The organism is Streptomyces sp. NBC_00459 (assembly GCF_036013955.1).
In the GTDB taxonomy this organism is placed as follows: domain Bacteria; phylum Actinomycetota; class Actinomycetes; order Streptomycetales; family Streptomycetaceae; genus Streptomyces.
Map to the genome: position 1 here is coordinate 687,746 of NZ_CP107903.1, position 56,495 is coordinate 744,240.

At 69.1% G+C, this 56,495-nt stretch carries 54 protein-coding genes and 1 riboswitch (2 of these 55 running past the window's edge); of the genes, 20 read left to right on the forward strand and 34 right to left on the reverse strand.

What is annotated here, in order from left to right; genetic code table 11:
* On the forward strand, positions 1–66 hold the 3' portion of the coding sequence (locus OHN74_RS02800) for a LysR family transcriptional regulator (RefSeq protein WP_327692904.1). Its footprint begins 846 nt before the window's first position; only the last 66 of its 912 coding nucleotides appear in the window; its start codon lies beyond the left edge, outside the window; its stop codon occupies positions 64–66.
* Positions 67–179: 113 nt separating this feature from the next.
* Positions 180–1,262: a tartrate dehydrogenase gene (locus OHN74_RS02805; RefSeq protein WP_327692905.1), complete on the forward strand. Its 1,083-nt coding sequence runs from the start codon at positions 180–182 to the stop codon at positions 1,260–1,262.
* A 248-nt stretch (positions 1,263–1,510) separates the two neighbouring features.
* Here OHN74_RS02805 and OHN74_RS02810 read toward each other — a convergent pair whose 3' ends face one another.
* The 3 genes from OHN74_RS02810 to OHN74_RS02820 all read right to left on the reverse strand — a co-directional run bounded on the left by OHN74_RS02810 (position 1,511) and on the right by OHN74_RS02820 (position 3,869).
* Positions 1,511–2,689: an acyl-CoA dehydrogenase family protein gene (locus OHN74_RS02810; protein WP_327692906.1), complete on the reverse strand. Its 1,179-nt coding sequence runs from the start codon at positions 2,687–2,689 to the stop codon at positions 1,511–1,513.
* A gap of 153 nt (positions 2,690–2,842) precedes the next feature.
* Positions 2,843–3,622: a CbtA family protein gene (locus OHN74_RS02815; RefSeq protein ID WP_327692907.1), complete on the reverse strand. Its 780-nt coding sequence runs from the start codon at positions 3,620–3,622 to the stop codon at positions 2,843–2,845.
* 25 nt (positions 3,623–3,647) lie between these two features.
* Entirely contained in the window at positions 3,648–3,869 is a 222-nt protein-coding gene (locus OHN74_RS02820; RefSeq protein ID WP_327692908.1) for a CbtB domain-containing protein, read from the reverse strand.
* Positions 3,870–3,906: 37 nt separating this feature from the next.
* A riboswitch (cobalamin riboswitch) is annotated at positions 3,907–4,038 on the reverse strand.
* A 131-nt stretch (positions 4,039–4,169) separates the two neighbouring features.
* Here OHN74_RS02820 and OHN74_RS02825 point away from each other — a divergent pair.
* The gene (locus tag OHN74_RS02825) at positions 4,170–4,754 is read left to right on the forward strand and encodes a histidine phosphatase family protein (RefSeq protein WP_327692909.1); all 585 of its coding nucleotides are present in this window, start codon (positions 4,170–4,172) and stop codon (positions 4,752–4,754) included.
* 70 nt (positions 4,755–4,824) lie between these two features.
* On the opposite strand, the gene OHN74_RS02830 is transcribed toward OHN74_RS02825, so the two are convergent.
* Genes OHN74_RS02830 through paaA form a run of 6 tightly spaced genes read right to left on the reverse strand, consistent with a single transcriptional unit; the run spans position 4,825 to position 9,088 of the window.
* Positions 4,825–5,235, reverse strand: coding sequence for a ferredoxin (locus OHN74_RS02830; protein WP_327692910.1), 411 nt, complete (start codon positions 5,233–5,235; stop codon positions 4,825–4,827).
* Positions 5,236–5,277: 42 nt separating this feature from the next.
* The gene (gene paaE / locus OHN74_RS02835) at positions 5,278–6,396 is read right to left on the reverse strand and encodes a 1,2-phenylacetyl-CoA epoxidase subunit PaaE (RefSeq protein WP_327692911.1); all 1,119 of its coding nucleotides are present in this window, start codon (positions 6,394–6,396) and stop codon (positions 5,278–5,280) included.
* The gene (gene paaD, locus OHN74_RS02840) at positions 6,396–6,920 is read right to left on the reverse strand and encodes a 1,2-phenylacetyl-CoA epoxidase subunit PaaD (RefSeq protein ID WP_327692912.1); all 525 of its coding nucleotides are present in this window, start codon (positions 6,918–6,920) and stop codon (positions 6,396–6,398) included. Before paaD ends, paaE begins: the two co-directional genes overlap by 1 nt.
* Complete coding sequence (gene paaC, locus OHN74_RS02845) at positions 6,914–7,774, reverse strand: 1,2-phenylacetyl-CoA epoxidase subunit PaaC (protein WP_327692913.1); 861 nt, start codon at positions 7,772–7,774, stop codon at positions 6,914–6,916. Before paaC ends, paaD begins: the two co-directional genes overlap by 7 nt.
* 22 nt (positions 7,775–7,796) lie before the next feature.
* Positions 7,797–8,081 (reverse strand): 1,2-phenylacetyl-CoA epoxidase subunit PaaB, encoded by a 285-nt coding sequence (gene paaB / locus OHN74_RS02850; RefSeq protein ID WP_371664797.1) that lies wholly within the window; start codon positions 8,079–8,081, stop codon positions 7,797–7,799.
* A gap of 8 nt (positions 8,082–8,089) precedes the next feature.
* On the reverse strand, positions 8,090–9,088 hold the full coding sequence (gene paaA, locus OHN74_RS02855; protein WP_327692915.1) for a 1,2-phenylacetyl-CoA epoxidase subunit PaaA: 999 nt from the start codon (positions 9,086–9,088) through the stop codon (positions 8,090–8,092).
* A gap of 647 nt (positions 9,089–9,735) precedes the next feature.
* On the opposite strand from paaA, the gene OHN74_RS02860 reads away from it, so the two are divergent.
* Complete coding sequence (locus OHN74_RS02860) at positions 9,736–10,329, forward strand: HD domain-containing protein (RefSeq protein ID WP_327699955.1); 594 nt, start codon at positions 9,736–9,738, stop codon at positions 10,327–10,329.
* A gap of 154 nt (positions 10,330–10,483) precedes the next feature.
* Here OHN74_RS02860 and OHN74_RS02865 read toward each other — a convergent pair whose 3' ends face one another.
* The gene (locus OHN74_RS02865) at positions 10,484–10,756 is read right to left on the reverse strand and encodes a hypothetical protein (RefSeq protein ID WP_327692916.1); all 273 of its coding nucleotides are present in this window, start codon (positions 10,754–10,756) and stop codon (positions 10,484–10,486) included.
* Between the two features lie 267 nt (positions 10,757–11,023).
* Positions 11,024–12,064, reverse strand: a complete 1,041-nt coding sequence (locus OHN74_RS02870; RefSeq protein WP_327692917.1) for a LacI family DNA-binding transcriptional regulator — start codon at positions 12,062–12,064, stop codon at positions 11,024–11,026.
* A gap of 312 nt (positions 12,065–12,376) precedes the next feature.
* On the opposite strand from OHN74_RS02870, the gene OHN74_RS02875 reads away from it, so the two are divergent.
* Positions 12,377–13,702, forward strand: coding sequence for an ABC transporter substrate-binding protein (locus OHN74_RS02875; RefSeq protein ID WP_327692918.1), 1,326 nt, complete (start codon positions 12,377–12,379; stop codon positions 13,700–13,702).
* A 185-nt stretch (positions 13,703–13,887) separates the two neighbouring features.
* A complete protein-coding gene (locus OHN74_RS02880; RefSeq protein ID WP_327692919.1) occupies positions 13,888–15,318 on the forward strand; it encodes an RICIN domain-containing protein in 1,431 nt (476 codons plus the stop codon).
* A 69-nt stretch (positions 15,319–15,387) separates the two neighbouring features.
* Here the strand turns inward: OHN74_RS02880 and OHN74_RS02885 are convergent, their stop codons facing one another.
* The 4 genes from OHN74_RS02885 to OHN74_RS02900 form a co-directional block, all read right to left on the reverse strand.
* Positions 15,388–18,507 (reverse strand): family 78 glycoside hydrolase catalytic domain, encoded by a 3,120-nt coding sequence (locus OHN74_RS02885; RefSeq protein ID WP_443060532.1) that lies wholly within the window; start codon positions 18,505–18,507, stop codon positions 15,388–15,390.
* Positions 18,508–18,825: 318 nt separating this feature from the next.
* Positions 18,826–20,106 (reverse strand): ABC transporter substrate-binding protein, encoded by a 1,281-nt coding sequence (locus OHN74_RS02890; RefSeq protein WP_327692921.1) that lies wholly within the window; start codon positions 20,104–20,106, stop codon positions 18,826–18,828.
* Between the two features lie 61 nt (positions 20,107–20,167).
* Complete coding sequence (locus tag OHN74_RS02895; RefSeq protein ID WP_327692922.1) at positions 20,168–20,989, reverse strand: carbohydrate ABC transporter permease; 822 nt, start codon at positions 20,987–20,989, stop codon at positions 20,168–20,170.
* A complete protein-coding gene (locus tag OHN74_RS02900) occupies positions 20,986–21,990 on the reverse strand; it encodes a carbohydrate ABC transporter permease (protein ID WP_327692923.1) in 1,005 nt (334 codons plus the stop codon). Before OHN74_RS02900 ends, OHN74_RS02895 begins: the two co-directional genes overlap by 4 nt.
* A gap of 320 nt (positions 21,991–22,310) precedes the next feature.
* Here OHN74_RS02900 and OHN74_RS02905 point away from each other — a divergent pair, with 320 nt between their 5' ends.
* Entirely contained in the window at positions 22,311–23,348 is a 1,038-nt protein-coding gene (locus OHN74_RS02905) for a LacI family DNA-binding transcriptional regulator (protein ID WP_327692924.1), read from the forward strand.
* A 176-nt stretch (positions 23,349–23,524) separates the two neighbouring features.
* Positions 23,525–24,664 (forward strand): ABC transporter substrate-binding protein, encoded by a 1,140-nt coding sequence (locus OHN74_RS02910; RefSeq protein ID WP_327692925.1) that lies wholly within the window; start codon positions 23,525–23,527, stop codon positions 24,662–24,664.
* Between the two features lie 157 nt (positions 24,665–24,821).
* Here OHN74_RS02910 and OHN74_RS02915 read toward each other — a convergent pair whose 3' ends face one another.
* The 3 genes from OHN74_RS02915 to OHN74_RS02925 all read right to left on the reverse strand — a co-directional run bounded on the left by OHN74_RS02915 (position 24,822) and on the right by OHN74_RS02925 (position 28,156).
* Positions 24,822–25,940 (reverse strand): sensor histidine kinase, encoded by a 1,119-nt coding sequence (locus OHN74_RS02915; RefSeq protein ID WP_327692926.1) that lies wholly within the window; start codon positions 25,938–25,940, stop codon positions 24,822–24,824.
* Positions 25,937–26,686: a response regulator transcription factor gene (locus tag OHN74_RS02920; RefSeq protein ID WP_443060335.1), complete on the reverse strand. Its 750-nt coding sequence runs from the start codon at positions 26,684–26,686 to the stop codon at positions 25,937–25,939. The genes OHN74_RS02915 and OHN74_RS02920 overlap by 4 nt, the downstream gene beginning before the upstream one ends.
* Positions 26,687–26,803: 117 nt before the next feature.
* Positions 26,804–28,156, reverse strand: coding sequence for a hypothetical protein (locus OHN74_RS02925; protein ID WP_327692927.1), 1,353 nt, complete (start codon positions 28,154–28,156; stop codon positions 26,804–26,806).
* Between the two features lie 113 nt (positions 28,157–28,269).
* Between OHN74_RS02925 and OHN74_RS02930 the strand changes: the two genes are divergently transcribed.
* Positions 28,270–29,502 carry a molybdopterin-dependent oxidoreductase gene (locus OHN74_RS02930; protein WP_327692928.1) on the forward strand — a complete coding sequence of 411 codons (1,233 nt, stop codon included), beginning with the start codon at positions 28,270–28,272 and terminating at the stop codon, positions 29,500–29,502.
* Between the two features lie 337 nt (positions 29,503–29,839).
* Here the strand turns inward: OHN74_RS02930 and OHN74_RS02935 are convergent, their stop codons facing one another.
* From OHN74_RS02935 to OHN74_RS02965, 7 genes are all read right to left on the reverse strand, one after another.
* Complete coding sequence (locus OHN74_RS02935; protein WP_327692929.1) at positions 29,840–30,673, reverse strand: class I SAM-dependent methyltransferase; 834 nt, start codon at positions 30,671–30,673, stop codon at positions 29,840–29,842.
* Complete coding sequence (locus OHN74_RS02940; protein ID WP_327692930.1) at positions 30,670–31,287, reverse strand: TIGR04282 family arsenosugar biosynthesis glycosyltransferase; 618 nt, start codon at positions 31,285–31,287, stop codon at positions 30,670–30,672. The genes OHN74_RS02935 and OHN74_RS02940 overlap by 4 nt, the downstream gene beginning before the upstream one ends.
* A complete protein-coding gene (locus OHN74_RS02945; protein ID WP_327699957.1) occupies positions 31,284–31,997 on the reverse strand; it encodes a glycosyltransferase family 2 protein in 714 nt (237 codons plus the stop codon). Before OHN74_RS02945 ends, OHN74_RS02940 begins: the two co-directional genes overlap by 4 nt.
* A gap of 173 nt (positions 31,998–32,170) precedes the next feature.
* Positions 32,171–33,166, reverse strand: a complete 996-nt coding sequence (locus OHN74_RS02950; RefSeq protein ID WP_327692931.1) for an NAD-dependent epimerase/dehydratase family protein — start codon at positions 33,164–33,166, stop codon at positions 32,171–32,173.
* A 137-nt stretch (positions 33,167–33,303) separates the two neighbouring features.
* The gene (locus tag OHN74_RS02955) at positions 33,304–33,444 is read right to left on the reverse strand and encodes a hypothetical protein (RefSeq protein ID WP_327692932.1); all 141 of its coding nucleotides are present in this window, start codon (positions 33,442–33,444) and stop codon (positions 33,304–33,306) included.
* Positions 33,445–33,518: 74 nt separating this feature from the next.
* Positions 33,519–34,628 (reverse strand): LLM class flavin-dependent oxidoreductase, encoded by a 1,110-nt coding sequence (locus tag OHN74_RS02960; RefSeq protein WP_327692933.1) that lies wholly within the window; start codon positions 34,626–34,628, stop codon positions 33,519–33,521.
* 334 nt (positions 34,629–34,962) lie between these two features.
* Positions 34,963–35,379, reverse strand: a complete 417-nt coding sequence (locus OHN74_RS02965; protein WP_327692934.1) for a hypothetical protein — start codon at positions 35,377–35,379, stop codon at positions 34,963–34,965.
* 271 nt (positions 35,380–35,650) lie between these two features.
* Here OHN74_RS02965 and OHN74_RS02970 point away from each other — a divergent pair, with 271 nt between their 5' ends.
* Complete coding sequence (locus OHN74_RS02970) at positions 35,651–36,499, forward strand: SDR family oxidoreductase (protein ID WP_327692935.1); 849 nt, start codon at positions 35,651–35,653, stop codon at positions 36,497–36,499.
* 109 nt (positions 36,500–36,608) lie between these two features.
* On the opposite strand, the gene OHN74_RS02975 is transcribed toward OHN74_RS02970, so the two are convergent.
* On the reverse strand, positions 36,609–36,992 hold the full coding sequence (locus OHN74_RS02975) for an MmcQ/YjbR family DNA-binding protein (RefSeq protein ID WP_327699958.1): 384 nt from the start codon (positions 36,990–36,992) through the stop codon (positions 36,609–36,611).
* Positions 36,993–37,593: 601 nt separating this feature from the next.
* Between OHN74_RS02975 and OHN74_RS02980 the strand changes: the two genes are divergently transcribed.
* From OHN74_RS02980 to OHN74_RS02990, 3 genes are all read left to right on the forward strand, one after another.
* The gene (locus tag OHN74_RS02980; RefSeq protein WP_327692936.1) at positions 37,594–38,499 is read left to right on the forward strand and encodes an NADP-dependent oxidoreductase; all 906 of its coding nucleotides are present in this window, start codon (positions 37,594–37,596) and stop codon (positions 38,497–38,499) included.
* A 286-nt stretch (positions 38,500–38,785) separates the two neighbouring features.
* Positions 38,786–39,274: a MarR family winged helix-turn-helix transcriptional regulator gene (locus OHN74_RS02985; RefSeq protein WP_327692937.1), complete on the forward strand. Its 489-nt coding sequence runs from the start codon at positions 38,786–38,788 to the stop codon at positions 39,272–39,274.
* A 268-nt stretch (positions 39,275–39,542) separates the two neighbouring features.
* Positions 39,543–40,451, forward strand: coding sequence for an SDR family oxidoreductase (locus OHN74_RS02990; protein WP_327692938.1), 909 nt, complete (start codon positions 39,543–39,545; stop codon positions 40,449–40,451).
* A 150-nt stretch (positions 40,452–40,601) separates the two neighbouring features.
* Here OHN74_RS02990 and OHN74_RS02995 read toward each other — a convergent pair whose 3' ends face one another.
* Positions 40,602–41,069, reverse strand: a complete 468-nt coding sequence (locus OHN74_RS02995) for a MarR family winged helix-turn-helix transcriptional regulator (protein ID WP_327692939.1) — start codon at positions 41,067–41,069, stop codon at positions 40,602–40,604.
* Positions 41,070–41,382: 313 nt separating this feature from the next.
* On the opposite strand from OHN74_RS02995, the gene OHN74_RS42820 reads away from it, so the two are divergent.
* A complete protein-coding gene (locus OHN74_RS42820) occupies positions 41,383–41,463 on the forward strand; it encodes a hypothetical protein (RefSeq protein ID WP_443060533.1) in 81 nt (26 codons plus the stop codon).
* Between the two features lie 74 nt (positions 41,464–41,537).
* On the opposite strand, the gene OHN74_RS03000 is transcribed toward OHN74_RS42820, so the two are convergent.
* A complete protein-coding gene (locus OHN74_RS03000; protein ID WP_327692940.1) occupies positions 41,538–43,601 on the reverse strand; it encodes an RICIN domain-containing protein in 2,064 nt (687 codons plus the stop codon).
* Between the two features lie 230 nt (positions 43,602–43,831).
* Positions 43,832–44,869, reverse strand: coding sequence for a LacI family DNA-binding transcriptional regulator (locus tag OHN74_RS03005; protein WP_327692941.1), 1,038 nt, complete (start codon positions 44,867–44,869; stop codon positions 43,832–43,834).
* 505 nt (positions 44,870–45,374) lie between these two features.
* Between OHN74_RS03005 and OHN74_RS03010 the strand changes: the two genes are divergently transcribed.
* Genes OHN74_RS03010 through OHN74_RS03025 form a run of 4 tightly spaced genes read left to right on the forward strand, consistent with a single transcriptional unit; the run spans position 45,375 to position 50,647 of the window.
* Positions 45,375–46,685 (forward strand): ABC transporter substrate-binding protein, encoded by a 1,311-nt coding sequence (locus tag OHN74_RS03010; RefSeq protein ID WP_327692942.1) that lies wholly within the window; start codon positions 45,375–45,377, stop codon positions 46,683–46,685.
* A 38-nt stretch (positions 46,686–46,723) separates the two neighbouring features.
* Complete coding sequence (locus tag OHN74_RS03015) at positions 46,724–47,704, forward strand: carbohydrate ABC transporter permease (RefSeq protein WP_327692944.1); 981 nt, start codon at positions 46,724–46,726, stop codon at positions 47,702–47,704.
* Positions 47,701–48,585: a carbohydrate ABC transporter permease gene (locus tag OHN74_RS03020; RefSeq protein WP_327692945.1), complete on the forward strand. Its 885-nt coding sequence runs from the start codon at positions 47,701–47,703 to the stop codon at positions 48,583–48,585. The genes OHN74_RS03015 and OHN74_RS03020 overlap by 4 nt, the downstream gene beginning before the upstream one ends.
* Before the next feature lie 46 nt (positions 48,586–48,631).
* Positions 48,632–50,647 (forward strand): beta-galactosidase, encoded by a 2,016-nt coding sequence (locus OHN74_RS03025; protein ID WP_327692946.1) that lies wholly within the window; start codon positions 48,632–48,634, stop codon positions 50,645–50,647.
* Here OHN74_RS03025 and OHN74_RS03030 read toward each other — a convergent pair.
* From OHN74_RS03030 to OHN74_RS03045, 4 genes are all read right to left on the reverse strand, one after another.
* Positions 50,601–51,143 carry an SMP-30/gluconolactonase/LRE family protein gene (locus OHN74_RS03030; protein WP_327692947.1) on the reverse strand — a complete coding sequence of 181 codons (543 nt, stop codon included), beginning with the start codon at positions 51,141–51,143 and terminating at the stop codon, positions 50,601–50,603. The two genes, OHN74_RS03025 and OHN74_RS03030, sit on opposite strands and share 47 nt — an antisense overlap.
* On the reverse strand, positions 51,088–51,492 hold the full coding sequence (locus OHN74_RS03035) for a hypothetical protein (RefSeq protein WP_327692948.1): 405 nt from the start codon (positions 51,490–51,492) through the stop codon (positions 51,088–51,090). The genes OHN74_RS03030 and OHN74_RS03035 overlap by 56 nt, the downstream gene beginning before the upstream one ends.
* Positions 51,489–51,713 (reverse strand): hypothetical protein, encoded by a 225-nt coding sequence (locus OHN74_RS03040; RefSeq protein ID WP_327692949.1) that lies wholly within the window; start codon positions 51,711–51,713, stop codon positions 51,489–51,491. Before OHN74_RS03040 ends, OHN74_RS03035 begins: the two co-directional genes overlap by 4 nt.
* Positions 51,714–52,608: 895 nt before the next feature.
* The gene (locus OHN74_RS03045; RefSeq protein ID WP_327692950.1) at positions 52,609–53,523 is read right to left on the reverse strand and encodes a VOC family protein; all 915 of its coding nucleotides are present in this window, start codon (positions 53,521–53,523) and stop codon (positions 52,609–52,611) included.
* A gap of 237 nt (positions 53,524–53,760) precedes the next feature.
* Here OHN74_RS03045 and OHN74_RS03050 point away from each other — a divergent pair, with 237 nt between their 5' ends.
* Positions 53,761–54,657 carry a fumarylacetoacetate hydrolase family protein gene (locus OHN74_RS03050; protein WP_327692951.1) on the forward strand — a complete coding sequence of 299 codons (897 nt, stop codon included), beginning with the start codon at positions 53,761–53,763 and terminating at the stop codon, positions 54,655–54,657.
* Entirely contained in the window at positions 54,654–55,763 is a 1,110-nt protein-coding gene (locus tag OHN74_RS03055) for a zinc-binding dehydrogenase (RefSeq protein WP_327692952.1), read from the forward strand. The genes OHN74_RS03050 and OHN74_RS03055 overlap by 4 nt, the downstream gene beginning before the upstream one ends.
* A 301-nt stretch (positions 55,764–56,064) precedes the next feature.
* On the opposite strand, the gene OHN74_RS03060 is transcribed toward OHN74_RS03055, so the two are convergent.
* Positions 56,065–56,495: the 3' portion of a GntR family transcriptional regulator gene (locus OHN74_RS03060; protein WP_327692953.1), read on the reverse strand. It continues 376 nt past the right edge of the window; only the last 431 of its 807 coding nucleotides appear in the window; its start codon lies beyond the right edge, outside the window; its stop codon occupies positions 56,065–56,067.

The following is a 56,495-nucleotide window of genomic DNA, read 5'->3' on the forward strand; positions in this document are numbered from 1 at the left end:
GCCTTCCTCGCCCTCACCAGGTCCCTGGCCGAGCGACGGTCCCGGCGAACCGCTCAGGAAGGGTGACGCGCAACCGATCGGGTGCGCCTATGGGTCGTATCGGAAGCAGGTCTTGGACGTGCCCCGACGCCGGTGTGTTGACTCGGAACAGACCGCACGACAGTGAGCCGGAGGCAGCCATGACCGCACCCCGCACGTTCCGTATCGCCGCCATCCCCGCCGACGGCGTGGGCAAGGAGGTCGTCGCCGCAGGACGTGCCGTCCTCGACGCCCTGGCCGAGGACTCCGGCGGCGCCTTCGCCTTCCGGTGGGAGGAGTTCCCCTGGGGCTGCGAGTACTACGAGCGCACCGGGAAGATGATGGACGAGGACGGCCTCGACCAGCTCAAGGACTTCGACGCCATCTACTTCGGCGCCGTCGGCTGGCCCAACGTCCCCGACCACATCAGCCTCTGGGGCCTGCGCCTGAGGATCTGCCAGAACTTCGACCAGTGGGCCAACGTCCGTCCCGTGCACTTCCTGCCGGGCGTCGTCAGCCCGCTGCGCAAGGCCGACGACACCGAACTCGACTGGGTCGTCGTACGCGAGAACAGCGAGGGCGAGTACGCCGGCCTCGGCGGCCGCAACCTCTCCGGCCGCGGCCAGGGCAGTGAAGTCGCCATCCAGTCGGCTCTGTTCACCGAGGTGGGCTGCGAGCGGATCATGCGGTTCGCCTTCGACCTGGCCCGCACCAGGGCCCACAAGAAGGTCTCCTCCGTCACCAAGAGCAACGCCCAGCAGTACGGCATGGTCCTGTGGGACGACGTCTTCAAGCGGGTCGCGCTCGACTACCCGGACGTGGAGACGGAGAGCGTCCTGGTCGACGCCATGTCGGCGAAGTTCGTCCTGAAGCCCGAGGACCTCTCCGTCGTCGTCGCCTCCAACCTCAACGCCGACATCCTCTCCGACCTCGGCAGCGCCCTGGCCGGCAGCCTGGGCCTCGCCGCCAGCGCCAACCTCAACCCCGACCGCCGCTTCCCCAGCATGTTCGAGCCGGTCCACGGATCCGCCCCGGACATCGCCGGCCAGGGGTTGGCCAACCCGATCGGCGCGGTCGGCAGCGCCGCACTGATGCTGGAGCACTTCGGCCTCCCCGACCAGGCGGCCCGTCTCAACAGGGCCATCGAGGCGACGACAGGCGCAGGCATCCTCACCCGCGACGTCGGCGGCACGGCCACGACCGAAGACGTCACCAAGGCCCTCATCGACGCACTGACCCCCTGATCCCCTGTCGGCGGATGAGGGCGGGATTCATTTCGCACCCTGACGTCGCCACCGGCCCTCCGGCCGGCCCACGCCGACGGGCCGGCCGGACGCGCTACAGGGGTGCCCGGGATGGAGAACCCGAGCGTCGCGCAGTGGGCGCACACTGACCGATGCGGCGCCGATCAGACCGAGCCGCCGTCGTCGGCGCCGGCCGTCCCTTTCCTGTGCCAACCACAGATCCTCGCCCCAACGGCCTCGGCTCGGCTCTAGCGCCGCACCCTCGGCATCCCCAGCCCGATCCACGAGATGATCTCCCGCTGGATCTCGTTGTTGCCGCCACCGAAGGTGAAGATCACCGCCGAGCGGTAGCCGCGTTCCAGTTCGCCGTGGAGTATGTCGCCGGCCGAGCCCTCCTTGAGCGCGCCCGGGGCGGCGACGATCTCCAGGAGCCAGGCGTAGGCCTCGCGGCGGGCCTCGGAGCCGTACACCTTGACCGCGGAGGCGTCCTGGGGGGTGAGGGTGCCTTCCTGGACGGCGTTCACCATCTGCCAGTTGAGGAGTTTCATCGCGTCCAGCCTGGTGTGGATCTGGGCCAGGCGGCGGCGGACCCACGGCAGGTCGACGACGCGGCGGCCGTCCGCGAGCTTGGTCTCCATCGCCCAGCGCTGCACGTCGTGCAGGGAACGGATGGCCATCGTGCCGTGAGCGGCCAGGGTGACGCGCTCGTGGTTGAGCTGGTTGGTGATCAGCCGCCAGCCCTGGTTCTCCTCTCCGACGCGGTGGGCGACGGGGACACGGACGTTCTCGTAGTAGCTGGCAGTGGTGTCGTGCGAGGCGAGGGTGCGGATGAGGGTGCAGGAGTAGCCGGGGTCGGTGGTCGGCATGAGGAGCATGGTGATGCCCTTGTGCGGCGGGGCGTCCGGGTCCGTGCGCACGGCCAGCCACACCCAGTCCGCCGTGTCACCGTTCGTCGTCCAGATCTTCTGGCCGTTGACCACGTACTCGTCGCCGTCCCGTACCGCCCGCGTCTTCAGGGCGGCCAGGTCGGTGCCCGCCTCCGGCTCGCTGTAGCCGATCGCGAAGTCGATCTCACCGGCGAGGATCTTCGGCAGGAAGTACGCCTTCTGCTCCTCGCTGCCGTAGCGCATGATCGTCGGGCCGACGGTGTTGAGCGCCATCAGCGGCAGTGGTACGCCCGCCTGCGCGGCCTCGTCGAAGAAGATGAACTGTTCCATCGGGGACAGCCCGCGCCCCCCGTACTCCTGCGGCCAGCCGACACCGAGCCAGCCGTCGGCGCCGAGACGGCGGATGGTCTCGCGGTAGAAGCGCTTCTGGGCGACATGGTCGCTGAACCGCGAGTAGGCGCGGTCCGGCACCAACTCGGCGAAGTAGGCGCGCAGTTCGGTGCGCAGCTGCTGCTGCTCGGGCGTGTATTCGAGATGCACGGCGCCTCCTGCTGGCTCCCCAAGGCCGGACCTGTCGGCGCACACGGTAGAACGTGTTCCAGAAATTGGGAATGGTGGTGCACGCTCAGGTCCGCACATGCCCGAGGGGGTCCCGGATGTCCGGGACCCCCTCGGGGCAGTGCGGTCAACTGCTCAGTGCGCCGCGGGAGCCGCCTGCGGCTCGGCGCCACTCGCCCCGACGGCCGCTGCCGCCTTCGGTACGAGCAGCCGTTCGGCCAGCAGTCCGAAGACCAGGCCGAACGCGGTCCACATCGTCGCCTGGATGGCGAGCGTGGCCACGCGGTACCTCCACAGCAGGCTCGCGGAGAAGCCCTGCGGGACCTCGTTGGTGAACGACGGCAGGAAGGCGTACGCGAGTCCCACGACCAGGACGAAGAAGGCGCACGCGGCAAGCGTCGCGTTCCAGTTGCCCAGGCGCGGTGCGAGACGCTTGCCCAGGATCACCGCGCCGACGGCCAGCAGCACGCTCAGCGCGACCATCAGGAAGAACAGCGCGGTGCGCTGGTTGAGGGTGTCGGGGTCGCCGACGGCGGGCGGGTTGGCCGGGTACTTGAGGAACGGCACGACGTACACGGCGAGCAGTCCGGCCCCCGCGAGGAGCAGCGCCGTCGCGCGCGGCCCGAAGCGGCCGATCCGGCCGAGCGCGAAGCAGTACGCGAGGGCGGCGATACCGCCGAACGCGACGCCGTAGACGAGGACACCGGTCCCCAGACCCACGGTGGACTGCAACGCACGGGAGACGAGAGCCTCTTCGGCATGCCCGCTGTGGGCCTCGTGCATCTCCTCGAACGCGATCGCGTCGTCGACGAGCGGCTCGGCGAGGAGGTACGCGACGACCCAGACGAGCACGCCCGCGACCAGGCCCGCGAGCATGCCGCGGACCAGGAGGTTTCTGACAGTGGTGGAGTTCATGAGCTCGTACGTTTCCCTGTCTTCGTCAGTGGCAGGGGAAGCCGAGCAGGTGACGGGCGTCGTGCACCCACTCGTGCACGCCCTCGCCGGAGACCAGGGAGGTGGCACCCTGTTCGGCGCCGACGAAGTAGAGCAGCACCAGCATCAGCACACCGAAGAAGACCGCCCAGGGGGCGATCGCACCGATCGGCAGCTTCTCGGGTACGGCGGTGGGCGCGGCGGTCGGCTGGACTGCGGACTGTGCCATGACAGGACCTCCTGGGGGAACTCGCGTCCCGTATCGGTGGTGCAGAGGACGACAGTCACGGGTCTGACTTGCCCCCGGACCGCACCGGGCGGGTGCGTACGGGGCTTACAGTGGCGCGACCGTGCCGGATTCCCACCGGCTTCCGTCGAACCGTCGTCAATATCGACGAGAAGGTACCGCGAAGCGGGGGTGCGGCCAAGGGCGCGCGGGACGGCGTACGGCGCGCCGGTGCGCCGTACGCTGCCTCAAGTGCCGTACATGACAAGAGCATTGGGGCAGAATGAGCGCGGGAGCGACCGGATGACGAGCCGAGTGATGTTGATCTCACCGGCGATCAGTGCGGCCCTGCGGGAGGCCCGTTTCGACGACGACTGCCCCCTGGACGCCTCGGGCCTGCGGCTCGCGCGGGCGGCGGCGGGGTCTCTCCCGCCGGTCTCCCGGGTCTGGGTCTCCCCCACCGCGCGCTGCCGTGAGACGGCTCGGGCGCTCGGCCTCGACGTCGGTCCGGTGCCGGGCCCGGCGGGTCTGGACGCGGGCCGCTGGCGCGGCGCGACCCTGGCCGAGGTGACGGAGAAGGAACCGGAGGCGTTGGCCCAGTGGCTGACGGATCCGCAATCGTCCCCGCACGGCGGTGAGTCGGTGGGTGCGCTCTGCGATCGGGTCGCCCAATGGCTGGACGACACAGCAGCGCAGGTCACGGGCCGGTCCGTCGCGGTCGTCGAGCCGGAGGTCGTACGCGCGGCGACGGTACGGGCGCTGGGGGCGCCCGAGTCGGCGTTCTGGCGGATCGACGTTCCGCCGTTGACGGCAACGGAGTTGAGCGGCCGGGCGGGACGCTGGAACGTGCGGCTGGGCGGGCAGTTCGGCGCGCCTCACGAGGAGTAGGCGGGGCGCACCGCACAACGGCCGGGGAACGGCGCGGGTGTGAACCCGCGGGTTCACGGAACGCCGCGTCTCACCCGGCGTCGTGCCCGGAGCCCGGTGTCCGAAGCGTCCATGCGAAGTCCGTGCACGCCTGTGCGCACTCCCGGCAGGCCTTCGCCGTGTCCTCACCACCGGGGTGGTCGTCGAAGACCTGGGCGGTTTCCAGGCAGACCGTGCTGCACCACTCCAGCTGGACCCGGAGGGCAGCCTCGTCGAGGTCCGCCTGTTCGGAGAGCAGCCGGCACGTCGCGTCGCACACCTCCGCGCACAGAATGCCCTTGCGGCGCGCGAGGGCCTCGTGGGGAGGTCCGTCCGGGTCCGCGAGACTCGCGCGCAGTGCGCACGCCCGCGCGCCCTCGGTGCACGCCTGGGCACAGACGAAACGGTCCTCCAGGAACCGGAAGAGTTCCTGTTGCGTGGTTGGCGTAGTTGTAGGGGTCACGTCGGTCGAGTTGCCTGAGCACGGCCCGCCAAACCCTTGGATTCAGCTGTCGTAGTCGATCGTCAGAGTCTCCGAGACCGGGAACGACTGGCAGGTCAGGACATAGCCCGCAGCGACCTCCGCGGGTTCGAGGGCGTAGTTGCGGCGCATGTCCGCCTCGCCCGAGGTGACCAGCGCCCGGCAGGTGCCGCAGACGCCGCCCTTGCAGGCAAACGGCAGGTCCGGCCGGGTGCGCGCGGCCCCGTCGAGGACGGTCGCGTCCCGGGACAGCGCGGTCGTGGTGGAGCGGCCGTCGAGGGTGATCGTGACCCGGCTCACCGGGCCCTCGGCCACCGCGTCCGTGTGCCGGACCTGACGGACCGGCTGGTCGTCGGCGTAGAAGAGTTCCTGGTGGACCCGGTGCGCGGGCACGCCCAGCTCCGCCAGCAGCTGCTGGGCGTCGCGGACCATGCCGTGCGGTCCGCACAGCCACCAGTGGTCGGTGCCCGGGACGTCGACGAGGCCCGCGAGGAGTGCGGCGAGCCGTTCGGCGTCCAGTCGCCCCGACAGCAGCTCGGCCTCGCGCGGCTCACGCGACAGTACGTGCCCCAGCTGGAAGCGCGTACGGTACAGGTCCTTCAGGTCCGCCAGCTCGTCGGCGAACATCACGGTGTCCGTACGCCGGTTGCCGTACAGGAGGGTGACCTGTGAGCGGTCGTCGGCGGCCAGGACCGACTCGGCGATCGACATCATCGGGGTGATGCCGGAGCCGGCGGCGATCAGGACGTGGCGGCCGGAGACGGTCAGGTCGGGCGTGAAGGCGCCGGTAGGGGTCATCACGTCGAGCAGGTCACCCGGGCGCACCTCGTCGACCAGCCAGGACGAGAACAGGCCGCCGGGCACCACCCGTACGCCGATGCGGGGTCGTTCGCCGGCCGGGGCGCAGATCGAGTACGACCGCCGCTCCTCGCGCCCCTCGAACTCCCGGCGCAGGGTGAGCGACTGCCCCGGCGCGAAGGCGTACTCGGCGGCCAGGTCCGCCGGCACCTCGAAGCCGACGGCTACGGCGTCCGCGCACAGCCGTCGTACGTCGGCGACTTTCAGGGCGTGGAAGACCGGGCGGCGGCGGACAGGGGCGGGCGTGGCTGCCGAGGCCGTGGTCGGGGCGGTGGGCGCGGCCATCAGATCTCCTTGACGTACTCGAACGGCTCGCGGCAGGCGTGGCAGCGCCACAGGGCCTTGCAGGACGTGGCAGCGAAACGGGAGGTCTCCTCGGTGTCCGCCGAGCCGCAGCGGGGGCAGGGCACTGTGCGCCGGGTGGGCAGCAGCGAGAGGGCGACCGGGCCCTGCGGTGCGGCGCCGGGCGGGGCGATGCCGTGCTCGGTGAGCTTGCGGCGACCGGAATCGGTGATCCAGTCGCTGGTCCACGGCGGGGTCAGCACCGTACGGATCTCCACGCGCGGGTACCCCGCCGCCCGAAGCCGGGCGTCGACGGCGGCGCGCATCTCGGCCATCGCCGGGCAGCCCGAGTAGGTCGGGGTCAGGCTCGCCACCACCGTCCCGTCCCCGGTCACCTCCACGTCGCGCAGGACGCCGAGGTCGGCCAGGGTCAGCATGGGCAGCTCGGGGTCGGGCACCCGCTCGGCGATGCTCCGGGCACGCCGGACGTCCTCGATCCCGGTCACAGACACGGACGTGGTCACCATGTCGCCTCCGGGTGGGCGCGGGCCACGCTCTGCAACTCGGCGAGCAGCGGGGCGAGATGCTCGGTGTGCCGTCCGTCGCGCCCTGCGCCGTGCGCTGCCGGAATCTGCGGCATGGGCAGCCCGGCGGCTTCGGTGACCTGCCGCAACACCTCGACGACTTCGCCCTCGACGTCGTACGCCGTGAACAACTCGCCGAGATACGGCGTGACTTGGTCGAGTGCCGTGCGCATCCGGCGGTGCGACTCATCGGTGCCGTCGCCGAGCCGGACGGCCCATTCGGCCGCGTACTGCCGGTGGTACGTCAGCTCCTTGACGCCCTTCGCGGCGATCGCGGCGAGCACCGGATCGCGATGGGCGGCGAGCCGATCGAGGTGCGCGAGCCGCCAGCTGGACAGCACCAGCAGCCGCACGATCGAGAACGCGAAGTCCCCGATGGGCAGTTCGGCCAGGCGTACGTTGCGGAAGTCGCCGACGTCCCGGAAGTAGGCGTACGCGTCCTCGTCGCGCCCGGTGCCGTCGACCTGGCCCGCGCGCGCGTACAGCAGACGGGCCTGGCCGAGCAGGTCGAGGCCGATGTTGGCGAGCGCGACCTCCTCCTCCAGCTCGGGGGCGAGGGTGCACCACTGGGCCAGCCGCTGGGCCGACACCAGCGCGTCGTCGGCGAGTTCGACGCAGGTCGCGGCCAGCTCGCCCGCGTCGACGCCGTCGGGCACGGTCGTGTCGACGCCGTACAGGGGGTCCTCGAACCCGGTGCCGAAGGCCCAGCGGGCGTCACTGCCGTCGTCGTGCCCCTCGGCGAGGGAGAGATAGACGTGGTCGTCGGCATGGTCGATGCCGTGGTCGGTGTCGCTCATGTCTGCTGCTCCTCTCCTCGGGCTAGATGTGGGGGACGTCGTCGGGGATGTCGTAGAAGGTCGGGTGGCGGTAGACCTTGTCGGCGCTCGGTGCGAAGAAGGGGTCCTTCTCGTCGCGCGAGGAGGCGGCGATGTGCTCGGAGCGCACCACCCAGATGCTCACGCCTTCGTTGCGCCGCGTGTACAGGTCGCGCGCGTGGGTGAGCGCCATCCGGTCGTCGGCCGCGTGCAACGAGCCCACATGAACGTGGTTCAGGCCGCGCTTGCCTCGCACGAACACCTCGTACAGCGGCCACTCGTCGGACATCTCGCTGCTCATGCCACTGTCTCCTTCGTGGTCCGTGCGCGCTGCTTGGCGGCGTGCGCGGTGGCCGCCTCGCGCACCCAGGCGCCCTCCTCGTGTGCGGTCCGGCGCCGGGCGACCCGTTCGGTGTTGCAGGGTCCGCCGCCCTTGATGACACGCATCAGCTCGTCCCAGTCGGGGGTGCCGAAGTCGTGGTGGCCACGCTCCTCGTTCCAGCGCAGCTCCGGGTCGGGCAGGGTCACGCCGAGCTTGTCGGCCTGGGGGACGGTCATGTCGACGAAGCGCTGTCGCAGTTCGTCGTTGGTGTGCCGCTTGATCTTCCAGGCCATGGACTGCGCGGAGTTGGGCGAGGCGTCGTCGGGCGGGCCGAACATCATCAGGGAGGGCCACCACCAGCGGTCGACGGCGTCCTGGACCATCTCGCGCTGTGCCGTCGTACCGCGCATCATCGTCATCAACAGCTCATAGCCCTGCCGCTGGTGGAAGGACTCCTCCTTGCAGATCCGCACCATCGCGCGCGCGTACGGCCCGTACGAACTCCGGCACAGGGGCACCTGGTTGCAGATCGCCGCGCCGTCCACGAACCAGCCGATCACGCCGACGTCGGCAAAGCTCAGCGTCGGGTAGTTGAAGATCGACGAGTACTTCTGACGGCCCTCGATGAGCCGCTCGGTGAGGTCGGCCCGGTCGGCGCCCAGCGTCTCGGCGGCGGAGTACAGATAGAGCCCGTGCCCTGCCTCGTCCTGGACCTTCGCGAAGAGGATGGCCTTGCGGCGCAGCGAGGGCGCGCGCGTGATCCACTCGCCCTCCGGCTGCATGCCGATGATCTCCGAGTGCGCGTGCTGGGCGATCTGCCGGACCAGCGTCTTCCGGTAGCCCTCGGGCATCCAGTCGCGCGGCTCGATCCGGCGGTCCCGCGCGATCGTCGCCTCGAAGTGCTCCTGAAGCAGCCTCTCGGAGGCCTGCCCGGCACCGCCCGTGTCCGAGGCGGCGGAGTGTGTCGTCGTCATCGATACCCGCTCCCCAACCGACCATTCGTTCGGTCCCAGTGTGACGACTTTTCCCCGCCCGCACAAGCCGTTGCCGGGAGCATCGGCCCTGTGCTCCCGAAGACGCCGGGAAGTGACAAGTAGCTCTACGTGATCAGGGCGTCGCCCCGCCTCCCCGTGGGGGCGGCCTCCGGACGGAGGCGGATGCAGCAGTGGTTCAGCAGGTCGAGGGCATCGGAATGCCGCTGCCGAACTCGTCTCGAATCCTCTGCAGGGCTTGGATCCCGCGCCCCTCCAAGATCAGGCAGTCGATATGCGACCAGCGCAGGTCTGTACCGTCCGGGGTTTGCTTGAGGGTATCGATCTCGGCTCGCAGCTGCGCGACTGCGGCGACGGTCTCATCGTCCAGGCCTAGGAGGCTTTCGCGCTGGGGGTGAGGTCCCGCTTGTCCGGACTGTATCTCGCACGGCCGACGCGCTCGCCCATGCCAGGAGCGCACGGGAAGCCCCCGCTCAGATCACAGATCACGGGGTACAGATCACCAGACACTCTGAACGAGGCGCCGTCAGCGCAGGTCGATCCTCACGATCGAGCAAGATCACGGGTGTTGGGTGAGTCCTCGCCTTGCGGAAGCCATACGGGGCCGACGTCAGTACCCTGACGCGGTGATGAACCACGCCCTCTTGTCGAAGGCCGTGAGCGGCACCGTCAACCCACCTCTGCTCCCTCTGCCGGATCGTGTCGCAGAGCTTCTGTCGGAGCTGGGAAGCCCGCCGCGGCTGGCGGCCCACCTTCGCGCCGTCCATGACGTGGCGCACCAGTTGGTCGAGTGGCTGGAGCAGGAGTACCCCGCTGTGGCCCTCGACCGCGAGGCGGTGCTTTTCGGGGCGGCCACGCATGACATAGGAAAGACGGTGCACCTCGCCGAGCTCGCCGGGCCCGGATCGGCGCACGAGGAAGCCGGGCAGACTCTTCTGCTCGGCCACGGCATCAGCCCGGAGCTGGCGCGCTTCGCGGCTACTCACGCGTCATGGGTGGACAAGCGGGTCGGCCTGGACGACCTGCTGGTCAGCCTCGCCGACAAGATCTGGAAGAACAAGCGTGTTACCGACCTGGAGGATCTCGTCGTGGCTCGGTTGGCCGAAGCGACCGGCCGGGCTGCATGGGAGGAGTTCATCGCACTCGACGGGATTCTGGCCTGCATCGGCGACACGGCCGACGAGCGCCTGGCGTTCCAGGCGTCCTTCCCGATCTACGGCTGAGGGATCAGGGCTGACCGGACGTTCCAGCCGGCAGGTCGTCGTGGCCCGGACGACGGTCAGGCATTGAGCAGTGAGCGACCTGCGTGACCGAGCCGAGGGCCCTTGAGGGAGGCGGTGTACACGCCTTGGGCGGTGGCGCACAGCCGCGCGCTCATCATCCTGGGCACAGGACGCCCGTCCGGACGAGCTCCGGGGCGGGCGCGTCCAGGGCCCCGTAGTCGCGGGGAGTGACGAACCGGGGGCTCCAGTCGTCGAGGGGCAGCACGTCTCCACGGTGACGGGCACGCTCCACTCGCTCCAGCGCGCTCCGGACGCAACCGGACCTCGACGCCGCCCGGGTGCGGCACGGCAGGGGCTCGAACGGCCAGGACACCAGGATCTGCTCAGCCGACTCGACCCGTACGACGGAGGCGCCGTCCAGCTCCACCGGCGTACGCCGCCTGCCGTCATGCCGTGTCGTCCGCGCGCATCTGACAGGAGAGGCGTGATGCGTCGGTTCCCACGCCGAGCGGATCGTCCCGGAGTTCCAAGCTGATCGCTACAACGGTGGCGCTGGGCTCCGTATGCTCCAGGAGTATGCTGGACCTTCCCTCCTCACGCGTGGAACGTTCCACATTTGAAACGACTCAGCCTTGAGCCGGAGAGGTCCCTGCACTAAGAGAAGCCGCGAAAGAAATCCGCGCGTTCGCTCTGCTCAGAGCCGCGCGGGCGCGGTGCTGCTGCGCACCACGAGGTACGGCGTGGAGGCCATGACGACGGAGCGGTCGCGCCGTTTCTCGATCCGCTCCAGCAGCAGCCGGGCCGCGGTCTCGCCCATCATGGCGCCCGCCTGGTCGACACTGGTCAGGCTCACCGGAGCGAGCGCCGCCACTGAGGTGTTGTTGTACCCGGCCAGCGAGAGGTCCTCGGGGATGCGCAGGCCGAGTTCGGCGGCGGCCCGGAAGACGCCGGTCGCGGCGACGTCGGCGCCGGCGAAGATCGCGGTGGGAGGACGTGTGGAGGTGAGCAACTCCATGGCGCCTCGGTAGCCGCCCTCGTCCGAGTAGCCCGAGTTCACGACCCGGGCCAGGTCGGACAGGCCGTGCCGGGCCATCGCCTCGCCGTAGGCGGCCCGGACATGGTGTTCCGGCCGTTGCTGCCACTGGGTGCCACGCACCGTCGGGTGCGACAGATGGGCGATGTCCCGGTGCCCCAGCCCGACCAGGTGGTCCACCACGAGATCGACGCCCAGCCCGTCCTGGTTGACCACACAGTCGTATGCCGGCGAGGGGTCGTGGTGGCCGAGCACCACCGTCGGCACGTCGGCCGCGATGCGCACCACCTCCGTGCGGGACACGGCGGGTGCGATCAGGATCAGGCCGTCCATCTGGCGGTCCACCATGGCGTGGATCAGCTTCGTCTGGTCGTCCATCTCGGCGGAGCCGCTGGAACCGATGAACACCGCGTACTCACTGTCCCGCAGCAGTGCGTCGACCCCCTCCAGGAGGTCTGCGTAGAAGGCGTTGCGGATGTTCGCCAGGAGAACGCCGATCGTGTAGGTGCGGCCCCGCATGCCCCGGGCGGCGGCGTGCGGCCGGTAACCCAGCTCGGCCATCGCCGCCTGCACGCGCTCACGCATCGCGGGGCTCACCCCGTAGGCGTTGGTCAGCACCTTCGACACGGCGGAGGTCGACACGCCCGCACTGCGCGCGACGTCGGCGATGGTCGCTCTCTTCGCGCCGCCCGTTGATCCCATGAGGGTCCCCACCTCCGTTGCCCCGCGCCGCTCTGCCCCACGTCGGCGTTTCCGGAACGTTACTCGCAGATGACTTGACGGCTCCGGGCGGTTCGCCTCAATCTGTGGGGCATTCCCTTTGTGGCACGTTACACGAAAGGCCTCGCACAGCAGGCCGAGTCGACGGCCACATCGCAACACAGCGCGCCCGGACTCGGTGAACGGCCGCGACGGAAGACGGACCGATCCGGCAGCGAGCCGCACCGCTCCCCGCCACCCTCTTGGCCAAACCACACCGAAACGATTCACCGACGCTCGAGCGAAGGAACATCCATGAGGTCAAGCACTCTCGTCAGGAGAAGGGCTGTGGTGGCCGCAGCCGCTGTGCTGCCGTTCGTGCTCGGCGCGTGCAGCGCGGGTTCGCTCGGTTCGTCGGAGGAGGACGGGGGTTCGATCTCGATCAAGCTGTTGGTCGACAACGCGCCCGACAACCTGAACGCGGCCAAGCAGCTGGCGAAGGACTTTGAGGTGAAAAACCCGAAGATCAGGGTGAGCGTCGAGACGCGTCCGGGCGGGACCGAGGGCGACAACCTCATCAAGACGCGGCTGCAGACGGACAGCATGTCCGATGTCTTCGTCTACAACGTGGGATCACTGTTCCAGCAGATCGACCCGACGAAGACGCTCACGCCGATCACGAAGGACGCGTATGTCAGCAATCTCGACGCGTCGTTCCTCCCGCAGGTCACGGTGGGGGGCCAGACCTACGGTGTCCCGTTGGGCTCGGCTCTGGGCGGCGGTGTCCTCTACAACAAGAAGGTCTACGCCAAGCTCGGTCTGACGGTGCCCAGGACCTGGGCGGACTTCATCGCCAACAGCGAGAAGATCAAGGCCGCCGGTATCGCACCGGTCATCCAGACCTACCAGGACACCTGGACCTCCCAGCTTCTGGTCCTGGGGGACTTCCACAACGTGGCGGCGGCACGCCCGGGCTTCGTCAAGGACTACACAGCGAACAAGGCGAAGTTCGCCACCGACGCGAACGCGTTCAAGGGCTTCGAGCACCTGCAGCAGATCCACGACCTGAAGCTGCAGAACTCCGACTACGCGTCGGCCACGCTGGTCAAGGGCCTGCAGATGCTGGCCACCGGCAAGGGCGCCCAGTACCCGATGCTCTCCACCGTCATCGGCGCGATCAAGGCGAGCAACCCGGCCGAGCTCGACGACATCGGCTTCTTCGCGCTGCCGGGTGAGAACGCCGGCACCAACGGCCTGACGGCGTGGTTCCCCAACGCCCTCTACGTCCCCAGGACCACTACCGGCGACAAGCTCGCCGCGGTCAAGAAGCTCCTCGCGTTCGCCGCGAGCCCGGCCGGCTGCACCGCGCAGGCCAAGGCGTCGACACCGACCGGCCCGTACCTGGTCAAGGGCTGCACCCTGCCGTCGGACGTGCCGACGATCACCAAGGACGTCGCCGCGTACTTCACCAGCGGTACCCAGAGCCCGGCCCTGGAGTTCCTCTCCCCGGTGAAGGGCCCCAGCCTGGACCAGATCAGCGTCCAGGTCGGCTCCGGCATCACCAGCGCGAAGACGGGCGCGTCCCAGTACGACAAGGACACCAAGAAGCAGGCCCAGCAACTTGGCCTGCGCGGCTGGTAGGAAGCCCCGTCCATGCCTCCCCGCGTTCGGCAAGGGGTGCGGGGAGGCACCCGAGAGAGGTCGATCGATGACCACGGTTGCACCGACCGGGCCGAAGCGGGCCGAGCAGCCGGAGGCGACGGCCAGGGCGGGCAGAGGCTGGCTCCTGCGTGTACCAACACCTCACCGATACAAAGGAGTTTCGTGTGACCAGTTCCCATGCAGAAGGCATCCTCCTGCGGATACACAGACGACGGCGCCGTCCCGTCCTCGCCGCAATGCTGGCCGCCACCCTGGCCGTTATCGGTCTGCTCGCGGCCGGTCGGGCGCAGGCGCTCAGCGGTGACGTCCGTATGCACGACCCGTCCGTCATCAAGGTGGGCAGCTGTTACTACGGTTTCTCCACCGGCTTCGAGAACGACTCGCTCAACCCCAGTGGCTCCATCACCGAGCGCAGGACATGTGACGCCACCGCGGCGACCGGCTGGACCAAGATCGGCAACGTCTGGGAGTCGACGCCGTCCTGGATCACCACCAAGCTCGGTGCGACCCCGCCGAACATCTGGGCACCCGACATCAAGTACTTCAACGGCAAGTACCACCTGTACTACGCCGGTTCACGCTGGGGAACCTCGTACGCGGTGATGGGTCTCGCCACCGCGACCAACATCGAGGGCCCCTGGACCGACCAGGGCTTGGTCACCGACGTCAACTACCCCATCGACCCCAACGTCGACTGGGGACCGGACGGCCGGCTGTATGTGTCCTGGGGCTCATGGACCGGCTCCGGCACCTATATGCACGTCCTGGACGAGTCGACCGGCAAGCTGTCCACCAGCGACAACAACCTCTGGCACATCGCCGTCGACATCGAGAACCCCACGATCATTCTCAACGGCGGGTACTACTACCTCTTCGGCTCCAAGGGCCTGTGCTGCAGCGGAACCAACAGCACCTACTACACGGTGGTCGGACGGTCCACCAGCATCACCGGCCCCTACCTCGACCAGAGTGGCATCAACATGGCGTCCGGTGGCGGGACACCGGTGCTGGCGGGTGCGTATCCCAAGGTGGCGGCCGGGGGCGCGGACGCCTTCGACGACGGCACGTCGAAGTTCCTCGCCTACCACTACTACGACGGTGCCAACAACGGGCAGGAGTCCCTCGACATCCGCCAGGTCACCTTCGCGGGTGGCTGGCCCGTCCTCGCCGCGCCGCTGGGCTCCGCCAACAACCGCCTCCTGAACCGCAACAGCGCCAAGTGCGCGGACGTCTGGTTCGCGAGCACCGCCGACGGGGCAGCCGTCAACTCCGGGAACTGCAACGGCGGATCCAACCAGCAGTGGGCGCTGACCCCCTCCGGTTCGAACTACCGCCTGGTCAACGTCAACAGTGGCAAGTGCCTCGAAATCCCCGGTGGCTCCACTGCTGACGGTGCGACGACAGACCAATGGACCTGCGACGGCGGCACACACCAACTCTGGCGCAAGACGTCGGTGATCGGCGCCTATGTCACCTTCACCAATGTCAACAGCGGTCTGTGCCTACAGGTCACCGGAGGGTCGACGGCCAACGGAGTCGCTCTGAACCAGGCGAGCTGCAACACGGGCACGAACCAGCAGTGGCTCGTGGTCTGATGCTTCGCACGCGTCTGCGGCGCCGGTCGGCGCCGCAGACGCGTCGCCCGTCCTGTCAGAACAAGTCCGTCAGCGCAGCCGGGCGGTCACGCGGTACCGGCCGGACGCCAGCCGGCAGGTGTACACCCCGTCGGTGTGACCGATGAAGCGCACGCCCTCCGCACGCGCCAGTGGTGCACGTCCTTCGCGGACCGAGTCGGCCGTCACCGCAGGAAGCCGGAGGGTCGCCTCGCTGTTCGCGGGCACCACCACGTCGTACACGAGGCCCCTGCCGCCGTCCGTGACCTGCCACTCGCTCCGGATCTCCCCGTACGGCGACTCGTACACCCCCAAGACCTGGGTGATCCCTCCCGTGGGATCGATGTGGGGTTGCAGCAGGAAGTGCCTGAAGCCGGGGCTCTCCGGGTCGCGGGCGATGCCGGCCATGTAGGCGTACATCCACTCCATGATGGCGCCGTAGGCGTAGTGGTTGAAGGAGTTCATCCCGACCGGCCCGAACCCGTCCTCCTGCGAGTACGAGTTCCAGCGCTCCCAGACCGTGGTGGCGCCGTTCTTCACCGAGAACAGCCAGGACGGCAGCGCGTCCTGGTGCAACAGCTTGTACGCCAGGTCGGCGCGGCCCTCGTCGGTGAGGACGGGGGCGAGGACGTTGACGCCCAGGAAGCCGACGGACAGCGTGTTCTCCGCGTACCGGACCCTGATGCTGCCGGGGTGCGCCGCCTTGTACGCGTCGTCGTTGCCGATGTTGTCCGCCAAGTGCCCGACGAGCACCCGACGTTGGGCCTCCGTCTCGTAGAAGCCCAGCTTCAGCACCCACAGCAGCGCTGTCTGGCTGTTGTCCTCCGTCTTCTGGTTCGGGTCGGAGCCCGGTTCGATCGGAGAGGCGTCGCCGAGGCTGGACCTGACCGTCACCGTGCCGCCGTCGGTGCTCAGGTACTTGGTGATGAACGCCTGCCGGATGCGGGCGAAGCGCCGGTCGTACGCCGCCGCCTCCGCCGTCCTGCCGGTCGCGCGGGCCATCTGGGCCATCAGCCGGGTGCTGTAGCCGTAGTAGACGTCGCTCATCAGCTGGGCGCTGGTCTTCTGCGGCCCCAGCCAGTCGCCGGTGAGGGACCCCTGACCGGCGTAGGTGTCGCCGGTCTGCTGGTGGATCCAGTCCAGGTAGCGGGTCATCGCGGGCCAGTTGTCCCCGACGACGGTCGCGTCGCCGGTCATCTGCCACACGGTCCACGGCACGATGACACCGGCGTCGGCCCAACCGCTGCCGCCGCCCGGGAAGTTGAACCGTCCCGTCGGGGCGAGTCCGGTGAACTGCGCCTTGTCCACACCGTAGATGGCCTGGGAGTCGACGACGGTGTCCTGGAAGTGGCTGAGGAAGACACCGGCGTCCACGTTGTACAGACCGGTCGTGGCGAAGACCTGGGTGTCGCCGGTCCAGCCGAGGCGTTCGTCGCGCTGGGGGCAGTCGGTGGGCACCCAGAGGTAGTTGCCGCGCTGACCCCAACGGATGTTGCTCATCAGCTGGTTGATGTCGGCGTCGTCGGTGGTGAGGGTGCCGGTCTCGCGGATCGCGGACGTGGCGACCCTGCCGGTCAGGCCGGTGATCGTGACGGTGTCCGTCGCGGTGACGGAGACGTAGCGGAAGCCGTAGAAGGTCAGGGAGTCCTGGTGGGTCTCGCCGTGCCGGTCGCCCTTCAGGACGTAGGTGCTGGTGGCCTTGGCGCTGCGGAGGTTCGCCCGGTAGAGGGAACCCGCCGGACCGTCCGCGCCCGCGCTGTCGTCGTTGAGTATCTCGCCGAACCTGAACTCGGCCCTGGCTCCGGCCGGTCCGCGCAGGCTGTAGCGGGCCACGCCGACCATGTTCTGGCCCAGGTCGAAGACGACGGTCTCACCCGCGCCGATCGTGACCGGGGCGGAGGCCGCCTTCGCGGGGTCGGTCACCGTCCGGGCGGGGTCGATGACGATCCGGCCCCGGCCGTTGCGGCTGCCGTCCTGTCCGGTCACCCCGGTGGCGACGGTGACCGACTCCGGTCGACGGTCCCACTGGGGCATGAAGCGTGCCGTCTCGCCCGGATAGGCGATCAGTCGCGAGTCCGGGAACCTGTCGTCGAAGGGGACTCGTTCCACGTCCGACCAGTCGGAGTCGTCGAATCCGTGCGCCGTCCAGCCCGGCAGCTCCCTGCGGGCGTCATAGGTCTGACCGTCGTAGATGTCGTCGGCGCGATAGGGGCCGTTGTCGGTGGCCTTCCAGCCGCCTCCCGGAGCGGTGACGACCGTCTGCGACGTTCCGTCGGCGTACCGGATCAGCAGCTTGGCCTTGACGGCGAGAGCGTTGCCGTCCGCCGAGTAGTACGTACTGCCTTCGGAGATACGGCCGTTGTACCAGCCGTTGCCCAGGACGACCGCGAGGGTGACGTCCGGCTCCCACGTCACGAGGCCGGTGACGTCGTACGTCATGTAGTTGACGCGCGCGTCGTAGTTCGTCGAGCCGGGCGGCAGCAACTCGATCGTGGAACCGTCGTCCTGCTCCACGGTCACCTGCCTGCCGTTCACATAGGCGACGTACACCCCGAGTGCCGAGACGTACAGCCGCGCCTCACGGATCCGCGGGCGGTTCCTTCCGGGGCCGGCGCTCCTGAGGGCTTTCTCCTTCCGCAGCATCGGCGCCCCGGCCGAGTTGGGGGTCTTCCCCTTCATCCCGATCCACCGCGCGCCCTCCCAGCCGCCGACACCGTCGGTGCTCATGAGGCCGGTCTCGAAGAAGGAGGGGGACGCGGTGCCCACCAGCCGGTCTTCGGCGTCCCACACGGTGACGGTCCAGTGGTAACGGGTCGACGCGCGCAGCGACTTGCCCGCGTAGCGGACGGCCACCGAATCGGAGGTGCGGACCCGGCCGCTGTTCCAGAGGTCCGCCCGGGCGGCGGTCAGCTTCTCCGGGGAGCTCGCGACGAGAATCCGGTACGCCCCCTGGCTCCGCCCGCGCGCCGTCGACCGCATGCGCCAGCCGAAGCGTGGGCGGGAAGCGTCGACGCCCAGCGGATGTGCGCGGTGTTCCACGGTCAGTCCGAGCACTGCGCCACCCTCCCCACCGCGGGGCGCCTGCGCCGCCGCGCTCGTTCCACCTCCGACGACACCGGCCCCGAGCGACACGGCGCCGGCTGTCGCGGCCAGCACGGTGCGACGACGCACCGCCGTGCTGTCTGTGCGGGGAGACGTCGTCCCCGCACCGGCCTCGCGGTCGGCGCCGTCCGCGCTGTGTGCTTCCTGGCTCACGTCTACGTCCTTCTTCCGGTTGTACGGGAGTCGGTCAGGGGTGCGCGCACAGTGAACGTGCGGCTCCCCGAGCCGACGGTGTGGGGGGCAAGGCAACCCGCGGGCCAAGGGTCTTCAGGAACTCGGGGCCGGCGGTGGTGGGTGCCGTGAAGCAGCCGTGGTCCGGGCTGGTGTCCTCCTGGAGGGCACCCCCGTAGGACGTCGTCACGCCCGCCTCCGGCCTACGGCGTGATGTCAGCTTCCGGCCTTGTAGTCGGTGTCCATCTCGGCGAGAAGCCTCTTGGGGGTGGACTGGTCGCTGAAGATCTCCTGGAGACCGCTGAGCATGGTCTGCTGGACCTTGGCGTTGGGCCAGAGCTGGTCCATGAACGGCACGGTCCGGCCGGCCCCGATGAACCGGGACAGTTCGGCCAGCGACGGGTTCGGGGCGAAGCCCGTGCCGGGCAGGGAGGGCAGGCCGCCCTGTTTCTTGACGAACAGGTTCATGCCCTCCGGGGACATCACGAAGTCCACGAACTTCAGGGCGAGTTCCTCGTTCCTCGCCTTGGCGTTGACGCCGTAGCCGGCGCCCGCGGCAGCCGGTATGAGGGTCTCCGACGGATCGTCGGTGGCGGGCAGCGCCCGGAGCGTGAACGTGCCCTTCGGGTTCTTCTGCTCCAGGAGGGCGATCACCCAGTTTCCCTGGATGATGCCGAGCGTCTTGCCCGTTGCCGCGAGACCTTGACTGGCTTCGTAGTTGGTTCCCAGGGGGTCCTTCTGGAAGCAGCCCGTCTTCTCCATCGTCATGTACTTGTCGAGGGCGGTCAGCCACGGTGAGCCGGCGAAGTCGGCCTGCCCCGCCTGCATCTTCTTGTCGAAGTCGCGGTCGTCGCCGTAGACGGTCGTGGCGACCAGCGCGTACAGGGCCAGTTGGGTCACCCAGTTGTCCTGGTTGCCCAAGGCGAAGGCGGGGGTTCCCCCGGCCTTCGCGGCCCGGCAGAAGGCGAGCAGCTTCGTCCAGGTGTCCGGAGGAGTGAGGCCGGCGTTCGCCATGGCCTGCTCGTTGTAGACCGCGCCTATGCCGTTCTGCCCGAAGACCGCCGTGTAGGTCTTCCCCTGGTACTGGGCGACGCTCTTGATCGCCTCGGGCATCCTGGCGGCCCACGGCCGGTCCGAAAGGTCGCGCAGATACCCGGGCTCGGCCAGGACGTACGTGGCACCCGGGTTGCCGTTGCCGGGCCAGACCGACATCACGTCGGGTGCTGTGCCCGAGGACAGCTGGGTGCGGATCTGCTGCTGGTACTGGTCGGCGCCGCTGGTGGTGTAGCGGACCTTGACACCCGGGTTGGCCTTCTCGAACGCCTTGACGACGTCCTCGACCGAGCCTTGGTCGATCGATGCGAGCGTCAGGGTTCTTGAACCACCCGAGCCGCCCGAGCCGCCGCCGGAGCCCGCTTCGGTGCCGCCACCGCACGCGGCCAGCACGGCCATGGAGGTCGCCGCGGCGACCAGGATCGGGAGTGTGCGTGTCTTCATGATGTCCTTCTCGGGGGAAGAGCCACCGGGCATGAGGATGCAGGTCGGTCGGGCGTCGGGGTCATCCCCGCAGTCCTCCCGCGAAGCCGTTGATGATGCTGCGCTGCAGCAGGAAGTAGACGAGCAGGACGGGCAGGACGCTGATCACCAGTGCGGCGAAGATGAGGTTCCAGTCGGTGACGTACTGGCCGACGAAGCCGGCGATCGCGACCGGCATGGTCTGTCTGTCACTGCCGCTCAGGTACAGCACCGGGGTGAAGAAGTCGTTCCACACGGCCACGGTGTTGAGCACCAGGGCGGTGACCGTGACCGGTTTGAGCATCGGCAGGACCACGTACCGGAATCCCTGCAGCGGGGTGCAGCCGTCGAGCAGTGCCGCGTCCTCGAAGTCGCGGGGCAGGGCACGCAGGAAGCCGACGTAGAGGAAGACGGTGAACGGCACCTGCAGGCCGGAGTAGAAGAGGACCAGCGCCCACGGAGTGCCGAGCAGGCCCAGGTCGCGCATGGTCTGGTAGAGGGGCAGCGAGGCGAGTTGGAAGGGGAGGACGAGGCCGATGAGGAAGCCCAGGTAGGTGCCCCGGGACCAGCGAGTTGTGGCACGCGCCAGGGGGTACGCCGCGAGCGAGGAGACCGCCAGCACGATCACGACGCTGCACACCGTCACCAGCACACTGTTGGACAACGCCCCGCCGAGCGCGCCCTGTTGCCAGGCCTGGGTGAAGTTGTGCAGCGTGGGAGAGGTGGTCGGGCTGATCGGTGACGAGGTGTCCGACGCCGGCCGCAGGGCGAGATTGACCAGGACGTACACCGGGAAACCGACGACCAGGGCGATGGCGATCATCGTGAGTTCCAGCGCGAGAGTGCGGGGGCGGTAGCGGTTCACGACGTGGCCCTCTCGTTGCGGGTCAGCACGGTGTACTGACCGGTCGAGACGACGGCCACGATGATCGTGAGGACGACCGCGAGGGCGACGCTGTAGCCGAACTCCCCGAGCGTGAAGGCGTCTTTGTAGATCAGCGTCGAGAGGGTGTCGGTCGCGTGTCCCGGCCCACCGCCCGTCAACGCGTACACCTGGTCGAAGAGTTTGATCCCGCCGATGATCGACAGCATCAGGTTGATGGTGAGGGCCGGGGCGAGCAGTGGCCGGGTGACCGACCAGAACCGCCGGACGTGGCCCGCGCCGTCGATCGCCGCGGCCTCATGGACCTCCTTGGGCACCGACTGGAGCCCCGCGAGGAAGATCACCATCGAGTAGCCCGCGAACTGCCAGACGATCACTCCGACCACCGACCACAGCGCGACCGTCGGACTGCCCAGCCAGTCCTGTCGCAGGCCGTCCAGCCCTGCCGCGTCCAGCAGGCTGTTGACCGCGCCGTCGGGACCGAGCAGGTTGCGCCAGAGGTAGGCGGTGACGATCGGGGTGATCACGGCCGGGGCGAAGAGGACGACTCTGAGCAGGTTGCGGGACCTGATGGCCGAGTTGACCCCGAGTGCGAGCAGCAGGCCCAGTGCGTTCTGGATGACCGTGATGGACCCGGCGATCAGCAGCGTGTGCCGGATGGCCCGCGTCGCGTCGGGATCGCGGAACAGCTCGGAGAAGTTGGCGAGCCCCACGAAGGAGAAGTGGGGATCCAGACCGTCCCAGTCGGTGAAGGCGTAGTGGACACCGCGGACGCTCGGCACCAGGACGACGAAGGCGAACAGCAGCACGGCCGGCAGTGCGAACCACCAGGGCGGTGTGGTTCGCGCCCGCCCCCGCATCCGGCCCCGGACCCGGACCCGGGAAACCTGTTCGACTTCCGGAAGCCGTTCGTGGTCCGGACGTCGGCCGTGGTCCGGAAGCCGGTCATGGTCCGGAAGCCTGTCGTGCGGGGCCGTGGTCACCGGTGAACCTCCCTCCTTGAATCGATTCAATACCGCCGCCCGGCAGGGCTGTGATCAGCGGGGCGCATGGAGAGCGGCCGTCGCCGCCGGCTGCCGGACGGTGAGGTCCGACGTCATGTCGATGGTGCCGTCAGCCCGATGGGTAACGTTGCCCATCGGGTGTGGCCAGACCCTAGAGAGGGTCTGGCGTGACGTCAAGATGCCGCGCACGCTGCACGATTGTTACGACGGTGGCCCCGCGCAGCCGTGACAAGGCGTCCACCGGGTCACAGGCCCGTCCGTAGACTCGGCGACAGTCGTTCCCAGGGAAAAGGAATCGAATGGAGCCGCCAGCACGACGCCGTCGCGTCACGATCGTCGATGTCGCACGCCACGCGCAGGTGTCCACCACCGCGGTGTCCAAGGTGCTGCGCAACGCGTACGGGGCCAGCCCCGAGATGCGCGCGAAGGTGCGCCGCGCGATCGACGAACTCGGCTACCGGCCGAACGCGGGCGCCAGAAGTCTCCGCGGGCAGACGTACACCATCGGCGTGATGCTGCCCGACATCCGCAATCCCTTCTTCCCCGATGTGCTCGACGGCATCACCGACCGGCTGGGGGACACGGAGTACCAGGTGCTCCTGGGCCCCGGCTGCAACGGCGAGAAGGAGGAGGCGCGGGTCACCGAGGCGATGCTGGACCACGGCATGGACGGCCTCATCCTGGTCGCCCCGGTCTCACCCCGCAGCCACCTCGAACACGTCGCCTCCTCCGTGCCGACCGTGGTCGTCGGCCGGCACGGATCGTCTCCGCTGTACGACACGGTGGTCGACGACGATGTCGAGGGCGCATCCCTGACCGTCGGCCATCTCGTCGGTCTCGGGCATCGCCGCATCGCCCACATCGAGCATCACGAGACCGACCCGATACGCCTCGTGGAAATGCCCAACGCCCGCCGCGCAGACGGATACCGGCAGGCCATGCGGATGTTCGGGCTCGGGGAGTGGATCGATGTGGTCTCCACGACCTACACCCAGGAAGGCGGTTACCGGGGCGCGCAGGAGTTGCTGGCCCGACCCGTGGTTCCCACCGCCGTCTTCGCCGGGGCGGACATCGTGGCCATGGGCGTCCTGGAGGCGATCAACGAAGCCGGGCTCACTGTTCCCGGCGACATCTCGGTGGCCGGCTACGACAACACCACCTTCGCCGCGCTCGGCCCGATCTCGCTGACCAGCGTCGACCAGGCGGGCCACGAGATCGGCAGGAACGCCGCCCGCCTGCTCCTGGAGCGGCTCGCCGACCGGCACAAACCCACGGGCCAGGTCCGTCTGTCCCCCACTCTGGTGCCGCGCCGGACCACGAACCGGCCACCGGAGTAGCTCGCCGACCCGAGCCGCACGGGCATTCAACCGTTCGGTTGAATGCGCGATTCCACCCATGGAAAACGTTGCCCACCGATGGATGGCGGCACAGGATGGAGGCCGCCCGACTCCCCTGGCCGTCCCCGGGCGTCGGAGCGCTTCTTCGTCACCCCCCATCAGAGAGGCCCCCCAGCGTGCCCAGCTTCCTCAGCAGACGACGTGTCCTCGCAACCGGAGCGGGTGCCGCCCTCGGTGTCGGCGCGGTCACCGCGAACGCCGCCCCGGCGTCCGCCTCCCCCGTCACCTCCCACGGCACCACCCGGGGTGAGGAGAGCAGAACCCTCGACGAGCTCTACCGGACCGCTCTGGCGGAGGGCGGCAAGCTCGTCGTCTACGCCGGCGGCGACACCCCCACCCAGCAGGACGGCACCAAGGCTGCCTTCAAGGCCCGCTTCCCGGACCTCGACCTGACGCTGGTCGTCGACTACAGCAAGTACCACGACGTCCGCGTCGACAACCAGTTCGCCACCGACACCCTCGTTCCGGACGTCGTCCAGTTCCAGACCCTTCAGGACTTCGACCGCTGGAAGGCGCAGGGCCGTCTGCTGCACTACAAGCCCGCCGGGTTCTCGAAGGTCTACGACAGGTTCAAGGACCCGCAGGGCGCGTGGGTGGCCACCGGTGCCATCGCCTTCAGCTTCATGTACGACACGGCGAAGGCCGGCTCGAAGACACCGCTCACCCCGCGCGACCTCGTCGACCCGAAGTGGAAGGGCCGGATCGCCTCCTCCTTCCCGCACGACGACGACGCGGTGCTCTACCTCTTCACGCTGTACGCCCGGAAGTACGGCTGGGACTGGGTGGCGAGGTTCGCCGCCCAGGACGTGCGGTTCGCCCGCGGCAGCAACTCCCCGGGCGACGCCGTCTTCGGCGGCCAGAAGACGATCGGCGTCGGCACCGCGGGGTCAGCGGTCAGCACTTCTCCCGTGACGTTCGCCATCGGCGCCGGCCATCCGTTCATGGCCTGGGGCCAGCGCACGGCCGTCCTCAAGCAGGCGAAGAACACCACGGCCGCCAAGCTGTTCCTCAACTGGCAGCTGTCGAAGGAGATGCAGAACGGCTCCTTCAACGGCTGGTCCGTCCGCACCGACGTCACTCCCCCGGCAGGTCTGAAGCCGATCTGGGAGTACCCCGACGCCCACGTGGACGGCTTCCCCCGCTTCATGTCCGACCGAGCCGAGGTGGAACGCTGGAAGCAGACCTTCGCCCTGTACTTCGGCGAGGTCAAGGGCGACCCGACACCCGGCTGGCTCGGGCTGCACCCGGGGGCGTAGAGGTGGTGGGGCGGGGCGTCGGCCGATGCTGCGACAGCGGCCACGGGTGAACCGGCGCCCCGCTCTCCCGTGGGCACCGGCGCCTGCCGACGCGCTGACCGACGTACCCGTCAAGTGGAGCTCTGCCCGGGGAGAGGCTGCTCACTGTTTCCCTCGATCAGACCTCGGCCAGAGGAAGCGTCACTTCGAAGCGACAGCCGCCGGGGACATTGCGTACGGCGGCCTGTCCGCGGTGTGCCTCGACGATGCCGCGGACGATGGCGAGACCGAGGCCGGCGCCGGCCGGCGGCGTGCGGGCATGCGTGCCGCGCCAGCCGGTGTCGAAGACTCGTGGCAGGTCGTCGTCCGGGATGCCACCGCAGCCGTCGGTGACGGACACGACGACACCGTCGTGGGATCGCTCGGCGGCGACCGCGACCGTACCGTCCGAGGGTGTCCGGTGGATCGCGTTGACCAGCAGATTGCTCAGCACACGGCTCATCTCCTTGCCGTCGACCTCGACCGGCACCGGCTCGATGCGATCACCGATCAGACATACGCCGTGCTCTCGGGCGAGGGCGTCCGCTCCCGCGAGGGCGTCGCCGACGAGGTCGTACATGGAGATGCGCGAAGGTGAGAGGGCGAGCGCCCCGGCGTGGATACGGGAGAGCTCGAAGAGGTCCCCCACCATGTCGTTGAGACGTTCGACTTCCGTGCGCATCTGGCGGAGGTAGCGGTCGGGTTCGGCGGCGACGCCGTCCTCCAGGGCCTCGGACATGGCGCGCAGCCCGGCGAGCGGGGTGCGCAGATCGTGCGAGATCCACGCGACCAGTTCGCGTCTCGATGTCTCCAGTGCGCGCTCGCGGTCCCGGGATGTGGCGAGCTTCGCACTGGTGCTGGCCAACTCCCGGCTCAGCGCGGCGAGTTCGGCGTTCGCCGAGCCGTCCGGAGCAGCGAAATGGCCGCCGTCGCCGAAGGAACGGGCAGCCGCGGTGAGCGCCCTGCTGCCGGCCACGACCCAACGTCCGAGCAGCAGGGCGACAGCCAGGGAGACGAGCGCTGCCATCGCCACGACCATGGTGACGACGGTCAGATCGTGCGCGGACAGGAACATGGCCCTCGCCACGGCCAGTGTGCCCGCGAGCATGGCCGTCACTGCCACGGCCGCGACCACAGCCAGGGACGTGGTCAGTGAGCGTCGCCGGATCAGCCACAGGACACCCGCCCCGAGCAGCCCCGCCACAACGGCGCCGAGAAAGGCGAACAGAGCGATCAGCAGGAAGTCGCGCGTGGTCATACCGCCTCCTCGAACGGCGTGGCATCGAAGCGGTAACCCACTCCCCATACCGTCTGAATGAGCTGCGGCCGGGCCGGGTCGTCCTCCACCTTTCCCCGCAGCCGACGTACATGGACGGTGACGGTGGACAGGTCACCGAAGTCCCAGCCCCACACCTCACGCATCAGTTCTTCGCGGCTGTAGGCGCGGCCGTGGTTGCGCAGGAGGAAGACGAGGAGGTCGAACTCGCGGAGTGTGAGGCTGAGTTCGGCACCGTTCTTGGTGGCACGCCGGGCGGCGGGGTCGACGGTGATGCCCGCCCCGTGCACCGGGTGGGCTGCCGCGGCGGGCCGGGTCCGGCGCAGTACCGACTCGACCCGCAGCACCAGCTCACGGGGGCTGAAGGGCTTCGTGACGTAGTCGTCGGCGCCCACTTCGAGGCCCAGGATCCGGTCGCCCTCGTCGCCGCGGGCGGTGAGCATGATGACCGGCACGGGTCCGCGGGCCCGAATCCGGCGGCACACCTCCAGGCCGTCCATGCCGGGCAGCATCAGGTCGAGCACGACCAGGTCCGGCCGGTTCGCGGCGGCCCGCACCAGTGCGGACGGCCCGTCACCGGCCCGTTCCACGTCGTAACCGGCTCGGTCGAGATAGCCGGAGACGACCTCGGCGACCGTTGGGTCGTCGTCCACGACCAGGACGCGCATCCCGCCCCCACGCTCACGTGGGGCAAGCTCGGAACCTGCGGATTCGTGCGGCTGCTGCATGCCCCCAGCTTCCCACCGGCCTCGCCTCCGTGCGGTACGGCCGACCCGACGTCCGCGTTTCGTAAGAACCTGGGCGGCACTGTCCGTGGCGACTCGAACCGGGGCCTGTCGCGAGTGTCACCACCCCGTCAGCAGCAGGTGGTTGAGGAGCAGGGCGAGTACGGCCTGTGCGGTGAGCCAGGCGCGTGGCCGGGTCAGGAGTGCGCACGCCGGGAGCAGCCACAGGGCGAAAGGCAGCCAGATGCGCTCCGTCTCCGCCTTGCTCATGCCGGAGAGGTCGGCGGTGAGCAGGGCGAGCAGCGCGGCGAACACCAGGAGGGCGAGCCTGGATTCGGGGGCGTCCACTGCTGTACGCAGACGCCTGCGGAAGCCCTCGCGCACCGCAGCCGCGCCGGCCCGCCGCAGGCCCGCGACCGTCGCCGGACCCACGACCAGAGCCGTGCACGCGAGGTTGGCCCACACCCAGTAGCCGTACGGCCGGACGCCGCCGGCTCCTTGGTAGTAGCGGGTGACGAGCAGGTGATAGGCCTCCCACCAGTCGAAGCCCGCGAAGGTGAAGGCGGCCGGGACGACCACGAGTCCGGCGAGGAGGTACGGGAGCGGACGCAGCCGTCGGGAGCCGAGCAGCAGGGCGGCGCCGGCGATCACCGCGAACAGTGTCAGTCCGTACGAGAGATACGCGGTGAGGCCGAAGAGGAGTCCGGAGGCGAGGCCCGTCGCTCCTGGCCGGTGTCCGGTGACCGCGAGGGCGAGGAAGGCGACGGCCCAGGCGGCGACCGCCGCGAAGTACCCGTCCGCGGAGGTGCCCATCCACACGGCCGCCGGAGCCAGGACCAGGAAAGGTGCGGCACGGCGGGCGAGCGCCTCCCCGCACAGCGCGCGCACGGTGACGAGCACCGCCACCGCCGCTGTCGCCCCGGCGATGATGCACCAGACGCCCGCCCAGGCCCCGCCGCCCAGCCCGATCCGGTCGAGGAGGACGAACGTGAGGGTGGCCCCGGGCGGATGCCCGGCGACATGCGCGGGCCACGCGTCGGGTGAGTGGATCAGGATGTGGCGGGTGAAGTCCCGCAGGGCGGCGGGGATGTCGTCGAAGCGGTTGACGGGTTCGATGACCTGGAGGTACTCGTACCTGGTCGTCAGCCGCCGGGCGATGCCGCGCTGCCATCCGTCGATCAGGGCGAGCGAGAACGTCCATGCCATGGCGGTTCCGCATGTGGTGACCAGCAGCGCGCGCCAGGGCAGCCGGGCGGCGAGGAGCGGCCCGTACGCGACGACGGCTACGGCCACGACGATCGCGGCGGGGGTGCCGGGGCCGACATGCGGCTCCCAATGGCCGTACAGGGGAGGCCGGCTCACACGAAGGGTTCCGTAGCGGTCCTGGACGGCGGTACCGATCACAGCGGCCGTCGTGACGAGCAGCGCTGCGGCCAGGGCCGCGGACAGGTCGCGGAGATGATCACGGTTCACACCGGCACGCTAGGCCGCGGTCGGCCGGACAGGGCTCCGGCAGGCCATGACGTCAGCGTTTCGTCATGAGTCGCATGCCCTGTTCCCCGCGTGTCCCGGCCTACGGTCGGAACATGCGCGCCCTTCTCCTCCCCACCTCCCCCGGTTTCTGGCGCAGTCCGCTGCGCGGCCCCTGGTTCACCTCCGTGCTCGGCGTTGTGCTGCTCGGCGGGATCACGGTGCTCTTCGTGACGGGCCTGGTGTCGTACGCGGCCTACAACCCGGGCCTGTCGACGGTGAACGACAAGACCCCGGACAAGGGCCTGCTCGGCTTCTACCTCTTCGCCTGGCCGACCGACCCGCCCTGGCTCTACCGACTCACCCAGGGCGTCCACGTCACCCTCGGCATCGCGCTGATCCCCGTACTGCTGGCGAAGCTGTGGTCGGTCCTGCCTCGGCTGTTCACCCTGCCGCCCGTGCGGTCTTTCGCGCACGCGCTGGAAAGGATCTCGCTGCTTCTGCTGGTCGGGGGCGCGCTGTTCGAGTTCACCACAGGCATGCTGAACGTCCAGTTGGACTACCTCTTCCCCGGTTCCTTCTATCCGCTGCACTTCTACGGGGCCTGGGTGTTCTTCGCGGCGTTCGTGACGCACGCGGTGCTGCGTGTACCGGCGGCGCTGCGCAATCTGCGCCACCTTCGCGACAAGGAGAACGACCTCGTCCCGCCGGACCCCGCCCCGCCAACCTTCTCCCGCCGGGGTGCCCTCGGATTCGTGGGCGGCGGTTCCCTGCTCCTGCTGGTCACGACGGCCGGCCGGAACTTCGACGGGCCACTGCGGGAAACGGCTCTGCTCGCGCCGCACGGCGGCCCCGAACCAGGGTCGGGGCCCGGCGGCTTCCAGATCAACAAGACGGCCGCGTCTCGTGGGATCAGCATGACGGAGACCAGTGACGAGGCGTGGCGGCTGGTCGTCGAAGGGCAAGGACGGACGGTCCGGCTGAGCCGGGCGGAACTGCTGCAACTCCCGCTGTACAGCGCCGCGTTGCCCATCGCCTGCGTGGAGGGCTGGTCGACCTCCGACCAGTCGTGGCGAGGCGTACGCCTACGGGATCTGGCGGCGCTCGTCGGGTACGGGAGCGATGCGCCGCCCGACGTACTGGTGGAGTCGCTCCAGCGGCACGGGGCGTTCCGCCGGGCCGCCCTGCGCGACAACCAGGTGCGCGACCCGCGTGCCCTGCTGGCTCTCTTCGTCAACGGCGCGCCCTTGACCCGGGACCACGGCTACCCGGCGCGGGTCATCGTGCCCGCTGCTCCCGGGGTGCTCAACACCAAGTGGGTGGCGCGGATGACGTTCGGGGACCTGTGATGCGACGACCTGCGATGCCACGGCTTCCGGTGCGCCGGTGCCTGGGGAGCCCGTTCCAACTCCTCCTGCTCGCCTGTTCGTTCGCGCTGGCCGGGTATGCGGGGGTGCGGCTGTTCGCGGACGACTGGTTCTCGGTCGCGCTGTGGTTCGTGGGCGCGGCGCTGATGCACGACCTGGTGTTGCTACCGCTGTACGCGGGCGCGGACCGGGTCGTCACACGGGCGCTGGGCGTGTTCGGCCGCCGGGACCGAGCTGTCTTCGTGCGCGTCCCGGCGGCGTTCTCCGGCCTTCTGCTGCTGATCTGGTTTCCGCTGATCAGCGGGCGGGTGGCGGACCGCTACCGGTCGGCCACCACCCTGTCCGGCGATGTGTTCCTGTCCCGCTGGCTGCTGATCACGGCGGTGCTGTTCGGCGGCTCGGCGGTGGTGCTCCTGCTGCGGTCGGCGTGGTTGCGCAAGGCCACGAAGGAGCGGCCACCGGTCGTCCACTGACCCCCCGGGCGCCAGCCCGCGTTCGTCGCGAGCCGGAGCAGGGCCGGAGTGCCGAGGCGGGCCCAGGGGAAGAGCGGCCCGGCGGACCCGTCAGCGGCGGCGGGGAGGCGGACGACATGGACGGTGACACGTTCGTCGACCTCGCCGTCCGGGACGGTCTCGGTGATCAACAGGCCGCCATGGCTGAGGAGTTGGGACATCCGCCGCAGGAGGGCGCTCGGGTCGCCGCCGATGCCGATGTTGCCGTCGATGAGGAGGACGGTGTCCCAGCGGCCTTCGGCGGGGAGCGGTTCGAAGACGGAGCGTTGCAGGGCCTGCCCGCCGAGCCGCACGGTGCGGGCGACGGCGGCTTCGCTGACGTCGATGCCGAGCGCGGGCAGCCCCCGGGACGCGAGTTCGGCGACCAGCCGCCCCGGTCCGCATCCCACGTCGAGCACGGCCCCTTCGCAGTGCTCCAGAACCTTCATGTCCACCGCGTCGGCCCTGGCACACCAGCGTTCCACTTCCAGCGGCAGCAGCCAGCCGTCGGAACGACGCAGGAAGAGCGGGCCGCCTCCGGCGGCAAGAGCATCGGAGTACGGGTCGGCGGCCCATGGGCGCGGGGTACCGGAGGACGCGACGGACACGGGACGGTCCGAGCCGACCGTCCTCGGGGAGGTGATCTCATGTGCGGTGCTCATCGACCGGCGACCGCTCCGAGACGCCCCAGCTCAGCGGCGAACCGGCTTGCCGGGGCCGATGCGGCGACCGCCGCCGCGTCGCGGGCGGTGTCCACGTCCCGGAGGCACGGCAGCTCGCGCACGCGCAGGCCCGCCCCGACGAGTCGCTCACGCTGCACGGCACCCGTCGTGGGCGTCGACATCGGCACACCCCGCAGCAGTTCGGGGTCGGGGTGGGCGAGACCCAACGCCCAGAAACCACCGTCCTCGGCCGGGCCGAAGTACGCGTCGCAGCCGGCGAAGTCCACGGTGAGCAGCGCGGGCGTCACCTGCGGGGTGTCCATGCCGATGAGCAGCGCGGGTCCGTCGCAGCCGGCGAACGCGGCGGCCAGCCGCTCGTCCAGGCCTCCCGCGCACTGTGCGACGACGTCGAAGCCGGGAGGCAGCCAGGGGCCCGGAGCGCCGTCGAGCACCAGCACCCGACGCCGGGCGGGGGTGGCCGCCACGGTCCGCAGGGTGTCCACCAGTGCCGCCTCCGCGAGCGCCGCCGCTTCCCGGGGCGTGAACGGCGGGGTGAGCCGGGTCTTGACCCGGCCAGGTCGCGGTTCCTTGGCGATGACGAGAAGTGTGGTCACTGAGCGGTTCCTCCTGGATGTACGGAGAGCGAGCCGGCGGTCGTCCCGTCCCGGGACGGGACGGCCGCCGGTGGTTCGGACAGGACCCGGCGCATGTCCCGTACCGCCTGCCAGGTGCCACGCCAGGTGCCGGTGACCTTGGAGGCACCGCTGCGCGGCAGGTACGGCACGTCGTGCTCGGCGACACGCCAGCCGGAGTCGGCGGCGCGGACGACCATCTGCAGCGGGTAGCCGCTGCGGCGGTCCGTGAGCGCGAGGTCGAGCAGTTGTTCGCGGCGGCCGGCGCGGAGCGGGCCGAGGTCGTGCAGGCGCAGCCCTGTGCGACGGCGCAGCATCCGTGCCAGCACGAGGTTGCCCACCCGGGCGTGCGCGGGCCAGGCGCCTCGGCCCTGCGGGCGGCGCCGCCCGAGCACGAGGTCGGCCTCACCCGCGCGCACCTCGCGCACGAAGGGCTCAAGCAGGGACGGGTCGAGTGAGGCGTCGCAGTCGCAGAAGCACACGATGTCCGCGGTGGCCGCGGTCAGCCCGGCGTGGCAGGCGGCGCCGAAGCCTCGGCGTTCCTCCTGCACGACGGTCGCGCCGAGGGCGCGTGCCAACTCCGGCGAGCCGTCCGTGGATCCGTTGTCCACCACCAGCGCGCGCCAGGTGGGCGGGATGCGTGCGAGCACCCAGGGCAGGGCCTCGGCCTCGTTCAGACAGGGGAGAACCACGTCGACAGGCGCCGTGGCCGTCTCCGCTCCCTGTTCCGACGCTGATGCTGATTCTGATTCGGAAGAGGTCGTCACGGCTTCCACCCTACGAAGACAAAAGGGAGATAAAGGACTCGCACTCCTTACGAAATGCGGACGCCGGGTCGGATCCGGGCCAGGCGCGGGGCCAAGGGCTACTCCCCTTGAAGTTTTGCCCTCGCGAATTCCCGCATGCCCTCCGTGAACCCGACCTGGGCCTTCCAGCCCAGCTCGGCCCGCAGCCGGGACGAGTCCGCCGTGATGTGGCGTACGTCCCCCAGGCGGTACTCCCCGGTCACCACGGGCTCGGGCCCGCCGTACGCGGAGGCCAGCGCCTGTGCCATCTCCCCCACGGTGTGGGGCTCGCCGCTGCCGGTGTTGTACGCGACCAGCGCCCCGGCCCGGGCCTCGGCCTCCAGTGCCGCCACGTTGGCCGCGGCCACGTCCCGCACCTGCACGAAGTCCCGCCGCTGACCACCGTCCTCGAAGACGCGCGGAGCCTCACCCCTGGCGAGCGCCGACCGGAAGAAGGACGCGACCCCGGCATAGGGGGTGTCGCGCGGCATGCCCGGCCCGTACACGTTGTGGTAGCGCAGCGAAACCGCCGAGCCGCCAGTCGACCGGGCCCACGCCGCCGCAAGGTGCTCCTGGGCCAGCTTGGTCGTCGCGTACACGTTGCGGGGGTCGACCGGAGCGTCCTCGCCGACCAATCCCGGTGTCAGGCCCTCCTCGCACCGCGGGCACCGGGGTTCGAACCGCTCCGCGTCCAGATCTGCCACGGTCCGGGGGCCGGGTCGTACCGCACCGTGCCACTCGCAGGTGTACGAGCCCTCGCCGTACACGACCATCGACCCCGCCAGCACAAGGTGACGCACCCCCGCGTCGGCCATGGCGGAGAGAAGCACGGCCGTACCGAGGTCGTTGTGCGACACGTACTCTGCAGCGTCACCGAAGTCCTTGCCGAGCCCCACCATCGCGGCCTGATGGCAGACGGCGTGCACACCCGGCAGTACGGCGGCGACGGCCTCGGCGTCGCGAACGTCCCGGCCGTCACACAGGTCGAACACGACCGCCTCGTGCCCTCGCGCGGTCAGCGCCTCGACGACATGACTCCCGATGAACCCGGCTCCGCCGGTGACCAGTACTCGCATGACCGGAACGCTAGGAGCAGGGGTGCTCCGCACGGCAGTCCCACGCCCGTGTCGTCACAGCTCCGTAAGACCTCGGCAGACGCGAAAGCCCCCATTGCCTCGCCCCGAAGGGATGCGGCCCGGACGACGCTCGCGCCTCACGCCCGCTTCTTCGCCCTGCCGATCGCCCTGGCCCTGCGGTCGAACTCCCGGTTGAGCAGCGGCGGCAGCACGCTACCGAACCGCGCCGGCGCTCGTGTGCCAGTGTCCGGGCAGATCGTGAAGCACCGTCGATCCATGCCCGCGACGATCGCCGCCGCGACCTTCTCCGCGGTGAGCCGTCGGCGAGAGGACGCTTCGCTGTCGCCGGTCGTCAGCCCTCCCGTCCCGCCGACTCCTGCGCGAGGCCGACGTCGCGGACGGACAGCAGCGAGACATGGGTGGGGGCGTCGGGCACGTCGGCCGGCCGACCGACGGCGAACTCCTTGCGCAGCACCGGGACCACCTCCGAACCGAGCATGTCGATCTGTTCCAGCGCCGCCTTGAGCGGGACTCCGCCGCCGTCCACCATGAACAACTGGCGCTGGTAGTCACCGGCGTACTCGCGGAAGGCGAGTGTCTTCTCGACGACCTGCTCCGGGGTACCGACGGTCAGCGGGGTCTGCTCCATGTACTCCTCCATGGACATCCCACCGCCCATCACGGGTGACTGGTCGAAGAGCGGGCGGAACTCGCGGACGGCGTCCTGGGAGTTGCGGCGCATGTAGACATGGCCGCCCAGGCCGACGATCGCCTGCTCGGCACTGCCGTGACCGTAGTGCGCGTACCGCTCCCGGTACAGGTCGATCATCTTCCCGGTGTGCTCCTTCGGCCAGAAGATGTTGTTGTGGAAGAAGCCGTCACCGTAGTACGCGGCCTGCTCGGCGATCTCCGGGGAGCGGATGGAACCGTGCCAGACGAAGGGCGGTACGCCGTCCAGCGGGCGGGGCGTGGAGGTGAACCCCTGGAGTGGTGTGCGGAACTTCCCCTCCCAGTTCACTGTCTCCTCGCGCCACAGCCGGCGCAGCAGCGCGTAGTTCTCGACGGCAAGGCTGATTCCGTCACGGATGTCCTTGCCGAACCACGGATAGACCGGGCCGGTGTTGCCGCGGCCCATCATCAGGTCCACGCGGCCGTCGGCCAGATGCTGGAGCATCGCGTAGTCCTCGGCGATCTTCACCGGGTCGTTCGTGGTGATCAGCGTGGTGGACGTGGACAGGATGATGCGCTCGGTGCGGGCGGCGATCCAGCCCAGCATGGTGGTCGGGGACGACGGCACGAACGGGCGGTTGTGATGCTCGCCGGTCGCGAAGACGTCAAGGCCCACTTCCTCGGCCTTCTGTGCGATGGCGACCATCGCCTTGATCCGCTCGTGCTCCGTGGGCGTGCGGCCCGTGGCCGGGTCCATGACGACATCACCGACGGTGAAGATTCCGAACTGCATAGCGATCAACCTTTCTTGCAGTTGATACATCAACCACTATCCGCAACCCATCCCGCCGCACACGTATTCCGGCCGCACGCGTCAGTCATCACCGGGCATGCGTTGGCCGACCATCGGCGCCGGCGCCGGACACGCCGACACTTCCACCGCTCAGGCCCATTTCCAGCGCACTGCCCACCCCGCCCCCACTTCTCCACCCTCTTCCGCCGGACCTGTTCCTGCCCGACGGCGGCTCTCTCCGGTAACTGCCGCTGTTTATGGGTGAGTTGTCCGCACATCTCGATCATCTTGCTACCGGCCCCGGCAGGGCGACCGTCGAGAAACCACTCAGGCCCTAGCGGTCGAGCCAGCGTCGCAGCGCCTCGAGCGAATTGCTCGGATGCGTGTTGAAGCTCAACCGGATGCCCGGCTGGAGGTCGACGAGTACGTTGACTATCCGCTCGAACAGGACGGTATTCTCCGGGACATTCCGAATTCCGCCCCCGATGAGCGCCACCCCGAACGAGTGCCCGTCGACCCGCCGACGCAGCTCGGCCTCGGCCTCGTCGGGGTCCAGGCCGATTCGGCACTGCTCGCCGTCGATGCCCGCAGCCTGGAGCGCCGACCAGGCGCGGTCCATCTGGGCGGCCAGCTCCTCGACCGTCGCGAACTCCGGCGGCAAATCCTCCGGCGCAAACGCGTCAGCACGGATGCCGATGGTCAGCACGCGGCGATTGAGCGGAGGCTTCACCTGAGAGTTCTTGTGGGACATGAGATCGCTCCTCCACGGCAACATGACCCCCTCTGTCGGCACACCCTTGGGCGCTCAGTTCCGCGAGGGGGGAGTCGAAGAAAGATGACACGTCTACTGTTGACGCGTCAAGCAGACGCGCTGACGACAGGCGACCCCGCCCAGGCCTCGGGGCGTTGACGTATCAATGGTTGATGCATCATCTTTATGTCAGGTGGTGCGCATGCCTCTGCGTCTCTTGGCACAGCGGAAGCTGCCACCACAGAAATGATCAGCCCGAGGAGGAACAACCGTGATCGTGGTGACCGGCGCCACCGGCAACGTAGGCCGCGCCCTCGTCGAACGACTCGTCGCCGAGGACCAGCCCGTCCGCGCGCTCACCCGCAACCCCGGACGGGCCGCGTTCCCCTCCGGCGCGGAGGTGGCCAGGCTCGAACTCGACCGGCCGGCCCACCTGTTGGACGGCGCGACCAAGCTGTTCCTTCACATACAGGCCACCGGGGACCGGACCGGCGGCCTGCTGGACGCCGCCCGCGCGGCAGGTGTCCGGCACGTCGTGATGCTCTCCTCGGGAATCATCGACGAGGGCGCCGACGACGAAACCCACCCGATCCGCATCTGGCACGCGACCGCCGAACAGCAGGTCCGCGACAGCGGTCTGGAGTGGACCTTCCTGCGCCCCATCTCCTTCGCCACCAACGCCCTCCAGTGGGCCCCACAGATCCGCGTCGGCGACACCGTCCACGGGCCCTTCGCCGAAGCCTGTACGGCACCGATCCACGAGGACGACATCGCGGCCGTCGCAGCCCGCGCCCTCATCGACCGCGGCCACTCCGGCGCCGTACACCGCCTCACCGGCCCCGAGCCCGTGACCACCACCGAACAGATCACCACCATCGGCCACACACTCGGCCGCGACCTGCGTTTCATCGAGGTCCCGCCGGACCAGGTGGGCCCGGACCTCTTCCCCCACGTCCCGCCCTCGATGCTGCAGGGCATCCTCAAATCCTTCGCGGCCACCGCCGGCGTACACCCGGAAATCACGACCACGGTCGAGACGATCACGGGCACTCCAGCCCGCACGATGAGTTCGTCCGGGTCGTCGGTGACGATCAGGAAAACCTTGCCAGCCACCTTGTAGACGTCCAACTGCTCGGTGAACGGGCGCCCGTGGCTGACTCCCGGGAGTGCGAGTGCGCTGTGGCGGGCGGTGTCCTGAAGCTTCGTGCCGCTGACTGACATGCCGGAGGTCAGGCGCGGCGGCCGTAGGTGTGCGGGTCGACGGGCTGCTGGGACCTGGCGAGCCCGTCGACGACAAGCCGGTAGGAGTCGGTCACGAGCTCCTTCACCAGCGCCTCGTCGATCGTGTTTCCGCCCTCCAGCGTGATCCAGTGCTTCTTGTTCATGTGATAGCCAGGAGAGATCTCCACGTGCTCGTGTCGCAGGGCGGCCGCCTCCTCGGGTGCCGACTTGAGAATCACCATGGGCTCCCCGGTCACCTGCGTCATGAGCATGAAGACCTTGCCGCGCACCTTGTACACCTCCCACTCGGGGCCGAACGGGTGCTCCAGCCCGGCTCCGGGGAGTTCCTCGGCGTGGTCGGCCGCCGTCTTCTGCAGCGCCTCTCCGTCCATGGTCATCAACCCTTCATCGATCCGGACGCCCCGACCGGCGGAACAGGGCGCGAGGTGCCGCTTCCGGCATGAACAGCGGTACGGGCAACGTGGCCGCGTCGTGAGCACGCGGGAGAGCCGGTGCAGGGACATGGTCGCCGCGCACTCGTCCGGCATCCGTGCACCATCCTCACCCTGGAAACGGCAAGGCTGCCGGTGGACTGCGGACACATGATGGTCGACAGGTGACACTCACCATCGCGGTCAGAACCAGGTTTCTCCGCCCCCTTCGTCGCGGGGCCCGACTCCACCGCACGACGAAGGGGAGGAGTCAGTCCCGCCGTGCGGCTTCCAGCCCCGGCCGGTGCGCCGTACAGCCTGGAAATGACCACCGTCGAGGACTTCCGCGCCGACCACGACGACCATGCCGACCTGCGCGCCCGAGCACCGAATTTACTTGATGCATCACCTTTACATATGATACGTCAACCAAGTGCCAATGACATCCAGGCAAGATGCGCAGATCTCGAGCCCCAGCAGATACTTGGCTAGCCACACATTCCCTGTTACGTTGATTATGTGTCCAGCCACCTAAATGGGTGGCTGCACGAGAGGAGTCGTCATGAAGGCCATCCTGTTCGACCGTTTCGGAGGCACGGAAGTGCTGCGCGAGGCGGACGTCGAGGTCCCGCAGCCCGGTCCCGGGCAGATCCGCGTCCGCGTCAGGGCGGCCGGACTGAACGCGCTGGACGGCAAGATCCGCTCCGGGGCAATGGAGGCCAAGTTCCCCACGCCTCTGCCCGCCATCCCCGGCGGCGAGCTCGCCGGTGTGGTGGACGCCCTGGGTGAGGGCGTACGGGATGTACAGGTGGGCGATGAGGTGCTGGGCTGGTCGGACACCGGCTCGTACGCCGAGTACGCGCTGGCAACCACCGTGGCCCCCAAGCCCGCCGGCCTCGACTGGCAGCACGCCGCCGCGCTGCCGACTGCGGGCGCGACGGCCGAGCGGGTACTGGACCTGCTCGGTGTCACCGCCGGGGAGACCGTGCTGATGCACGGCGCGGCCGGAGCGGTCGGAACCCTGGCGGTCCAGCTCGCCACGGCCCGCGGGGCGCGTGTCATCGGCACCGCCGGCCCCGCCAACCAGGAATACCTCACCGCGCTCGGCGCCACCGCTACCCTCTACGGCGAGGGCCTGGTCGAGCGGGTCCGGGCGCTCGCACCCGAGGGCGTGGACGCGGTGTTCGACCTGGCCGGGAAGGGAGCCCTGGAGGACTCCATCGCCCTGCGCGGTGGCACCGAGCGCATCGTCACCATCGCCGACTTCAGCGCGTACCAGCTCGGCATCACCTTCTCCAGCGCTCCCCGGGAACGCTCCGCCGCCGGCCTGGCCGCGCTGGCCCAGGACGCCGCGACCGGCAAGGTCGTCACCACCGTCACCGCCTACCCGCTCGACCAGGCCGCCACGGCCCAGCAGGTCAGCGACGCCGGGCATGTCCGGGGAAAGCTCGTCCTCACCGTCGACTGATCACGACCGCCACACCTTCCGCCACGCTCTCCCGCTTTCCCGATCACCACTCGGCCGGTCACAGCATCGAAGGCCCCCTCGTGCTGAACTCCCTGTGGACATCGGCCATCGTCGGTGACGTCTCGGTCCCGCACCGCCTCCGCATCCTCTATGCGGGCTACGGCGCCCCGCTGGGGAACTGTGCGCGTGGGCCCGACCATGCGGCCCTAGCCGGGTCGGCACCAACCTGCCCACCCGCGCCTGAGGACATCGGTCACGGCACGGCCGACCTCTGGGGGACCGAACCATGAACGACCTCACACCCGACACCCCCACCACAGCCGGCGAAGGGCCGATGAGCTACGCGATCTTCCAGCTCGCCCGCGCCCACCGGGCCCGCGCCGCCGCCATGCTCCGCGAGATGGACCTGCATCTTGGACAGGAACTGCTGCTGATGCACCTCCTCGACCGGGACGGCCAGACCCAGTCCGAACTCCTCGAAAGCGTCGGCCTCGACCACTCCACCGTCTCCAAGTCCCTGCGCCGCATGCAGGACGCCGGCCTGCTCCTCCGCGAACCGGCCCAACACGACCGACGCGTCATGGTCGTCCACCTCACCGACAAGGGCCGCGCCATGCGCGAACCCCTCGCAGCCATGTGGCGAACCCTGGAAGAGACCTCCGCCCGCAACCTGACGGCCCAACAGGCGCAGTCCTTCGTCCGCACCGCCCACGCCATCGCCGACGCGATCAACAGTCACACCCTTCCGCAAGAAGAGTCCAAGCAACTTCCCTGATCACAGCCCGTGTTGGCGCGCCTTGCAGGACAGATGGCTGGACCTGCGGAACTTGTTCGGGGCAAGGGCAACCCCTTGGCCGGCGGTGACCCGCACAAGCGGACCCACCCGCCCACGGGCCCGCCCGCCCTCGTGATCCGGACCCACCCCACCCCCGTGGTCCGGACCCACAGCACCCGCATCCGCGACCACCTCTCCCCTCCCCACCCCTCCCCCGCCCGCTCATCTCTCTCCCTCCACTACTGACCTGATGGAAAGCGAGACCCCCATGACCACCACCCTCCCCGTCCTCGTCGTCGGAGCGACCGGCTCCCTCGGCGGCAAGGTCGTCGACGAACTGCTCAAACGCGGCAAGAACGTCCGCGCCCTGGTCCGGCCGACCACCGACGCGAGCAAGCTGGAAAGCAAGGGTGTCGAGATCTCCCGCGGCGACATGCTCGACCTCGACTCGCTCATCGCCGCCATGACCGGCGCCGACGCCGTCATCACCACCGCCGCCGGCTACACCCGCGGCGGCAAGAACGCGCACGACATCGACACCGTCGGCAACGCCAATCTCGCCGAGGCAGCCCACCGCACCGGCATCCGGCGGTTCGTCCTGACCAGCATTCTCACCAGCGACCGGACGCCTCAAGTCCCGCACTTCTGGCACAAGAAGCTCGCCGAGGACAAGCTCGAACAGCTCGGCGTCCCGTTCGTCGCACTGCGTCCGGGGGCCTTCCTCGACCAGATCGCGACCATGGCGGGCGATCCGATCGACAAGGGCCGCCTGATCTGGATGGCCAAGCCCACCGTCCCGCTGACCTTCGTCCACACCTCCGACCTCGCGGCATACCTGGCGGCCGCCGTCGACGCCGAGACCGACAACGGCGAGCGCATCGACATCGGCTGGGACCGTCCGATCAGCATGCGCGAGATGGCCGACCTGATGGGCCACCGGGCCGGAAAGAAGATCAAGGTGCAGGCCGTCCCTTCGACGGTCACCCGTGCCGCAGGAGCCGTCGTCGGCCGCTTCTTGCCCCTGGTCAAGGACATGGCCGCGATGTTCGGCTGGTTCGACACGGGCCGCTACGTCGCCGACACCCGCCGCCAGGAGGAAGTGTTCGGCCCCGCCCCCACGGCCGAAGACGCCATCGTCCAGTACACCGACGAGCTCACCAGGACACAGCACCGGTGACGGGCCGCGCCCTGGTCCCGCTGCCCGGGCGCGGGGCCCATCGATGTTGGGCATCACCGGCCCAGCACCCGCCCGTCCGGAAGGGCCCCGGCTTCGAGGCCCAGGACGGTCAGGTCGCCTTTGCTGCCAGGGAGTACTGCGATCGGCCGATCAGGCGGGTTCCTCGTCCAGCTTCGCCACCACTCGGTCGGAGATATCGGCCAGAGTCCGCAGCTCCGCCGGGGTGACATGGTCCAGGAACAGCTCCCGTACCGCTTCCACATGCAGCGGAGCCGCCGCCTCGATCGCCACCCGCCCGGCATCCGTGATCACCACGAACGCTCCCCGCGCGTCCTCGGCGCACTCCTCGCGGATCACCAGCCCTCGTCCTGCCATCCGAGCGATGTGGTGGGACATACGACTCTTCTCCCACTCGAGTGCCCGGGCCAGATCCTGGTAACGCTGCCGACCGTCCGGCACATCCGTCAGACTGACCAGCACGCCGAAATCCGCGGCCGAGAGCTTCGACTCGCTCTGCAGCATGCGCGACAGGCGACCCCCCAGCCGCTCATGCAACCGAACAAAACTCCGCCAGGCGTGCTGCTCCTCCGCCGTCAACCACCGAACCTCTTCATCCATACCAGCGAGTGTAAAGCAGTTGACGGATCACCCAGATACCCGAAGGGCAACCCATCGGCCAGGCCGTGACGTCCTCCCGCCGTCAGGCGTACTGCGGCGTCCACCGCGCTGGGGTCCCCATCGGCTCGGCGGCCGTTCGCTACAGATCGTCCGCCCATCAGGCATACAGACCCCGGACCCTTGAGGACAAGGCCGAAGTCGTCCGCACCCTGTGCGTCAAGGTCGACCTCATGGATGCGGCCGACGCACACCGGCCCGTCATCGACGGTACGTAGAAGGCGCGATCGCGTCCTGACCTGGCGAAGCCATCAAGCTGACCCCCGCGTTCTTCGTCTCGCTCAAGGACGACTCGACAGTGACGCTCACCTTCCATTTCTGGAGCGGTGTCATGTGACGTACCAGGTCACCAAGTCCGGGAACTCGGTGACCTGGTACGACCGTCTGACACGTCCTTCTGCGGACGGTCGCTCAGTTGATGCGGACGATCTTCCAGAGTTGGTCGTCGATGTTCAGGTCGTTCCACTGCACGACCGCCGCACCGTTACTGGTGGAGGACTGGGCGACGGCGGCGTTGAAGCCGCTGCCCACGTTCTTGAGTTTGTAATAGCCGTTGCCCGCGTCGGTGAGGGTCCACTTCTGCGAGTTCGCGGCGGACGGCGTGTTCTGGACGACAGCGGCTCCGGCGGTGGTGGAGCCGTTACGGATGTCCAGGTTCAGGTTGCTGTTGGCGTTCCTGACGGTCCAGGCTCCGCCGCCGGCGGACTGGAAGGTGAAGAGCTGGCAGAAACAGGCCGAGTTCTGCCACTGCTGGGTGGCCGTGTTGGTGGCGGTCGAGCCCTGCGGGATGTCCAGGTACCTCCCGCTGTTCTTGTTGACGAGGACGTACTGTCCGGTGCCGAGCGGTGGCAGAGCGGTCTGGGTGACGTTCCAGCGCTGGCAGGCGCAGCTGGTGCCGCTCCACTGACCTGCGGCGGTGCCGGTAGCGGTGGAGGCGTTCGGGATCTCCAGGTACTTGCCGGTCACACGGTTGGTGATGCTGTACCCGCCGACCGGGTTCGGGGCGACGGCCCACTCGTGGTCGAGGGTGCCGTTGTCGTCCCACTGGAGGATCTTGGCGCCGTCGGCGGTGGACTGGTTCTCCACGCCGAGGACCTTGCCGCTGGCGGCGTTGAAGATCTTGAAGTAGCCGGAGCTCTGCTGGACGAAGCGCCACTGCTGGTCGGTGGCGTTGTCGGCGTTCTGCTGGGTGGCGTTCGTGCCGTTGATCGTGGAGCCGCCCGCGATGCTCAGCATGAGGTTGCTGCCCGCGTTCGACACGGTGTAGGTGGCTCCGTCCGAGATGCCGCCGCCCAGGTCGATGGTGCTGTAGGTGACGGGGTTGGAGAGGTTGCTGCCTCCGTTGCCTCCACTGAGCACGAGCAGGCTGTGGCCGTCGGACAGTGGCACCATGCCGCGGCTGTAGCCGTTTGCGACGTTGGAGGTGATACGCGTCCAGGTGTTCGCAGCGCCGTTCTGGGTGTTGAGGAACAGGTCACTGGTGCTGTAGGCGCCGACGACAAGCGTGCCGTTCGGACCGCCGGTGGGCAGCCACGTGATGTACGGGGTACTGGTGGGGACCACACCGTCCGTCGACCGCAGGGGAATGCCCGTGACGGAGTCGAACGCCTCCGGGTCGGCGGAGATCTTGTAGTACACGGCGAAGTTGCCCGAGGGGGAACCGCCGTACTCGTACGTCATGACGTAGTTGCCGTTGGGCAGCTTCGCGACGGTGGCCATACCTGGCCGCTGGCTGAAGGTGGGCATCGCCACGTCGTCCACGACCGGACCCCAGGTGCTGAGGTCCGTGGTGACCTGGTGCACGAGCTTCTGGCCGTGGTCGGGGTCGCGCTGGTCGGAGTAGTAGACGATCAGCTTGCCGTTGGCGTAGAGGAAGAAGGGCTCCCATACGGGGGTGTTGCCGTTGCCGTTCTGGTCGTAGGCCGGGCCGCCGGTGGCGATGTTGCTGACGAACGTCCAGGTCTGTCCGCGGTCGGTGCTGGCGTAGACATCGATCTTGATGGCGGAGCGGTCGGCGGGGACCGAGGCACCGGCGGCCAGGATGGTGCCCGCCGGGAAGCCGCCCACCGCGGTGGGCAGTTCGAACAGCTCGGGCTGCCAGCGCATGCCCCAGCCGTTCTGGGTGTCGGCGACCTCGGAGATCTTCGACCAGGAGTTGCCGTTGTCCGTGCTGCGGTAGATCGGGAGGACCGGCGTGCCGGTGGTGTACTGCTCGAACGTCGCGAGGATGGTGCCGTTGGCGGAGCCGTTGTGCTGCATACGCATCGCCCGCGGGTAGAGCGACCCGGGTGAGGGGGCGCCCGACGGCGGGGTGTACATCGTCTGCGAGGGCCGGGCCAGGGCGTCCGCCCGGCCGACAGGCAGGGTCATGGTCATCACCGCGACGAGCAGGACGAACGCCAGGGACAGGAAGGAGACAGGTGGACGGGAACGCGGAGCGGCGCCGGGTCTGGCGCCTGTCTGCGCAGGGGACATTGCGGCTCCCAGGGGAAGGTGTGTTTCGGTGTCCGCCGGCTCGGAACGGCCCAGAGTGACGCGGCGGGGTTCGATGGGCGCGTCGCCCGCGGGACAAGGCGACGCTGCCGGGCGCGACTCGCGAGCGCGGGGGCGCGGCGCGACAGGCGCGGCCTGGCGGAGGTGGAGCGCTCCGGCGTGTGGGTGCGCCGGAGCAGTGACACCAGGAGGTGGGTCAGTGAGGAGATGGGTCAGTGGGAGGGTGGAGGCGCGGTCGACCCGCGGACGATCAGTTCGACGGGTGGGTCGTTCGCCGGCGGCAGGTCGGCGTCGGGGTTCTCCATGGCGTGGAGGAGAAGCCTGATCCCCTCCCTCGACGCGGCCTCGAACGGCTGACGGACAGTGGTCAGAGGCGGGGTGACGTAGGCGAAGACCGGGTTTCCGTCGAAACCGACGATGCTGATGTCCTCCGGCACCCGACGACCGCTTTCCCGCAGGCCGTGGATCAGTCCGATGGCCATCTCGTCGCCTGCGGCGAACACCGCGGTCACTAAACGGTCCGAGGCCAGCTCCAGGCCGGCGGCGTACCCGGAGGCCGCCGACCAGTCGCCGTTGAGCACGGGGGGTTCATGCGCGCCCCGGGCCGCCAGCGCCGCCCGCCACCCCTCGATGCGGTCCGTGGTGGCGTACCACCGCCGCGGACCGGCGAGGTGGTGGACGGTCGCATGCCCCAAGTCCAGGAGGTGATCGGTGGCCGCGCGCGCCAGCTGATGGGCGCCCACGCCGACGCTCAAAGTCCGGGCGGCACTGAAGGCGGGTGGAGCTCCGAGGAAAAGAACCGGCACGTCGACGCCGAGCGGGACTTCACCTTCGACGATGGGTTCGGAGACGACGATCCCGTCCACGCCCTGCTCCAGGAGTGACTCCAGCGCGGCGGCGATGCTTCGTGGGTTGCCGTCCGGGGTGTTGAGCACGCGAAGCGCGTATCCGGCGTCCCGTACGGCTTGTTCGATGCCCACGAGCAGGGAGGCGGTTCCATACCCGGCCGTTCCCAGAGCGACCACACCGATGGAGCGGGTACGGCCGGAGGCCAGTGCCCGGGCGGCGTGGTTGAGCCGGTAGCCGAGTTCCTCGGCGGCCGCCAGGACGCGGCGGCGGGATTCCTCGGACACGTACGGCTCGTTGTTGAGGACCCGGGAGACCGTCTTGCGTGAGACGCCGGCCAGCCTGGCCACGTCCTCACTGCGCGGCGCGGAGGAGCCGACACCGCGCTCCAGCCCTGATGTCATGACGTCTCCCCATGGCCGTGTGTTCTTCATCGAACGAGGTCATTTACATGACCGCGCGGTCTGACCGCGCGGTCAATGTCTACGCATCCGCCGAGCGCACGTCAAGAGTTCCCGCGACGTCAATCGCTTCCTATGGGAACGAACCGCAGGGCCGCAGCCGGGCGAAGGCGGGTGCCACAGACGCCCGACGAAGCATCTCGGGCATACATTCCCGCAGCTCAAGTGACTCTTCCTCGATACACGCCAACGCGACGGCCGACCATGTCGGAACGGTCCCTCCACTCCGGCCGCCTCCGGGTCGGACCCCCGACCGGACCTGATCCATCACGAATTACCGAACGCGCAGCCTTGACAGCGAGCACACAGAGCGTCCACGCTTCCTGGCGTCCAGCGATCGCGTTTGTTCGATCGTGTTTGGTTCTGGTCACTCAGCGGCTGTCTCTCCGCCTCCCCCCTCCGGCTGACGCGCCATGTCTGGGTACCGCCAGCCCTGTCAGGAGTCAAAATGCACCATTCATCCCTTGGCCAGTCCATGCCTGGCACCAGCCGCCGCACCGTGCTCCGCGGACTCGGCGGAGCCGCGCTACTGGGCGCCGGCATCCCCCTGCTGAGCGCCTGCGCCGGCAGCTCCGCCTCGTCGGACTCCAAGACCGTCACCGTGGGCTCCAACGCCTCCGACGCCGTCCCGAAGAAGGGATACGGCGACATCTACGCGGCCTTCACAAAGCAGTCCGGGATCGCGGTCGACATCAACACCAAGGACCACAACACGTTCCAGGAGCAGATCAACACCTACCTGCAGGGAACGCCGGACGACGTGTTCCAGTGGTTCGCCGGCTACCGGATGCAGTTCTTCGCGGCCAAGGGGCTCGCCTCCCCGATCGACGACGTGTGGAAGACGATCGGGGGCAACTTCCCCAGTGCCATGCACGACCTGAGCAAGGGTCAGGACGGCAAGTACTACCTGGTGCCGCTGACCACGTCCCCGTGGGCGGTCTTCTACCGCAAGAGTGTCTTCCAGCAGTACGGCTACGAGGTTCCCACCACGTGGGACGCGTACGTCGCCCTGTGCAAGCAGATGAAGAAGGACGGCCTCGTCCCGATCGCGTACGGCGACAAGGACGCCTGGCCGGCGATGGGCTCCTTCGACCAGATCAACTTCCGCCTCAACGGCTACGACTTCCACGTCGAGCTGATGGCGGGCAAGGCTTCGTGGACCGACGCGAAGGTCCGCAAGGTCTTCGACACCTGGGCCGAGACCCTGCCCTACCACCAGGAGGGCGCGGTCGGCCGTACCTGGCAGGACGCCGCCCAGACCCTGGTGGCCAAGAAGGCCGGGATGTACATGCTCGGCATGTTCGTGGCCCAGCAGTTCAGCAACAAGGCCGACCTGGACGACCTCGACTTCTTCGCCTTCCCCGAGATCGACCCGGCGTACGGTCAGGACACCGTCGAGGCGCCGACCGACGGCATCATGCTCAGCAAGAAGCCCAGGAACCACGCCGGGGCCGTCGAGCTGCTCGAATTCCTGGGTACGGCCCGGGCCGAGGAAATCTACCTGAAGGCCGACCCGAGCCTGATCGCCGCCTCCACGAAGGCCGACACCTCCGCCTACAGCACCCTTCAGAAGAAGGGCTACGAGATGATCAGCGGCGCGAAACACCTCACCCAGTTCATGGACCGTGACAGCCGCCCGGACTTCACCTCCACGGTGATGCAGCCGGCGCTGCAGAAGTTCGTCCGCGACCCCAAGGGGATCGACGGCCTGCTGTCCTCGATCGAGCGCCAGAAGAAGACGATCTTCGCCTCCGGCTGAGCCCGACCCCCCTTCTGAAGCGGATGAACACCCACACCATGAGCTCCGAAACGACCACGAAGACCCCGGAGGCGGCCGAGGTGCCGCCTCCGGGCGCCGCGACGCCGAAGAGTCGGGTTCCACAGGGCCACCGGCGCCTGCTGACCCGCCGTGACCGGATCACGCTCGGCCTGATGGCCGGCGTGCCGACGATCCTGCACATCGCCCTCGTCTGGGTCACCGCCCTGGCCTCCATCGCCCTCGCCTTCACCACCTGGGACGGCATCGGCTTCGACTCCATCAAGTGGGTCGGGCTCCAGAACTTCAAGGAGCTCTTCGAGCAGAACCCGCAGTTCTGGCCCGCTCTTGAGCACAACGTGGTCTGGTTCGTCGTCCTGATCGCGATCCCCACGCCACTCGGCCTGTTCCTGGCCGTGCAGCTGGACAAGAAGATCCGGTTCAGCCGGGTCTACCAGACGGCGTTCTTCCTGCCGGTCGTGCTGTCCATGGCGGTCATCGGCTTCGTCTGGCAGCTCGTCTACAACCCCGACACCGGCCTGATCAACAGCATCATCGGGGCCAACGAGCCGGGCAAGTACATCGACTGGATCGGCGATCCGGACCTCAACCTCTGGGCCGTCCTCGTCGCCGCGTCCTGGCGGCACACCGGCTACATGATGATCCTCTACCTGGCCGGTCTGAAGGGTGTGGACCCGTCCCTGCGCGAGGCTTCCTCGCTCGACGGCGCCAACGAGTGGCAGACGTTCAAGAACGTCATCTTCCCCACCCTGCGCCCCACCAACACCATCGTCCTGGTCGTCACCATCATCGAGGCCCTGCGCGCCTTCGACCTGGTCTTCGTCTTCAACAAGGGCGCAGAGGGCACCGAGTTGCTCTCGATCCTGGTGACCAACAACATCATCGGCGAGTCCAGCCGCATCGGATACGGCTCCGCGATCGCCGTCGTCCTCCTGGTGATCTCGCTCGTCGTGATCATCCCGTACCTGATCAGCACCTTCCGGAAGGAGCGGCGCGCATGAGCACCACCGTCATGACCAAGGTCCGTACGCCCGTGCGTCCCGCCCGGGTTCTGCTGCACCTCTTCCTCGCGGGCGCGGCGCTGGCCTGGCTCGCACCGCTGCTGTGGGCGATGTACTCGGCGATGCGCCCGTACGCGGAGACCAGCGAGAAGGGATACGTCTCCTGGCCCGACAAGCTGAGCTTCGACAACTTCACGAACGCGTTCACGCAGTCGGACATGGGGCACTACTTCGTCAACACGCTGATCATCGCCGTCCCGGCGGTGCTGGTGACCCTTTTCCTCTCCTCGATGGTGGCCTTCTACGTCAGCCGCTTCGACTTCCGCCTCAACCTCGCCCTGCTGCTGGTCTTCACCGCGGGCAACCTGCTCCCGCAGCAGGTCATCATCACCCCGCTGTACCGCATGTACCTGCTCATCGACCTGCCCGGCATCACGATGTCCGGCAAGCTGTACGACTCCGCGCTCGGCCTGGTCCTCATCCACATCGCGTTCCAGTCCGGCTTCTGCGCCTTCGTGCTCGCCAACTACATGCGCTCGCTCCCGCACGAACTGACCGAGGCCGCGCTCGTCGACGGCGCGTCGGTGTGGCGCATGTACTGGCAGATCGTGCTGCCTCTGTGCAGGCCGGCGATGGCCGCCCTGGGCACGCTGCTGTCCATCTGGATCTACAACGACTTCTTCTGGGCCCTCGTCCTCATCTCCACCGGCGAGAACATGCCGATCACCTCCGCGCTGAACAACCTGACCGGGGCGTACTTCACCGACCCCAACCTGGTCGCCGCCGGTGCCCTGCTCACCGCGATCCCCACCCTGATCGTCTACTTCGTGCTGCAGCGGCAGTTCGTCAGCGGCCTCACGCTGGGCGCCAACAAGGGCTGACACACCCCCACTTGCCCCTCCCCTACACCCTTCCGGAGCACCACCAGTGAGTACCGCACGCCGCCTTCGCATTCCCGGAATCGCCTACGGAGGTGACTACAACCCCGAGCAGTGGCCCGAGGAGGTCTGGGCCGAGGACATGCGCCTGATGCGCGAGGCCGGGGTCACCATGGTCAGCGTCGGCATCTTCTCCTGGGCGCTGCTCGAACCGGCCGAGGGCGTCCACGACTTCGGCCGCATGGACCGACTCCTGGACCTGCTCCAAGAGAACGGCATCGCCGCCGACCTCGCCACGCCCACGGCAGCACCGCCGGCCTGGTTCTTCCGCGCCCACCCCGAGGCGCTCCCGGTCGACAAGGACGGCCGCGGCCTGTCGTACGGCAGCCGCCAGACGTTCTGCCCGTCCAGCCCCGCCTACCGCCGAGCGGCGCTGCGGATCGCCGAAGCTCTCGCCGAGCGCTACGCCACCCACCCGGCCGTCGCCATGTGGCACATCCACAACGAGTACGGCTGCCACAACGACGCCTGCTACTGCGACACCAGCGCGGAGGCGTTCCGGGGGTGGCTGCGGGCGAAGTACGGCGACGACCTGGACGCCCTCAACCACGCCTGGGGCACCACGTTCTGGAGCCAGTGGTACTACGACTGGGACCAGATCCTGCCGCCCCGCGCCACCGCGGCTCCCCCGAACCCCACCCACCAACTGGACTGGCGCCGCTTCTGCTCCGACGAACTGCTCTCCCTGTGCACGGCCGAACGCGAGGTACTGCTCCGGGCAGCTCCCGATACCCCCGCGACCACCAACTTCCTGGTCCTGCGCACCATCGACGCCCTCGACTACTGGCGCTGGGCACCCGAGTTGGACATCCTCTCCAACGACCACTACCTCCTGTCCGACGACCCGGAGGCCGAGGTCGACATCGCCCTGCACGGCGACCTGATGCGCTCACTCGCGGGCGGTCCGTGGTTCCTCATGGAGCACTCGACCGGCGCCGTCAACTGGCAGGCCGTCAACCGCGCCAAGCAGCCCGGGGAGATGCGCCGCAACGCGCTCGCGCATGTGGCCCACGGCGCCGACGGCATCGCGTTCTTCCAGTGGCGGGCAGCGAGAGCGGGCGCCGAACAGTGGCACTCGGCGATGCTCCCGCACGCCGGCACCGACAGCCAGATCTGGCGCGACGTCGTCCAACTCGGCGCGGACCTCCAGGCGTTGGCCGAAGTACGGGACTCCACCAGCACAGCGCAGGTGGCGATCGTGTGGGACTGGGACGCCCGCTGGGCACTGGAACTGCCTTCCCAGCCCAGCGCCGAACTGCACTACCAGGACCTGGTAAGGGACTGGTACACCCCCCTGTGGCGGGCCGGGGTCGCCGTCGACTTCGTACGCCCCGACGACCCCGAACTCGACCGCTACAAACTCGTCCTGGCACCCTCGCTGTACCTGGTCACGGAGGCAGCCGCAGCGAACCTCACCCGGTTCACCGAACGCGGAGGCACGCTGACCGTCGGCTTCCACAGCGGCATGGTCGACGAGAACGCCCATGTGTACCTGGGCGGTTACCCCGGCGCGTTCCGCGACGTCCTCGGCGTGGTCAGCGACGAGCTCTTCCCCCTGCTGCCGGGCGAGACGACCGGCCTGACCGGCGACGTGACACCGGGCGCCACGGCCGACCTGTGGTCGGAACGCATACGGCTCACCGGCGCACAGGCCATCGCATCCCACGCCGACGGCCCCCTGGCCGGCCACCCCGCCGTCACCCGCCACCAGTACGGCACCGGCACCGCCTGGTACCTGGCCACCCACCCCGACCGGGACACTCTCGCCGCCCTGCTCGACCGCATCCGTCAGGAGGCCGGCGTCAAACCGGAGCACGACACACCCGCCGGGATCGAGGCCGTCCGACGCCGAGGCTCGCAGGCCGACTACCTGTTCCTCATCGACCACACCGGAAAGGGCGCCGTAGCACCTGCCGAAGGCGTCGAACTCCTCACCGGCACACCGGTCACCGGAACCGTCACCGTCCCACCGGGAGGCGTCGCTGTGATACGCGAGCCCCGCTGATCGACCTGCCGGTGGGGCGTGGTGATGAACAGGCGGTTGTCGCTGGGGTGCAGGCACACCGACGTGGGGTGGGAGGGGCGGACACGGTCAGGGTGTGGAGCAGGTGCCCGTCGGGGTGGGAGCGGCGGACCGCGCCGGCGCCCCGCATCGCGCCCCAGAGACAGCCCTCGTCGTCGACGGTCATTCCGTCTGGGCTTCCTTCACCGTCCCGCAATCGGGCGAAGGTCTCCGGACTGCCGGAGAGGTCGCCCGAGACGGGGTCGACCCGGCAGCGAGGATGGTGCCGGCGGCCGTGTCGGCGAGGTACATGGTCGTGCCGTCGGGGTGAGCAGGGCGATGCCGGTGCCCGCGGCGGCGATCCACGCACCCGGCTGGTCGTGCACGGGGGCGATGGCACCCAACGGCACTTCCAGCCGGGCCAGTTGGCGCGGGATCGCCGACTAGGTGCCGTCGCGGAGTTCGAAGAGTCGGCCGCTGAGGAGGTCGACGTACGCATACCGGCCGCCGATCCGGCCTCCGCCCTCGGCGAGCTCGTACGCACCGTCCACGACGACCGCCGTCAGCGCTGATGCATCGGTGACCGCCCGGTGCAGACTGGCGGGGACGTCCGCGCCGACCAGGACGCGGGGTCCATCACGTACCCGAGCAGGTCGGATCGCTGGTTGCAAAGAAGCGTAGTCCAGGGCGCCTTCGTACCGTTCGCCGTCGGCGGCCTCGGCCCGCGCTGACCAGTCGGGGTGGCGCAGGAAGGCGACCAGGTCGCTCTCGCCGAGGTCCACCGCCTTGTCCTCGTCGATGCGCACGGCACGTGTGACGCCATTGACCCGGATGGTGGCGAGCTTCACTTGTTCTCTCCTCGGTGGGTACGCGCGAGACCCAGTGCCTCGTACACGGGCTCGTCGCTGAAACGGAACAGGTCGATCTGTGTGCGTGCGGTGAGCGTGACCTCGCACCAGGACGGGACCACGAACAGCTCGCCCTTGGTGATGTCGAAGACCTTGTCGCCGACTGTCGCGACTGCGTCGCCGTCGAAGACCTGCCACACGGCCGAGCCGACCGAACGCACGGGGAAGGTGCGCGTTCCTGGCGCAGTCGGCGCATCTCGGTGCGGATAGTGACCAGGGCGTCCTTGCCGGTGGTGGCATTGGAGAAGCGCACGACGGCGTGTCCCGGCTCGATCAACCCGACGGATCCTTCGGACTCCAGTTCCAGTTGGGCCGCGAGCGCCGCGTCCTTGTACTCCCACCGGTACGCGGCCAGGGGAGAGTTCGGCCGGTCGGGCAGGCTGATCGGGCGCAAGCCCGGGTGCCCCCAGAGCCGCTCGCCGCGGGAATACTTCGGCGTGGCACGGGTGGAGAGCTCATCGGGCCCGAACTCGAAGAATCCGGCGTCCAGTTGGGATACAAGCGGGACGTCGAGGCCGTCGATCCAGGTCATCGGTTCGTCGGTGACGTTCTGGTGCTCGTGAAAGGCCCAGCTGGGAGTCAGCAGCAGGTCGCCGCGACGCATGGCCACCCCCGACCTCGTGGACGGCGATCCAGTACCTGGGGGGCCGCAGGAGGTCGCCCTCTCGCACCGGCACAGTCAGGGAGCCTTCCGGTTTGTCGTCGACGGTGAGTGGTCACGTACGGCAGCCCTTTAGGCCCGGGTTCGACAGCGGCATCGCTCGCCGATCGCTGCGTCCGCGTCGACGTTCGTCCCCGCCGCGCCCTATCGGCACCAGCCGTCCGGACCGCTCAGCCGGGAGCAGTTCCGCCCACCGCCACAGATGCGGGACTGCGGTCGGCTGCGGAGATATCGGCATGAGTTCACTGGCTTGTGTCCACAGCGGTGCCAGGCCGGCGTCCTCGATCAACCGACCCAGATGGCCGTCCCCGCGCGAACCGGCGAACGCCCCACGCCGTCCAGACGCCGCCCCTGTGAGGCGAGCAGTCGGCGACACGGGGCGTTGGGGGCAACGATCAGGCGGGCTTCTCCTCCTGGTTGGTGATGAAGTCGGCCGGCACCTCGGGGCTCCAGACGGCTTCCGGGCAGTCCCAGTCGTTCGGCTGCCAGTTCTCGGTGATGCAGTCCATGTCGCTGGAGTACTCGATCCAGCTGCCCCAGGGGTCCTGGATGTAGTGGAACAGGTTCGAGCCGAGAGTGTGGCGGCCCAGGCCCCAGCCCTTCGCGTAGCCCACGGAGGCCATGTCCTGCGCGCCCCGGGCGATCTGGTCGATGTCCGACACCATCCAGCTGGAGTGGTGCAGGCCAGGGTGTGTCGCCGGGACGAAGCCGAAGACATGGTGGTCGCCGGGTCCCGAATTCATGAAAACCGGCCCGTTGATGATGCGGTCCGACAGGCGCAGCCCGAGTGTGCGGGTGTAGAAGGCCTCGGAGGCGCCCACATCGGAACTGAAGATCAGCATGTGCCCCAGACGCTGGGGGCGGGCCTTCTCCCTCGCGGTCAGCCAGCGAGCCTGATCGACCCGCCGGACGCGGTCTCCGACATTGGCGTCCTGCGCGTCCGTGGTGCCGAACTCGCGCCAGGAAGCGATCCCCTCGTCACGGAGGTTGATCAGATTTCCCTCGTGATCCCGCAGCCACAGTCCGCCGGGCACCTCGGCCGGCGCGTCCAGCAGCTTCAGCCCCATGCCCTCGACGTGGCGCTGCCACTCCGGCAGTGAGTCCGGTTCGACCGCGAAGGCCACGTGATGGAGCCGCTTGGCCGACCCCTCCATCAGCACCGCCTGATCCTGCTCACGTCCGTCGCAACGGATCACGACCGCGTTGCCGCGCTCCGCCGTCTCTAGTCCGAACGCGTCGTAGAAGCTCGCGCCCGTCTCCAGCGAGGGCACTTGGAGTCCGTAGTGCAGGAGGCCTTTGACACGCAACATTTTGTGCTCCTCATGGTTCCGGTGGACCTGCGTCACTCACGCACCACACCTCCCTAAGTGTGTACACTCCCCAGGTGGCGCGTCTAGAACCCAGGGGATATTTAACGCCTAATTACCCAAAAATCATGCGAGCATCTCCTCCATCAACCCCAGCTCCACACATCACGCCCCCTTCCGTGGCCAATGTGTATCCACTATGGTTCTGTTTCCTTGAGAGAGCCGCGTGTCGGAGGAATCATGCAATTTTCTGAATGGTCGCTGGTGCAGTACCGGGTGGACGACTCGGAGAAGCTCGCCGTAGGTGTGAGCGTGGGAGGGAGCATCGTCCAGGGGCCGCCCGGGACGGAAGGCCTGTCGCTGATGGAGGTGCTGAGCCGATGGGACTCTCTCGCACCACTGCTGCGGGAATGGGCCCCGGCGGATTCGGACGTCATCGCCGGTGCTTGGCTCGCTCCCCCGCTCACCTACCCGGGCAAGGTTCTCTGCGCGGGCGCCAACTACTGGGACCACTGTGCCGAGATGGGCGTGGAGCCGCCGGATGAACTGGGTGATCCGTTCTTCTTCCTCAAGCCGCCCACGACGACCGTGACCGGACCGGGAGACCCTGTTCCACTGCCCTCCTACCCGGGCGCCCGCGTCGACTGGGAGGCGGAACTCGCCGTCGTCATCGGCCGCACCGGCCGCAACCTCTCGCCCGAGCAGGCCCTCGATCACGTGGCCGGTTACCTGGCGGCGAACGACATCTCGGCCAGAGACCGGCTCACCGCCCCCAAGCCGGTGGGCAAGCCGTTCACCTACGACTGGGTCGGCCACAAGGGCCAGGACGGCTTCTGCCCGCTCGGCCCGGGAGTCGTGCCCGCCTGGCAGATCCCCGACCCGCAGAACCTGCGGATCCGGTTGAGTGTCAACGGTGTGGTGAAGCAGGACTCCTCGACGGCGCAGATGATGGTGCCGACAGCAGAAGTGGTCGCGGCGGCCAGCCGCCTCACCCGGCTCGAGCCCGGGGACGTCATCCTCACCGGCACACCGGCCGGCGTCGGAGCGCCGCGCGGGGAGTTCCTGACCGCCGGGGACGCGGTCGTCGTCGAGATCGAGCGGATCGGTCGCCTGGAGAACACGGTGGTGGCGTCATGAACAACACGGCTTCCGAACTGGGCTGGCCGGACCTGCTGCCCGTGCCCGACGCGATGCGGGCCATGGTGTTCCATCGATTCGGACCACCCGACGTGCTGGAGCAGGCCACGATCGCGACGCCCCGGCCCGGTCCGGGCGAGGTCCTCGTCCAGGTCGCTGCGGTCGGCATCGGCCGACTGCTCGACCTCACGGCCCGCGCGGGCAACCACCCCTACGCCAAGATCGAGCCGCCCCACGTGCTCGGCGCCGACCATGCGGGCGTCGTCGCCGCTGCGGGTGAAGGTGTGGACTCCGTCCGGGTCGGGGACCGCGTCGCCGTGTTTCCCGCAGTCGCCTGCGGCAGCTGCGCCTTCTGCCTGGAGGGCCGCGAGGAAGTCTGTCCCGACCTGGGCGTGATAGGCACCCATCGCCCCGGTGCGTACGCCGAGTACTGTGCGGTGCCCGCGCGCAACGTTCACCAGGTGCCGCACGACATTCCCGCCGCGATGGCGGCATCCCTGGCACTCGTCGGCGCGGTAGCCGCCAACCAGCTGACCCAGGCGGGACTGTGCCCCGGGCAGTGGGTACTGGTCCAGGGCGCCGCCTCCGCCCTCGGCTCCACCACCGCCGCCTACGCCCAGCACCTCGGCGCGAGGATCATCGCCACCTCGCGCTCGGCGGAAAAGCGCAAGGCTCTGGCCGCGGCCGGCGCCGAAGTCGTACTCGACACCACCGCCCCCGACCTCGTCGACCGCGTGCGCGAGGCCACCGGCGGTCACGGCGTGGACATCGCCGTCGACAACCTCGGTGACCCGGCGATCTGGGACGCCACCCTCGACACACTGGCCCGCGGCGGCACCGTGGTCACCTCCGGTGCGTTCCTCGGCGGCAAGGTCCAGATCGATCTGCGGCGCCTGTACTCCGACTGTCACCGCATCATCGGCGTACGCACCGGAAACGCCGCCGCGGTCGACGCGCTGTGGACCGAGGTCGAGCGCGGCTTCCGCGCTGTCGTCGACCGCACCTTCCCCATCGCCCGGGCTGCCGACGCCCACCGCTACATGGAGGACGACAGCAGCCTCGGGCGGGTTGCGCTCACTCTGGGCCCCGGGGACTGGAGCGTGTAGAAGCCGGCCCCGGTCGGTCCGACGGGGCTTCCGGGTGACGACGTGGTGTCGTCACCCCCAAAAGGCGGGGCCGGGTGAGGTCGACCGGGTCACGGCAGCCTGGCTCAGCCGGCGTTGTGCTCCGGTCGAGCGTTTCCCCAGCGGTGACGAGGTTTCTGAGCACCGCTACGGCAACGCGCCGCCTCTCCCTCCGTGTCCACGCCGACGGACGTATCCGTGAGTCCGTCCCGGGCGGGTCGGTTCGAGAAGCAGGGCACCGGAAGACGGCCCGCCACAGCCCGCCCGGCAGGCAGGCAGGGCGTCAGGACTGCCCGTTGCCCGCGATCCCCAGCGCAGTGCGCGTGGCCGCGGGTTCGTACTCCGGCGCGACGTCCGCCAGCACGTTCAAGGCGGTACGCGCGAGATGGCGAGCCATCACGCGTACCGCTTCGTCCTGGTCGCTCTGTCGCAGCGCCTCCAGCAGTGCTTCGTGCTCTGCGTGCGCCCGTGCCCATGAGCTGGGTACGCCCAGTTGGGCCAGCCGGATGTAGCGCTCGCTGTGCTCGCCGAGCGACTCGAGCATCCGCTGCAGATGCGGTCCCACAGCCTGCGTCGGAATGCGGTGGAATTCCCTGTGCGCCGCATGCCACTCGTCCGGCCGGTCGTCGCCCGCCAGTTCCTGCATACGCTTCAGTGCTTCGCCCATGCGCTGGAGGTCCCCGGGCGCAAGCGACTTGGCCGTCACGCTCACTG

Coding starts and splice junctions, on each gene's coding strand:
- OHN74_RS02805 (WP_327692905.1), top strand. CDS start 180: ATGACCGCACCCCGCACGTTCCGTATCGCCGCCATCCCCGCCGACGGC.
- OHN74_RS02815 (WP_327692907.1), bottom strand. CDS start 3,622: ATGAACTCCACCACTGTCAGAAACCTCCTGGTCCGCGGCATGCTCGCG.
- OHN74_RS02820 (WP_327692908.1), bottom strand. CDS start 3,869: ATGGCACAGTCCGCAGTCCAGCCGACCGCCGCGCCCACCGCCGTACCC.
- OHN74_RS02825 (WP_327692909.1), top strand. CDS start 4,170: ATGACGAGCCGAGTGATGTTGATCTCACCGGCGATCAGTGCGGCCCTG.
- paaE (WP_327692911.1), bottom strand. CDS start 6,396: ATGGCCGCGCCCACCGCCCCGACCACGGCCTCGGCAGCCACGCCCGCC.
- paaD (WP_327692912.1), bottom strand. CDS start 6,920: ATGGTGACCACGTCCGTGTCTGTGACCGGGATCGAGGACGTCCGGCGT.
- paaC (WP_327692913.1), bottom strand. CDS start 7,774: ATGAGCGACACCGACCACGGCATCGACCATGCCGACGACCACGTCTAT.
- paaB (WP_371664797.1), bottom strand. CDS start 8,081: ATGTCCGACGAGTGGCCGCTGTACGAGGTGTTCGTGCGAGGCAAGCGC.
- paaA (WP_327692915.1), bottom strand. CDS start 9,088: ATGACGACGACACACTCCGCCGCCTCGGACACGGGCGGTGCCGGGCAG.
- OHN74_RS02860 (WP_327699955.1), top strand. CDS start 9,736: ATGAACCACGCCCTCTTGTCGAAGGCCGTGAGCGGCACCGTCAACCCA.
- OHN74_RS02870 (WP_327692917.1), bottom strand. CDS start 12,064: ATGGGATCAACGGGCGGCGCGAAGAGAGCGACCATCGCCGACGTCGCG.
- OHN74_RS02875 (WP_327692918.1), top strand. CDS start 12,377: ATGAGGTCAAGCACTCTCGTCAGGAGAAGGGCTGTGGTGGCCGCAGCC.
- OHN74_RS02890 (WP_327692921.1), bottom strand. CDS start 20,106: ATGAAGACACGCACACTCCCGATCCTGGTCGCCGCGGCGACCTCCATG.
- OHN74_RS02905 (WP_327692924.1), top strand. CDS start 22,311: ATGGAGCCGCCAGCACGACGCCGTCGCGTCACGATCGTCGATGTCGCA.
- OHN74_RS02915 (WP_327692926.1), bottom strand. CDS start 25,940: ATGACCACGCGCGACTTCCTGCTGATCGCTCTGTTCGCCTTTCTCGGC.
- OHN74_RS02920 (WP_443060335.1), bottom strand. CDS start 26,686: ATGCAGCAGCCGCACGAATCCGCAGGTTCCGAGCTTGCCCCACGTGAG.
- OHN74_RS02930 (WP_327692928.1), top strand. CDS start 28,270: ATGCGCGCCCTTCTCCTCCCCACCTCCCCCGGTTTCTGGCGCAGTCCG.
- OHN74_RS02935 (WP_327692929.1), bottom strand. CDS start 30,673: ATGAGCACCGCACATGAGATCACCTCCCCGAGGACGGTCGGCTCGGAC.
- OHN74_RS02950 (WP_327692931.1), bottom strand. CDS start 33,166: ATGCGAGTACTGGTCACCGGCGGAGCCGGGTTCATCGGGAGTCATGTC.
- OHN74_RS02955 (WP_327692932.1), bottom strand. CDS start 33,444: ATGGATCGACGGTGCTTCACGATCTGCCCGGACACTGGCACACGAGCG.
- OHN74_RS02960 (WP_327692933.1), bottom strand. CDS start 34,628: ATGCAGTTCGGAATCTTCACCGTCGGTGATGTCGTCATGGACCCGGCC.
- OHN74_RS02965 (WP_327692934.1), bottom strand. CDS start 35,379: ATGTCCCACAAGAACTCTCAGGTGAAGCCTCCGCTCAATCGCCGCGTG.
- OHN74_RS02975 (WP_327699958.1), bottom strand. CDS start 36,992: ATGGACGGAGAGGCGCTGCAGAAGACGGCGGCCGACCACGCCGAGGAA.
- OHN74_RS02980 (WP_327692936.1), top strand. CDS start 37,594: ATGAAGGCCATCCTGTTCGACCGTTTCGGAGGCACGGAAGTGCTGCGC.
- OHN74_RS02985 (WP_327692937.1), top strand. CDS start 38,786: ATGAACGACCTCACACCCGACACCCCCACCACAGCCGGCGAAGGGCCG.
- OHN74_RS02990 (WP_327692938.1), top strand. CDS start 39,543: ATGACCACCACCCTCCCCGTCCTCGTCGTCGGAGCGACCGGCTCCCTC.
- OHN74_RS02995 (WP_327692939.1), bottom strand. CDS start 41,069: ATGGATGAAGAGGTTCGGTGGTTGACGGCGGAGGAGCAGCACGCCTGG.
- OHN74_RS03000 (WP_327692940.1), bottom strand. CDS start 43,601: ATGTCCCCTGCGCAGACAGGCGCCAGACCCGGCGCCGCTCCGCGTTCC.
- OHN74_RS03005 (WP_327692941.1), bottom strand. CDS start 44,869: ATGACATCAGGGCTGGAGCGCGGTGTCGGCTCCTCCGCGCCGCGCAGT.
- OHN74_RS03010 (WP_327692942.1), top strand. CDS start 45,375: ATGCACCATTCATCCCTTGGCCAGTCCATGCCTGGCACCAGCCGCCGC.
- OHN74_RS03015 (WP_327692944.1), top strand. CDS start 46,724: ATGAGCTCCGAAACGACCACGAAGACCCCGGAGGCGGCCGAGGTGCCG.
- OHN74_RS03020 (WP_327692945.1), top strand. CDS start 47,701: ATGAGCACCACCGTCATGACCAAGGTCCGTACGCCCGTGCGTCCCGCC.
- OHN74_RS03030 (WP_327692947.1), bottom strand. CDS start 51,143: ATGCGTACGTCGACCTCCTCAGCGGCCGACTCTTCGAACTCCGCGACG.
- OHN74_RS03045 (WP_327692950.1), bottom strand. CDS start 53,523: ATGTTGCGTGTCAAAGGCCTCCTGCACTACGGACTCCAAGTGCCCTCG.
- OHN74_RS03050 (WP_327692951.1), top strand. CDS start 53,761: ATGCAATTTTCTGAATGGTCGCTGGTGCAGTACCGGGTGGACGACTCG.
- OHN74_RS03055 (WP_327692952.1), top strand. CDS start 54,654: ATGAACAACACGGCTTCCGAACTGGGCTGGCCGGACCTGCTGCCCGTG.